Here is a 57,671-nt window from a genome sequence, read left to right on the forward strand (position 1 = left end):
CAGGATGCCCACCCCACAAGAATTACAGCTTTCTTGTGGGGTGGGCATCCTGCCCGCCCCATCCTCATATAACTATTATCACTTTATTTATTTACACCTACTTACAAAAGATTAAAATCTTGGTTCTTTGTAACGACTTTAGTCGTTTTTTGCTTGGCTGGAACGACTGAAGTCGTCACAACGAACTTTTACTGTCTGGTTGGTAATTTAACAAAGAAAGTAGTCCAACCAGCTTGACTTTCTACTCTAATATTGCCGTGCATTTGTTCGACTAATTTTTTCACTAAGGCAAGTCCTAAACCTGTACCACCTTGTTTCCAAAGGTCAGATTTTGGCACTCGATAAAACTTTTTAAATACATTGGGTAACTCTTCGGCGGGAATTTCTGCTTGGTTAGTTACAGTAAAGGAAATAATTTCAGTAACAGGTGGTTGACTCTTTTCAAAGATTAAATCTTTAGACTCTATTTCTGGTTCTGGTGTTGATTGAACTGTTTCTTCTTGAGAGACATTGAGAATTATTTTGCCTCCAGAAGATGTGTATTTGCAAGCGTTATTTAGTAGTTCGGCAACTATTCGCCCTAAGCCTGCGCGATCGGTAACTAGTACAGGTATATCAAGCGCCACTTGTGTTTGTAAAATTTGACCTCGTTCTTGGGCGCGACTAATAAATGGTTCGACAATTCCCGGTAGCCATTCGGGAAGGTTGATCGCTTCTTCTAGGGAAATAGGATAGGATGCTGCTTCTAATCTTTGTAAGTCTAATAAGTCATTAATTAGTTCGGTTTCGCGGTTACATTCTGATTGCAAAATTTGTAAGTAACGTTGTTGGCGATCGCCTGGTGGGGTAATTTTCAGCATTTGAATTGCCATTTTCATGTTCGCCATTGGGGTTCGCAATTCATGGGAAACTGTACTTAAAAAGTCATCTTTGAGTTGATTAAGTTTCGCTAGTTGTTCTACTTGACTTTGTGCTGCTTGGTAAAGTCTGGCTTGACGAATGGCGATCGCACATTGATTTGCTACCTGTTGTACTAAGCGAATTTCTATTTCGCTAAAACCATAATCATGATGATTAACTAACCACAAATCCCCTAAAACTCCTTGATTATCTACAATTGGACAAGCTAACATTGCCACTCGTCCTCTTTCGGGATTAATCGGAATTGAACAAAATTGAAAGTACTGTTTTTGCAATAATTGATTGTCGTACAGTTCCGGGAAATTTGCCATTTGTGCCACTCTACCTTTGTATTGTGGCCCACAAATTACGTGCTCAAAACAGATTGTAGATGTGCCTTTTTCTAGATCGTAGACAGAAGCGTTACAGGAATTCATGCCTAGTCCAATGGCTAATTCTGTGACTGCTGTTTGGAGGATTTGATTTTCATCTAAGCTATCGCGGACTTTATCAGTAATTCGTTTTAAACTTGCTTCAAATTCCAAGGCTTTTTCTAATTCAGCCGTGCGTTCTTTTACTTGTATTTCTAAATCTTCGTTCAGTTTTTTTATTTGTTGATAAAGTTCTGATTGTTCGATCGCGATCGCCATTTTTACCGCTAATTGTTGCAACGATTCTATTTCAAATGGTTGCCAATGTCTTGGTTCCGAACAATTATGAGCGCACAACAAACCCCATAATTTATTATTAAATACAATTGGCACAATTAATTTGGCGCGAATTTCTAAACTTTTCAATATTTCTAAGTGACAATGGCTAAGATTTGCTTGGTAAATATCATCTGTAGCCGTGATATATCCTTTTTGATATTTTTCTACATACTTGGTTTTAAAACAGTGATCTCTCAAAATTATCCCCATTATTGATGTACAATTTGCTGCCACTGATTCTACAACAAATTGCCCATCCCCGTTCTCATCTACCTGATAAATACTAACTCTTTCTACTTGTAAAAAGCTGCGAACTTCTTCTACTGCTTGCCCTAAAATTTCATCTATTTTCAAAGACTGGCGAATGCGTTCATGAATCATTCCCAGCAGTCTTTCTCGTTCTGTTTGTTGACGCAATGCTTCCTCTGCTTGTTTACGTTCAGTGATATCTTGTGCTGCACCGTAAACAACTAGCGATCGCTCTTCATCTTCACAATAAACTGGTTGTCTATAGTCACGCAACCAACGAATTTCCCCTTCCTTAGTAATAATTCGATATTCACTAATATCTGATTGCCAACACAACAATTTTTGCACTCTTTCTAAATACTGAGGCAAATCTTCGGGATGAATTAAACTTTGCCAACCTCCCCTGTTTGTCATTTCTTCGCAGCTATATCCCGTAATCCGACTGACTGCACCCGTCATCCAATCTATTTTAAAATTACTATTACTATCTATCTTGGCAGCGTAGGCAAAATCGGAAATTAATTCTGACACAATGCGGTAACGATCTTCATTTTTAGCTAGCTGTGCTTTTTTTGTTTGATGATGTTCTCTAGCATCAAAAGAAACTGCCACGAAGCCTTTAACTTCGCCTCGATCATCTTTAATTGGGGAAATGGAGATTTCTATCCAAAGTCTACTACCATTTCGTCTTTTGGCAAAAAGCTCTCCTTGCCAACAACCAACTCTTAATAATTGTTCTATTATTTCTTGTGCTTGCTGCCCAGTTTCTTCTGCTAATGTCATTTCATATATATTTTTCCCCTTTACTTCTGAGGCTGTCCATTGATAGAGCGTTTCTGCATAGCGGTTCCAATAAGTAATTTTACTATCCCTATCTGTGGCAATAACGGCACAATTTATATGGTCTAGTAGTGATGCAGGGAAATTTATATCCATTTCTGCTTGGGGCTGCACTTGTCCTGTCAGTAAAATGGGTAAGGCTGCTTGCTCAACTGCATGAGCTAAGCGATGTTCACATAAACTATTAAATCCTTCTGTTTCCATACTTCAATACTTTATCCCTGATTTAGACTATCCTTTCTTCGGTGTGTCATCAAATCAGATTAGACCTAATGATATTAGAAATGTTAACATTTCCCTATTCCTGTCTATTGGATGACTTTTATCTTACAGATGTCAATAGTAATTTTTCAGAAAAATACTCAAGGCTGGTTGCTACTTTTACTGCTTCTATTTATTTTCAGTTGCGAACAGGTTGAGGCGAGCGTACAAGTTAAATTAAGGATTTGAGATTATCAAAGACTTTATAGCCAGATTTAAGCTATTTAACCTGAAAGTGCGGAATTTTTGCTTAAATGCCCCATCGCTCTGATGACTTAGGCGATGTTTCTGTTTCTTTGAGCTAGTTCTCCTGTTAGTTTGTAGCATAAGTCCGGGGCTAGATAAGTTATATTACGAAATGTAAAGGTAAATTTCACAAAGATGAGTAATTTTAGGTTAGAACAAATTTCTGCTCAGCTTGATAGTGATTCTTCACGCGATCGAATGCTAGCGTTAGCGTCGTTGCGGGATGTACCAGCGAACGAAGCAGTACCCTTAATTAAAAAAGTTTTGGATGATGAAAATCTGCAAATTCGCTCAATGGCGGTATTTGCTTTAGGCTTGAAGCAAACTGAAGAATGCTACCCGATACTAGTAAAATTACTAGAGAGCGATCCAGACTACGGAATTCGTGCGGATGCAGCGGGTGCGCTAGGTTACTTGGAAGATCGGCGGGCATTTGAACCGCTTTCCCGTGCTTTTTACGAAGACACAGATTGGTTAGTGCGGTTTAGTGCGGCTGTTTCGTTAGGAAACCTGAAAGATCCAAGGGCCAAGGAAATTTTAGTTCAGGCGCTAGAATCTGAGGAAGTGGTGTTGCAACAAGCTGCGATCGCAGCTTTAGGAGAAATCAAAGCCACACAAGCAGTCGATCAAATTTTAAAATTTGCTCAATCTCCAGATTGGTTGGTCAGACAAAGATTAGCCGAAGCATTAGGTCATCTTCCTCATCCTAAAAGCATTCCCGCACTTAAATATCTGGAAAAAGATCCTCACTCCCAAGTTTCAATAGCCGCAACTATTTCTCTGCAACGGCTAGGACAATAGTTGAGAAAGGCAGAAAGTTTCGATTGGGATTGTCGTTAATTTTTGGCCGAACAAATCGCTTAAGATTGACCAAAAATAAGGGATACAAGCCTCGCCCTTTTAGGGCGACTTTTGGTAGAATAATTTTGGTGAATACATAAGCCCCCTCTAGGCTCAAGACACGGTGAAACAGCAGGGCGTGAGAGCAGGCGTAGAGAAAGCGGAAAAGGCAATGGTAAATAAAACGCTCATCCTTGGACGCAAAAACAGTTTTAAGAATATTGTTCGTCAGTCGCGGCAGGGCATTCCGAGACTTAAAACGGGCGTGGAGAGCGTGTAAGACCTGATTCAGGCAGTGCTTGGTGAAGCGTCAACCCCATTCAGAGACGATTCCTTTAGGGTGTCGCTTGGTGAGGAATCACCGTACCTTTATAGGTCGGTGAGGATGTCAAATTATCAGGTTAAAAACGCGCCAGTTATTTGATTCATGGACATTAAAGAATTCTTTGAAATGAGTGCGGGTAAGTGGTTTTCCCAACGCACTAGTCACCACTTGGCATTTAAACAATCAGAAAGTGGCAAATCAGACATCAGAATTGAAATGCTACCAGCCAACGATCCAGAAGTGATCAAACTATGCCAAGAGCATGAAATTGACCCTAGTTTAGCTTGGGGCGGTGCGAGAGTCAGTTGGGACGGCACAATGGAATGGGATCAAGAAAAACACACTGGTTCTTCTGTGTTAGTACCAGTTCCCGATGCCGATAAACCTGGTGAAGGCAAATTATTGCGCGATGTAGGTTACGCGGAAAAAGCGGGAGTTGCCGGACGCTACATTATGAGTAGTGACGGCGCAATGACGCTAATTACCGAATATGAAACCATGTACTCTGAAGAACGTATTTGGTTTGCTAGCCCTAACTTACGCCTTCGCACCAGCATTTTAAAACGCTTCGGCGGCTTCAGCATGGCTTCTTTTTGCTCAGAAATTCGCTTAGGCGTTACTACTGCTCCCGCTGCTGCTAATGCGGCAGAAGTGAAGAGTTAAGCTTCAGGTGCTCTCGGGACGAAGGGAGCAGGGGACGAAGGGAGGTTCCACCTCCCACATCCTCGTTCCCAGGTTCAACCAGGGAACGAAGAATGGAGGCGGGAGCTCAGGAGTGCAAGATCTGAGTGATAACTCAATTCCATCAAATATCGATTGAAAACGCCAAATTTCGCTAAATTTCTGTTTCCTGCTCTGAGAAATCCCAGAGTCCCCCTGTCTTTAGATTTGTTGCTGTTGCTGATTGATTAGTTGTTGATGTTGGAGAGCCAGGGCTTTGAGTTTGGTGAATAAGTCGGGGAAGGGGTAGGTGTCGGTGAAGCGATCGCTAAAATAATCAGTAGAGTGTTGACTAGGAGAAATATTTTCCTCCTCTGTAATCATGGTTTGATACTCGTAGTCCAAATTAGTTGTTTGCGGGGTTGGCGTGGCGCGAGAACATGAGTCGGGTTGAGTTTCTTCGGTTTCGGTTTCTATGACTGGGAGAGTTGGTTTTGCTGAAGGTGGGGGAGACTGAGCCAACACCTCAAAAGGTTGGGAAATAGGGAGAGAATTTTCCTCTGGTTTTAGTTCCGAATCAGTTAATGATGTCATGGGAGCAGCGGTATTGCTGACACCAATGGAGAATATCTGTGTGAGTTCCGGGGGTAATTTGCTGCAAATTAAGCTTTCAAACTCATAGTTGAAATGATAAAGGGCTTGGTTGCGCCTGTGCCAAATATTTAATATTTGCTCTACGGAAACGGCTTTGTAGCGTCCTTGGTAAAGTGCTTCAATTACTGCTAGACGCAACCAATTACCAGGGTAATAGTTCAGCCAACTTTCTACTAGTTCACAGGGTTGGTAGCCCCTTAAGTCAAAATAGTAGTTACCCAACAGCCAAGCTGCGACTTGTGCTGCTGCGTCATTGTTATTTCCTATAGAGCTTTTGCCTGGTTCGCTCATTAGCTATTAGTTAGGTTTGGTTGGGAAATGAATCAGGGTTGAGAATAAGTTGCACCCTAAAGTGTTCAGTCCTAATCTTGTAGAATAGGTCTTTCGCTTGCTCCCTTTCTTGATTAAGGTGATAACTGTTGTAAGTTTCAGTGGCAACAATGTCAAGTAATTGACATACATCTGCCATTTGCTCGCCACAGAATCGCCGTAAAGTTTGTCAAGGAGGATCTGCGATCGTTGTACAATGCTCAAGCTGTTTTTAGTGTATTTTGTGCAAACGATTGTTTAGTGTAAACGGGATTGGCAACTTCCTGGAGTAAGGTTAAATGATTGAAGTGGAAAATTTGACCAAAATCTATGGCTCATCCCCAGCTATCCAGGATGTCTCTTTTGCGGTAGAACCGGGAGAAATTGTCGGGTTTTTGGGGCCAAATGGAGCCGGAAAAACAACTACAATGCGGATTTTGGCGGGTTATTTACCTGCGACGAGTGGCACGGCGCGAATTGCGGGGTATGATGTCCATGAGGATTCGATGGCTGTGCGGCAAAGGATTGGTTATTTGCCGGAATTACCGCCTCTGTATCCTGATATGACGGTGGAGGGGTTTCTTTATTTTGTGTCGCGGATTAAGGGTGTGCCAGCGGGCGATCGCGCTGGTAAAGTAAATTCAGCCATCAAACGTTGCAATCTGGAAGAAAAGCGCCAAGTTTTAATTCGCAAGCTTTCTAAGGGTTTTCGCCAAAGAGTTGGTATTGCTCAAGCGATCGTTCATGACCCACCTGCCTTAATTTTAGATGAACCAACGGTCGGTTTAGACCCGCGACAAATTATCGAAATGCGGAATTTAATTAAGAGTTTGGCTGGCAGTCACACGATCATTCTTTCTACTCACATTTTGCCAGAAGTGAGTATGACTTGCAGCCGAGTCACCATTATTAATCGCGGTAAAATTGTCGCAACTAATACCCCGGAAAACTTAGAGGCAAATTTAGTTGGTGGCACAGGTTACGAGTTGGAAATTGAGGGAGAGCAAGAAATTATTTTGTCAAGGTTGCGCTTGCTTTCGGGAGTAAGTTTGGTAGAATCTTTGCCAGTAAGTAGCGGAATGTTCTTACCAAAAAATCGCGGTCTTTATCGAGTAGTTTCAGCACCAGGAGAGGAAATTGGTAGGGAAATTGCAGCGGCTTTAGTTGGCTCTGGTTTGGGTTTGTATGAAATGCGTCGGACTCGTGCTAGCTTGGAACAAGTTTTCTTGAAATTAACGACTTCAGAGAAAATTAGTAGCAGTGAAGCTGTAAGCAAAATCTCAGAAATTACTGAGTCGGAAAATCAAGAAGAAGTGACAAATTTAACCGAAGAAACTCCGGGCGATGAGTCAGCATTAGTAACTGATTTAGAGTCGGAAAATCAAGAAGAAGTGACAAGTTTAACTCAAGAAAGTCCGAGGGATGAGTCAGCAGTAGTGACTGATTTAGAGTCGGAAAATCAGCCGGAAGTGACAAATTTGAACCAAAACAATCAAGTTGATGAGTCAGCAGTAGTGACTGATTTAGAGTCAGAAAATAAGTCAGAAGTGAGAAATTTGACTCAAGAAAATCCGGTGGATGAGTCATCAATAGTAACCGAATTTGAGTCAGAGAAAACAGAAGTTGCTGAGTTAGAAATTGTGACAGAAGATGCAGAGAAAAAGTCGGAGGAAGGATAAATGCAGGTGATTTTAGCGAATATTATGGCTATTTATCGCAGAGAATTACAAAGCTATTTTGCTTCTCCTTTAGCATACTCGATCGCCTCTGTGTTCTGGATTATTTCTGGTTTAATGTTTGTTTATATTCTCCTCGATCCGCAACAAGGTTTAATTGCTCAAGTTGCTTTTCGCGATCAACAATTGGGAGCAAATGCACCGCCAGTAGATTTACCTTATACTTTTCAACAGTTATTTTTGGGTAACGTCATGAGTTCCCTGGCATTGTTTGTGTTACCGATGCTTTCAATGGGACTTTATGCAGAAGAACGCAAACGAGGTACATTGGAATTGTTAGCAACTTCGCCAATTACTAATTGGTCAGTAGCAGTGGGGAAATTGTTAGGCGCACTGACATTTTTTATTTTTATGATTGCGCCTTTGTGGTTGTATCAGGCGATCGCTTTTAGCAGTTCAACTCCCCCAGTTCAACCAACTGTACCACTGATGGGATTTTTGGCATTAATCTTACTCGCCGCCAGCGTTTTATCCTTGGGAATGTTTATTTCTTCGCTGACTGATAGCACTTTATTAGCAGCAATTTTTACCTTTGTCTTAATTATGTCCTTGTGGATTTTGGACTTAATTGGTAAAAGTATTAGCGGGCCTGTTGGCGCAGCTTTAACTCATTTATCTTTGTTGACCCATTTTAGTATTTTAGTTCAAGGGATTCTTGATACTAGCAGCATAATTTTATTTGCTAGTTACATCATATTAGGAGTGTTTTTAACTGCTCAGTCAGTGGATACATTCCGGTTCCAAAGATCCTAAAAAATCGGGGATTAAAATTTGTCCAATTTACCAAAATTAGCAGCAAATGAAAACCTTCAAATTTAGTAATAAATCTACAAAATACCTGTTGTTTGTCGGGTTATTCCTGCTATTTATGGGGTTGTCAGCTATGGCAGTAATTGGCAACTGGGAGCCCATAAGTTTAGGATTAATAATTACTGGTATAGTTGCCATTGGCATTTGGTTAGTATTACAAGGAAATAACGATTTAACTTCGCCAGGACAAGCATTTTGGGGTAAACGTTCCACCCAAGCAGGGACTAATGCGGCATTTGCAATGTTAGGATTTGTGGTAATTTTGGGGTTAATTAACTTTTTGGGAAATCGCTACAATTATCGATTAGATTTAACTGAAAATAACTTATTTACTTTATCACCTGAAACTCAACAATTAGTCAGGAATTTGAATCAACCTGTAAAGGTGTGGATTTTTGACCAAACGCAGTCTCCCCAAGATAAAGAATTGTTGGAAAATTATCGCCGCCAAGGAGCAAATTTTAGCTTTGAATATGTAGATCCTAATAATAACCCAGGACTAGCGAAAAAGTTCGGAGTAAAGGATGTAGGTGAGGTTTATTTAGAAGTTGGTGAAAAGCGCCAATATTTGCAAAGAGTGAGAGAAGCAGAACCGCTTACAGAACAAACAATTACTAATGCTATTCAACAGATTAAAAGCGATCGCACAGCAAAAGTCTACTTTTTACAAGGTCATGGAGAAAGGTCTTTAGAAACAAAAGATGGCAGTTTATCCGAGGCGGTACAAGCTTTAAAAGATAAAAATTTTCAAGTTGAACCATTAAAGTTAGCAGAAACTAAAGAAGTTCCCAAAGATGCAACTTTAGTAGTAATAGCTGCACCGCAACAAGCACTTTTTGAGGCGGAAGTAACCGCTTTAAAAGAGTATCAAAAACGTGGGGGAAACTTACTGGTAACAGTAGATAAAAACACTAAGTCTTCTGGGTTAGAACCAATTTTACAAGATTGGGGAATCGGAATTGACGATCGCATAGTAGTCAATGATTCGGAGTTTCAAGTATCAGCTTTAGGCAAAACAGCTGCTTTAGTTAGTAGTTATGGGAATCATCCAATTACCGAAGGATTTCAAAATCGTTATTCATTTTACCCTTCTGCTAGAGCAATCAATGTGGTAAAACTTATAGAAAATGTGAAATCAACCCCTTTACTGTTAACTTCAGAACAAAGTTGGGCAGAAAGTAACCCAGATCAAATAGAATTTAATGCAGAAAGCGATCGGCAAGGGCCATTAATCTTAGGAATCGCTTTATCTCGACCCATTGAATCTGCAACGCCTCAATCATCTCCAACACCAAATCAACAAAATAAATCAGATAAACCATTACAAGAAACTCGAATGGTGGTATTAGGAAATACTGATTTTGCCGTCGATGGTTTATTCTCCCAACAAATCAACGGAGATGTATTTTTAAACTCGATTAGTTGGTTAAGTCAACAAGACGATCGATTACTTTCCATTAGTCCAAAAGAACCCAAAAACCGCCGCCTTAACATCACAACTTTACAAGCTAGTTTCTTATCTTGGTTGTCAATAATAATTGTACCTTTTCTAGGTTTGTTAATAGCTGGATTTATGTGGTGGCGGCGACGTTAGCAGTAGCAGTCAACAATAAGGAGAGAGAATGTAGAATGAAATTTCAAAAATCTACTTTGGTTTTGATGTTAGTTGCCTTAATGTTTGGCGGTATTGTTTATATTTGGGAAGTCGAAGGTAGACCCAGAAGAGAAGCAGCAAAACTGCGGGAAAATCGCATCTTTGATTTTGCCGAAAACGATGTACAAAATGTAGTTTTGAAAACTAAAGAATACAAGCTACAATTTGACCGCGTAAAACCGCAAGCAGGTAGCACTTCTTCTGAACCTAAATGGACAGTAAAAGTGTTAGAAAAGTATCAAACTGCTGAAACTAAAACTCCTGAACCTTCCGCAGAAACCAAAGATCCAGAAACTAAAACTCCTGAATCTTCCGCAGAAACTAAAAATCTAGAAACTAAAACTCCTGAATCTTCCGCAGAAACTAAAAATCCAGAAACTAAAACTCCTGAATCTTCAGAAACACCGAGAAGGAGAAGAAGATCTCGCCAAGAAACCGAACTTCCCGAAGATTTAGCCTTAGCTTTTTGGCAATTAATGCCGAGTCAAAAAGATGAAGTAAAATTGTTAACTGAAATGCCAGCAAATGAAGCTTATGTAGCTTTTTTACTTAATGAATTAGCTACGGCAAAAGGCGATCGCATAATTGCAGATCCCCGCATTGAAGATGGCATAGATAAACCCTTAGCTACTGTAGAAGTCACTTTAAATAACGGCAAAAAACATCAACTAATTTTGGGTAATCTTAACTATAACAATACAGCTTTATATGCCGTTGCCGATCCACCGACACAACTAACAAAACCCTTAGATATCTTATTAGTACCAATAAACTTTCAGAATGCGGTAAATCGTCCTTTATCCGAATGGAAACAACAAGAAATTCAGCCAACTCCTACACCTGAAACATCAACAGAAGAATCGAAAAAAGAAACACCTCCGCCAACAGAAGAAAAACCCCGCCAAAGAAGAAACTGAATCTAGATCCCCGACAACTTCTGCTTTCGTCGGGGATCTGGGTAAAAACACAAATTTAATCAGGTACTTAATTATGCAATTAGTTATTTGTGAATCTCCCGAAGCTGTTGCCAATTGGTCAGCAAATTATGTGAAACAACGCATCAACAAATTTCAACCTACAGCTGATAAACCCTTTGTGTTGGGTTTACCTACAGGAAGTACACCTTTAAAAATGTACCAAAAGTTAATTCAATTTCACCGCCAAGGAGATTTGAGTTTTAAAAATGTGGTGACTTTTAACATGGATGAATATGTCGGGTTAGCAGAAGATCATCCCCAAAGTTACCATTATTATATGTATCAAAACTTTTTTAATCACATTGATATTCCCAGAGAAAACATTCATATTCTCAACGGAAATGCTGAAAATGTTGCAGCGGAATGTCAAAATTATGAGGATAAAATTAAGGCTTATGGTGGGATTGAATTATTTATTGGTGGCATGGGTGAAGATGGACATATCGCTTTTAATGAACCCGGTTCCTCTTTAGAATCTCGGACAAGATTAAAAACTTTGACTTACAGCACTTTGTTAGCAAATGCGCGGTTTTTTGATCGAGATATTAACCAAGTTCCGAAATCTGCTTTAACCGTAGGTGTAGGGACGATTTTAGATGCTTTTGAAGTGATGATTTTAGTTCAAGGTTATCATAAAGCGATCGCCCTACACCACGCCATAGAACAAGGAGTAAATCATTTTTGGACTGTTTCCGCATTACAATTACATCCTCGAAGCATTATCGTTTGTGATGAAGATGCAACTTTGGAATTGAAGGTGAAAACAGTTAAATATTTCCAAGAATTAGAAAGGGATAATCCAACTTTTAATTAAGAACACTCAAGTGTTCACAACAAGCTATTTAGATTCAGACATTTCTGAATTTCTATTGTACAAACAAGCATTTGGATCGCTATTGGCAACCATCAAACGAGAAGTTAAAAATCTATCCATCCAACCTTCTAAATACTTCTGATTAGCTTTTTGTTCTGTCGGATCGGTTGTATCCAAAGGATAAGGTGCTAAACCTAAAATTGCTGCTGTTGTCACACAAAACATTGACTTTTGGAAGCTGATACAAATTTGCACTCGCAGATCATCTTCTTTACGCTTAGTTTTTTTGTAAACATTATGCAAGTAATCTGGCAGAAAATGCCGCATATCTTGCATCAACAAAGTCGGTGGTATTCCCGCACCTCCAATGGGTAAAGGATCTGCATATAACGCCCCATATTCAAACCTACTTTGATCCGGGGAAATTTGATATGCTTGGGCATTATAAGAAACTGTTCCCGGAAAAGGAGTTCCTCGGAAGAAAACAGCTTCCACATAGGGAACAGCTGTATCCATCAAGAAGGTTAAACCGACAGATTTGGGGATAATTTCATACACTTGTTTATCAATTGTAACCGCGTAAGTAATTGGTTTATTTGCCGCTGCTACTAAACCCTTTAAAATGTGATCGACTACTTCGGGAATGGTGGTAATTTTACCTTGATCGTAGAGATCGGACATGGTGAGAAAAATCTCTGCCATCACATTCCAAAATTGCCCCAAACCGCTGTAATAAGCTTGTTGGCGCACTTGTTCTAACAGAAATTCGGGGAATAAGCGATCGATTAATCGAATCGGCAAAATACTTTTAATTTTTGCATCAATAGCTTTTCTCGCCCTTTCCTGAAATTCTGGAGTATCTAAATATTTATCTAACCCGCCGCCGCCATGCCACATCATGGTTTTCATGCAATATTCGGCGTATTCAAAATTTATTCTGTCATGCCACCAATGACGCAATAATTTGGGTAAATTAATGTCGCCATCAAAGTATTTAAAAAATGGGAAAAGCTCTAAAAATTGATTGTCTGCAATGTAAGTAAGATTTTTTTGATAAGCATCTAATACAACACCATAACTTTTGAGAATTCCGACAACTTCCAATACATTCTCTGGTGTATCTACCAATAAAGCATCGCCGGATTTTAAGCGATCGATGTACGCTGTTAACGGATGGGTTTTAGTTTTAAAATTGGTAGTTTTCATGTTTAACTCCTGAATATTAAAGATATTTTATTTATGATTTGCTATTGAGTAGAGAACTTAAAAATGATTTTACTTCTCTACCCAATATTTATATTTTAAGGAAATTTTTTTTCCGAAACACTGACCGCCGGAATAATTTTTCCGATCGCAGGTTCAGGATTAATCATCGCCGTTGTAGTTGCTTCTGTCCACCGACCCAACCAATCTGGTACAATTCCGAAAAGGATGATAATTCCTGCCAAAATAGCAGCGGGTATTCTCTCAGACCATTGTACTTGAGGTAAGTCTAAAACTTTCTCCGAAAGGCGACCAAAAAACACTCGGTTCACCAAAAGTAAGAAATAAACCGAAGTCAAACCTGTTCCAATCATACAAAGCAAAGTTGCAATCGGGAAAACTTCATAACTACCTCGGAAAATCAAAAATTCCGAAATAAAACCTAGCATTCCTGGAATACCAGCACTCGCCATTACTCCAACAATCATCAAGGTTCCAATTATCGGTAAACCTCTTTCTGGGTTCAATAAACCGCAAAGCAAATTAATATCACGAGTTCCGGTTTTTTTGTAAACTACGCCAACTACAATAAATAGCAAAGCGGAGATTAAACCGTGACTAATCATTTGGTATAAACAACCCAACAAACTTAAAGGTGTAGCAGCGGCGCTAGCTAAAAGAATGTAGCCCATGTGCGCGATCGAACTATAAGCTACCATCTTTTTCATATCAGTTTGTGCGATCGCCGTAAACGCCCCATAAAGCACACTCACCACCGCCCAAATAGCTAAACTAGGCGCTAAACTTTGCCAAGCTTCCGGGAACAAACTTAACCCAAACCGCAGCAAACCATAAGTTCCCAATTTCAACAATACACCCGCCAATAATACAGAAATTGGAGTCGAAGCTTCCACGTGGGCATCAGGTAGCCAAGTGTGCAAAGGTACGAGGGGAATTTTAATACCAAAAGCCACTAAAATAGTGCCCAAAAGTAACAATTGAGTGCCTAACGGTAAACTATGAGTGCGTAAAGGTTCATAAGCAAAACTGGAAGAACCACTAAACCAAACCACACCCAAAAACGCTGCTAGTAATAAAATTCCCGAAACCGTTGTATAAAGCAAAAATTTAATTGCTGCATAGCCTCTTCGCGCACCTCCCCAAATCGCAATTAAGAAATAAAGGGGAACAAGTTCTAACTCATAGAACAAGAAAAATAGCAACAAATCTTGAGACAAGAAAGCCCCTGTAACACCAGCATTTAACAACAACACTAGAGAGTAATAAAATCTCGGTCTAGTAATGTTTTCATCTGTAATGTAGATAGCAAAACAAGTCAATAAACTATTCAGAACTAGCAAAGGCAAAGACAACCCATCAACACCCAGACTGTAGTTAAGCCCCAAGCTATCAATCCAAGGTAAAAACTCGATAAACTGTTGAGAATTATTTCCGGGGCTAAACTGAATTGCTATTAATAACGACCAAATCAAAGCAGCAGAACTAATTGCGAAACTAATTTGGCGTGTAAATTTCGCTGGTATATTTCCCGGCAAAAAAGCTACGATCGCGGCACCTAATATCGGCAGCCAAATTAACGCACTAAGCATTTATCTTGTTTTTCTCCTAAGTTTGTCATTTTTCATTTGTTGTTTAACTTAACAATTGACTTACTTTTTCACTCACCAATGAGCAATGACCAATAACTAGTTTATCCATTTTACCCCAGAACTAATCTTGCTAAAATTTCTCTAAATGTTGCCTGATCGAACAGCCAAATCATCAAGAAACCGAAAAAGCTAACTCCGACTAAGATAGTCAGCAAATAAAATTGAGATTTACCAGAGATACTGTATTTGAGACTTTCCCCGCTAAAAATTGTGGCTAAACCAACTAAGTTAACCAAACCATCAATTACATAGCGATCGATCGCATTACTTAACCGCGAAATTTGGCTAACAGCAAACACCACACTTAAACGATACACTTTCTCCAAGTAAAAGTCGTAAGCCAACAAATCTTGCAGAAATCGCAAAGGAGATTTAGTCGATCTAGACCAATTTCTTGGCAGATTAATAATTCCTCCCAAAACTATGCCAACTAACCCCGAAAAACACAATAGTAAAAGAGCAGTTTGATTCACATAAGCCCATCCAGGTAGCAGAGACAACCGCTGCATCATCACCGGAACTAACAAAGTAACAATACTCAAAGAAACCATTGGCACTGCCATTTGCCAAGGAACTTCCGGGGCACGACGAGTTTTTGCTTGAGTTTTGCCTAAAAATACTAACCGAAAAACACGGGTTAAATTAACCGCACTTAAGCAATTAACCAACAACAAAACTACTACTAAAAAAGGTCTTTCTGTCCAGAAATCATCCATTCCCAAACGCAAAGCCCAAAAACCGCCTAAAGGCAATAATCCCACTAAACCCGCACTACCCACCACAAAAGCCGTAGTCGTTGCAGGCATTTTCGGCCCTAAACCGCCCATTTCTGTGAGGTTTTGCCCATTAGTAGTCAGAACGATCGAACCTACGCTCATGAATAATAAAGCTTTAGCGATCGCATGAGCAAACAACAACATCAAAGCAAAACCAGTCCACTGCGTCCCCACAGCAATAAACACCAGCCCCAAATAAGCACTCGTCGAATGACACAAAGCCCGCTTAATGTCAATTTGTGCCATTGCCACCAAAGAAGCGCCCACAGCCGTCACCGCCCCAATCACAATCAAAGCATTCAAAGCCACAGGCGAAACATTTAACACAGGCTGAAGCTTAATCAACACATAAGCCCCGCAAGCCACCACCACCGAATTTCGCAAAATCGAAGCCGGATTTGGCCCTTCCATCGCCTCATCCAACCACAAATTCAGCGGGAACTGAGCACATTTACCTGTAGGCCCTGCAATTAAAGCCAAACCTAATAAAGTAGCCACCACAGGATTTAAATTTGCCGTTTCCGCCCAATCATACAAATCAGGGAAATTTAAACTACCTGCCATCGTTGCCAATGCCACCACTCCCATTAGCAGCAGCACATCTCCCACCCGCTTAGTCAAGAAAGCATCTCTCGCTGCTGTCACCACCAAAGGTTGGGCATACCAAAAACCAACCAGCAAATAGGTAGAAAGAGTCAGCATTTCCAATAAAGCATAACTGAGAAACAGCGAATTACTAATGGCTAACCCACTCATTGCCGCTTCAAAAAAGCCCATCAGCGTAAAAAAACGCGCCATTGCCCAGTCTTTTTCCATATATCCCAAGGCAAACATCTGGGCCATAAAACTCAGACCTGTGATTAACTCCATTGCCCCTACTGTTACCGAAGAGATTTCTAAGGCAAAGGATAAATCTAGACCTGCGGCTTGAAACCAATGAAATACGATCGCCACTGGTTCCTGATTCCAAGTTAGCCGAAAGATCACCGAGCCATGCACAAAAGCCAGCACAGTCATCAACAAATTAAAGTAAGCAGCCGGTCGAGGGCCTGTCCGCCGGATCATCCCTGTTGACCAAGGTATAGTCAATACAGACCCGATTAGTCCATATATCGGCACCCACCAACTTGTTTCTAGGAGAAACTGAGTCATCTAAAAATAATCCTTTAAATTTTTTAATATTATCCATTACTCCGCACAGCTATTGGGGAAAAATCCCAAATGTGTTCTTCCTCCAGCTAAATGTTAAGTTTTTTTAATATAAATGATTAACAAATATCATTTTAATTAATATTGTCAAGGGTACCATACTTCTCTATTCTTAATATTGGAAATGCTAAAGAAAATATTTGCTTTAGCTGTAAAAAAAATAGCAACTCCCGTCAAAAAATTATTCAGTACTGCCTAGCAAGAGTACTTACGCTTATCCGGTAGGAGATAGAAATGCCAATTGCTGTTGGAATGATTGAAACGAAAGGCTTTCCGGCTGTCGTGGAAGCAGCCGATGCTATGGTTAAAGCCGCCCGTGTTACATTAGTGGGTTATGAAAAAATCGGTAGCGCCAGAGTGACAGTAATCGTGCGCGGCGACGTTTCGGAAGTACAAGCCTCCGTTTCTGCTGGGATAGAAGCAGCGAAGCGAGTCAATGGAGGTGAAGTAGTTTCCACTCACATCATTGCTCGTCCCCACGAAAACTTGGAGTACGTCTTACCGATTCGTTACACCGAAGCGGTAGAACAGTTCCGAACTTAAGCAGTCATTTGTCATCTGTGATTAGTCATTTGTAAAAATCTTCACCAATGACTAATGACCAATAACCAATGACCAATCAGATTGTTTGCAAGTAAAGATTATTTAACTAAGGAATAAAACCAATGGCAATTGCAGTAGGAATGATTGAAACTCTCGGTTTTCCCGCTGTTGTAGAAGCAGCAGACGCGATGGTTAAAGCTGCCCGTGTAACTCTAGTGGGTTATGAAAAGATCGGTAGTGGTCGGGTAACAGTTATCGTCAGAGGCGATGTTTCGGAAGTGCAAGCTTCTGTCTCTGCGGGTGTAGATTCTGTGAAGCGAGTAAATGGTGGTCAAGTTTTATCGACTCACATCATTGCCCGTCCCCATGAAAACTTAGAATATGTATTACCGATTCGTTACACCGAAGCAGTAGAACAGTTCCGGGAAAGCGTGAGCGGCATTCGCCCATATAACAGACCATAGAAAATGCAGATAGCCAAAGTTCGTGGCACAGTTGTCAGTACCCAAAAAGACCCCTCTCTACGCGGAGCAAAGTTACTCTTATTGCAATTTGTAGATGAGGAAGGCAAGCTACTTCCGGGCTACGAGGTAGCAGCAGATATTGTGGGGGCTGGGCTGGATGAGTGGGTACTCGTTAGCCGGGGTAGTGCGGCCCGCATTGCTTCCGGTAATGAGACTCGCCCACTCGATGCTTTGGTAGTGGCGATTATTGACACGATAAATATCGACAATCGCCTGCTTTACAGCAAGAAAGACCAAGACCGTTAGTTCGGTTATTGGTAGTCATTAGTCATTAGTCATTAGTCATTGGTAAAGAGTGAACAAATGACCAATGACAAATGACAAATCATGTTCGTTCTTCAGTTCAGAGGTATTCCCGTTATGGTAGTCCGCAGCATTGCTGCCCCGCCAACACCTTGGTCGCGAAGCTTAGCCGAGCCAAAAATACATGAAACTGCTTATGTACATTCCTTTTCCAACATAATTGGGGATGTGCAAATTGGTGCGAATGTTTTGATTGCGCCTCACACTTCGATCCGGGCAGATGAAGGTACTCCTTTTTACATTGGAGATAGTACCAATATTCAAGATGGTGTTGTAATTCATGGTTTAGAGCAAGGTCGAGTAGTTGGGGATGACCAAAAAAGCTACTCGGTGTGGATCGGGAAGAACTGTTCGATCGCTCACATGGCTTTGATTCACGGCCCTGCTTATGTGGGAGATGATTGTTTTATAGGCTTTCGCTCCACTATTTTCAACGCGAGGGTGGGTCATGGCTGCATTGTGATGATGCACGCTTTGATTCAGGATGTGGAAGTTCCACCGGGGAAATATATCCCTTCTGGATCGGTGATTACCAATCAACAACAGGCCGATCGCTTGCCAGACGTGCAAGCATCTGATATGGAATTTGCTCATCACGTAGTCGGAATCAACGAAGCTTTGCGGACGGGATATCGCTGCGCTGCGGATATAGCTTGTATGACTAATCTGCGGGATGAACAAGTTGACTCAAAAGCAAGTAAAGGATCTAGTAACGGCAACGGTCAGGTGAAAAGTATGCGTTTAAGTTCAGATGTCCACGAACAAGTGCGTCAAATGCTGGCTCAAGGCTATCGCATTAGCACCGAACACGCTGATGAACGGCGTTTCCGCACCAGTTCTTGGAATAGCGGCGCTTCCATTCAAGCGAATCGGGAATCGGAAGTAATTTCCGCTTTAGAATCAAGTTTAGATGAGTATGCTGGGGAATATGTTCGCTTAATTGGGATTGACCCGAAAGCGAAACGACGGGTAGTAGAAACAATTATTCAACGTCCTAATGGCAAAGCGCCCCAAGTAAGTAAGTCTACTGCGTTTAAATCAGCGGCTTCGAGCAGTAGCTATGCAGCAAGTTCTAGTTCTGGACTGGGTGCTGAAGTGGTCGATCGCGTCCGTAATCTGTTAGCGCAAGGCTACCGGATTGGTACTGAGCACGCAGACGAACGCCGCTTCCGCACTAGTTCTTGGCATAGTTGTTCTCCGATCGACAGCAACAGAGAAGCTGAAGTAGTCTCAGCATTGGAAGGCTGTATCGAAAGTCACGCTGGAGAATATGTCCGCTTAATCGGCATCGATCCAAAAGCCAAGCGCCGTGTATTGGAAATGATTATTCAACGTCCCAACGGCAAAGCACCTGCTCAAACTGCTAAAGCTGTAACTACCAGCAGCAACTACTCTAACGGTAGTGCAACTGTTACAGCTAGCAGTGTGGCAACTTCTAGCTTGAGCCGGGATGTGGTTGAACAAGTGAAAAATCTGCTGGCACAAGGACATCGTGTGGGTATGGAATATGCCGATCAGCGGCGTTTCCGCACTAGTTCTTGGCAAAGTTGCGCCCCCATTCAATCAAGTAGCGAACGGGAAGCGATCGCAGCAATAGAAGCTTGCCTCTCTGAACATAAAGGCGAATACGTGCGCTTGATTGGCATTGATTCCAAAGCGAAGCGGCGTGTGTTGGAACAAGTGATCCAAAAGCCCTAGTTTGGGAGATGGGGAGATGGGGAGATGGGGAGATGGGGAGAGTTTCCCCTCTGCCCCCCTGCCCCCCTGCCCCCCTACCCCTAGAGCCTTATATAAGCTGAAGAGGTTAAATTTCTAATGTATTCGCCGCCACTGCAACCGCTTTGTAATCCGCAATCTTACGTAAGTGGCGATGTAAAGATTGATCCCAGTGCAGTCATCGGGCCTGGGGTTTTACTAGCAGCAGAGCCAAATAGCCGCATTGTGATTGCCGCTGGTGTTTGTATCGGTATGGGGACAATTATTCATGCTCAAGAGGGCAGTTTAGAAGTTGAAACGGGAGCCGTTTTAGGTGCGGGTGTGTTGGTAGTAGGTGCGGGTAAGATCGGGGCAAATGCTTGTGTTGGTTCTTGTACAACTCTTTTGTATAGTTCAGTTGAGTCGAAGCAAGTTATATCTTCCGGTTCTTTGATTGGGGATAGAAGTCGCTCAACTCTGGATGTGATAGCTACCGAAGTAGGGGCGATTCATGAATCGCCTGTACCTCATGAATCGCCTGTACCTCATGAATCGCCCGTACCTCATGAATCGCCAACACCTCCAGAAGTTAAAAGCGATATTAAACCTGAACCACCTGTTACGCCTACTCCAGAAAATCACGACTTGAGTGTAGAGAGTGAACCGCTAGAACCGGAAAAAACTACTGATAATGCTCGGGTTTCGGAAGTTACTAGTGAACCTCAACCTCAACCGCCACCTCAACCGCAAGCAACTCAGCTGGAAGTGGAAATCCCAACTAATGCTTCCGTGCAAGTTTACGGACAACTACACTTGAATCGGCTACTGTTGACACTTTTTCCCCATAATCAATCATTTAAGCCACCAGATCAGGACGGGAAGGCTGAATAGTTGTTAGTTTTTAGGTGTTAGTCTTTGAATTTCTGATGATTAACGACTGACGACTAGCAACTACAGGGAGGTTAAAATGCGATTTCAGGGAGCGAACGGACGCGAAGATTTCCGGGATATGGCTTTAGGACTGGTATCAACTGGCAGTTTTCCTGCGATTGTTGGCTGCGCGGATATGATGTTGAAGTCTGCGGGAGTAGCTTTGGTAGGTTATGAGAAGATTGGTAGTGGTCAATGTACTGCGATCGTCCGAGGTAGGATTTCTGATGTCCGTTTGGCTGTGGAAGCTGGGGCTGAGACTGCGGAAAAGTTTGGTCAATTACTTTCTAAATTGGTGATTCCTCGACCTTTACCTAATTTAGAAGTGGTGTTGCCGATCGGTCATCGTTTATCCCAGCTTTCGGAAGCTAACGGTTACAGCCGTTTAAGTAATCAAGCGATCGGTTTGCTGGAAACTAGAGGTTTCCCGGCGATGGTAGGCGCTTGTGATGCAATGTTGAAAGCTGCTGATGTTCAACTGGCATCTTATGAGAAAATAGGTGCAGGGCTTTGTACGGCAATTATCCGGGGTACAGTGGCTAACGTAGCTATGGCTGTGGAAGCCGGAATGTACGAAGCGGAACGGATCGGAGAATTAAACGCTGTGATGGTGATTCCGCGACCTCTGGATGATTTGGAACAAACTTTGCCTGTCGCCAGCTGCTGGATCGAGAAACCTCAACCTGTTATGTTACCCGTCGCTGTCAAAGAAACCGAGAAAGAGTTACTCCAATTACCTGATTTAGCTAAATTACCTGTTCCCGTCCCAGAAGAAGTTGAATGAGGCAAGAAATAAAAGCGCTGCACATCTGAAGCATGATTCTTGTGGGTAGACTTACGAGTATTTGGTGTTAGCCAAGCACTTGGGATAATAAGTTCAGGCAGCCCGCAGAATTTCATGTCCATTTTGTGCAACGCCTTGTGGAAGATGTCTTACGCTCTTGCCGGTGAACTCATCATAGCTGGAACTTTACATAATGAAAAGTCATTGTTATTGATAATTGTGATAGACTATAATCTATAGTTTGCGCTTTTTAGGAGAGTGGTTTTTGAAGCATACCACACTTCATCAACTAAAAGTATTTGAAGCGGCGGCTCGTCATGGGAGTTTTACCCGCGCCGCTGAAGAGTTGTTTTTAACTCAACCTACTGTTTCCATGCAGGTAAAACAGCTGTCTAAGTCTGTTGGTTTACCGCTATTTGAACAGGTAGGTAAACGTTTGTATTTGACGGAGGCGGGAAGAGAGTTACTGGCGACTTGTCGGGAAATTTTCGATCGCATTGCCCAATTTGAAATGACCATTGCTGACTTGAAAGGTGTTAAACAAGGTCTGTTACGATTGGCGGTAGTGACAACAGCAAAATATGTTGTACCACGTTTGTTAGGGCCTTTTTGCCAACGTTATCCGGGAATTGATGTGTCGCTGCAAGTGACTAATCATGAAATTCTCATGGAAAGGTTTTCCCAGAATCAAGATGATTTGTATATTCTCAGCCAAATACCAGATCATTTGGATATGAATGTTCACCCATTTTTGGAAAATCCTTTGGTAGTTTTGGCACCGAGCAGTCATCATTTAGCTAATCAGAAAAATATTTCTTTAGCTGAGATTGCTAATGAACCTTTTATTATGCGGGAACCTGGTTCTGGTACGCGCCATGCTGTGCAAAAAATGTTTGAGAAGGAAGGTTTGGGTTTAAAAGTTAAGTTAGAACTGGGGAGTAATGAGGCGATTAAACAAGCTATTGCTGGTGGTTTGGGGATATCTGTTTTATCGAGTCATACTTTAGCTTTAGAAGGTGCAACTAGTCAATTAACTATATTAGATGTCCAGGGTTTTCCTATTGAAAGACATTGGTATGTGGTGTATCCGTCAGGGAAACAATTGTCTGTTGTGGCGCAGACATTTTTTGAGTATTTAGTTAATGAAGGTAAGCAGGTTTTGGACGAAACTTCGACATTAAAGGTGACGGTTTAGAGGGTTTTCGGTTCATTTTTTCCCACAGGTTGAAACCAGGGGCTAGACAAAACTTAGTCCGCGTAGGATGCAGGAGTATATAGAAAATGGTACAAGGTTGGGGTGGTTAATTAATCAGAAAGATCGACAAGTAGAGATTTACCGTAGGGGTAGAGAGAAGGAATTTTTGGATAATCCTGTTAGTTTGTCTGGGGAAGATGTTTTGCCTGGTTTTGTGTTGAATTTGGCAGTTGTTTGGGGCTAAAGTTCAATGGATGTAGAGCAATAGCCCGCCTGGGAATCAATTCCCAGGCTAATAGCTAAAGTCGGATAAATCCGACTGGAAAAAGAATTGTAGATTTAGGATGAGTTAACTCAGATCTTGCACCAGTCCCAAAATCCGCCTGCCTTATCAATTCGCTTTTCTTATAGCTAAAGTCCTCCTAAGAGACAAATATGTAGGGACACGGCATCCGAGATATTTTGGACTAGAAAATAAAGTTAATTATGCCGTGTCCCTACACAACCATATTCCTGCGTACCAAACAATTGTTTCTTTCATCTATAACAAGCATTCCCGCCCGTGAAAGGCTCTGTTATATGACTAAATAGTTAATATTCAATAGCTAAAGTCCATTAAAATGGACTTTAGCTATTAGCCCGGAAATTGATTTCCGGGCTAATAGCTCGCATCGCAGGTGCAAGATCTCAGTTAAGGCGAAACTGCAACTAAAAAGATGGTTTAGGTTTTTTGAAGTACCAGTAGAGATTAGCAACAGTTAAATCTGTGATTTCCTGCCAATTTGAAGGAGCCAAACCGTGATAATTAGAGTTTTTAGCTTGTTGGCTAATGTAAGATTCATGATCTTGTCTTGATTCTGGTTGAATTACGAAGCGGAGTTGATCGCGTAGAGATAGGAAATGAGATTTTTCCCGTAATTGATTGTAGAGTATTTGTTCGGGAGGTTCTGCTAAAGCTGTTATTTCTTGTTTTTGGTTGTTAGCAGTTAGTAATTTTTCAGAGCAAGCGGTTTCTAATTCTTTTAAATCTTCAGGAGACAAGCTTCGCATCAAATCAACTTGCTCTTGCCAAAGTTTTAAACCTGCTAAATCCTGATTATGAATTCGGGCGATTTCTGGAAATATAAAATCTAACTCTTCTTGAGTTTCGCAAAGGTTAATTAAATGGATAAGTTCTTTACGAATTTTGTCTTGGAGATTAGAAAGACGCTGAATTACTACATCAGGCGCACCTTGCAATTGAAATACCATTGTAATTGTTTGTTCAATTGCCCAAGCGCATTCCATTCTGCGTAGTCTTCCTGCAACACTATTATGTTTGTAAATTTCAGGATTGGTATAATTAGCCAGAGCGTTAAATAACATTCCATTTATACCAGCAAAAGCAGCAGTTTTGTGAGCGTCATCAGGTAAATGTACTGCATTGCGGAGCCAATTAACAGCTTGGATAAATTGCCCGTAAGCCAGCGATAAAATTGTTCGATGATGTCTGTATTCAACGTCATCAGCAACTTTTTGAATCTGTGTGATGACTGCTGTGGGATAGCCTTGTAAAGAACCTGCCAAAGGAATAAAGCCACCATGAACTATTACCTTTCCTTGATTGACTTCTTGCCTCAATTTTATGACCTGGTAAAGGTTAACTGCTGATATAGTTGCACCTGCTTCAGTTCCAAGTCCAATCAAGCTTGTAGTTGATTGTAAAACCACCAAGTTATCATTAATACTTTTTAGGTTATTATCAACACTTTGTTGCCATTGGTATTGGGCTTCTTGAGCTTTCATTCCTACATAGCTACCATAAATTTGTCCTGCAACGTTGAGTATGGGACATAAGAACACGGATGCCGGGGTAAAGCTGGCTATAGTACTAGCCGCATTCATCATCAATAATATCTTGTCAGGGGAAATAGTCATGTTTGTCTCTTTGGATACTAGCGAACTATACTATATTTTAGGATTCCCAATCAGTGACGAAAAACTATACAAGGTGAGGCGAAAAATGAATGAGTATTTAAAAGCTTTTCAAAGAATTAATCAATCTTCGACGCAACTACTAACGAACGATCCTAAATCCTTAGAAATTAAACAATCTGCAACAGAGCTTAATAAATCATTACAACCGTTCTTTAAAGAACTTCAAGAATCAGCTACTCGACTTAAATCATATATTCAGAAAAGTTTTGAAGAGTTAGATTATGCTGATGCAGTTTGGGATAGTAAGCCGAGAATTGCTGCTGCACCGACAGCAGAAATATGGGAACATATTGGAGAATTAAGTGGACGACATTTCAGAATTCAGCAGTTAAGCCGACAATGCAAAGAAGAGGCACTTAAAGAAGCGAAAAAATATTGGGAAGACAAAGTTGAAATACTGAAGAAAAAATGGTTTATTGACAAGAATGGCAATTTGAAGGAAAAAATTGGCTGGGGTGATAAAGATGGTTTTATTAAGGATATTCGCTCTGAAGCGGATGCTCATTTTCCACTTCCAAAACTTAGTACAATAACTGCCAATAGTTTAATACGCATTCATCAAGAAATTAACCTGATAAGATTAGAGTTAATTTTGGAATGTATAAAGCTTTTAGATTGGAAATCACAGACAACCTTAAGTAAAAAGCTTGAACTCATACTGAGTGAAATTGAAGCAAGGTTGGGAAAGGCTGAAGATAGTACAAATAAAATTATTCCAGAATTTAAGAATAATGTCAGTATGTATTTAATAAATTGGAATAATTGGGGTGATATTCCTTGGCATGAAGTAGTAATTTTTAAGAATAACGTTTGGTCAAAAATGGAGAATTATATTAGTTCATACTTTGATGAGCAAGTTAATTTGGCTACAGAAGTTATTGATGAGGCGATCGCATTTTACAGCGATTTTCTAGCCAAACAAGAACGATATCAGCAAGAAACACCAGAACAAAGAGAAGCTGAAAAAATTTGGATTAAGCAACAAAGAGAAGAACTTCAGAAAGTTAAACAGGGACTTGAAGAGATTTTAAACCCGTTTAGTAATTAGCAATCTGTGAAATAAGTTTTTGTGACGTTTAAAAAGAGTTTGTTAATTCCTGAATCAACTCTGTAGGTGTTAAAATTTGAGGGGTAGAAACTGGGAAATCTGCTGGATCGCGTGTTACAATTGCATCAAATTCATTCACCCTAGCAACACTGTATTGAATGGCATCTTCAAAATCTCTAAAATTGGCAGTTAGAGCCATTGAAATTACATCTCGATCGACCGTAGCAACTTGACAAACAGAAGCTAATCTATTTAAAAAAGTGAGTGTCCAATCTCGACCTTTATTCTTCCGAATAATGTAATAAAGGTCGCCAAAAGTTGAGGCTGAAACGTAACCTTCAATTTGCCTTTGTTGAGCAAACAAGAAAACCTGCTCACTTTCGTTATAAAAAGGCTGTCGCTCAAGGGCAAAGTCGATGATAATATTAGTATCAATTAGTACTTTCATAGATTATATTTCTCCTTTAAAGCTTCCCAGCGAGCTTCATCTGGATCGAAGTCAGGTGGTGCTGGTTCGGTGTTTTCAAACAAGTCTCTGAATGCTTCTACTCTGCATAAGACTTTTCTTTTAGGTTTTGCAACTGAGGATTCATTTTTATCGCTCTGATTATGCTCGACTGCCGAAACCGTTTGTAAAACGATGATTTCCACATCACCTGGGGGCATTTTAACAGATTCCGTAACTGCTAAGTTACCTGCATCATCAACTTTTCCTTTGAGTTTGTAAGCTTGCATAGTATTCTCCGATCGCTCTATCAATAGATTAGCCTAAAAAAATACTTGTGAGTAAATTGATTTATCAAATATTCTGATCGCCTAATTTCGAGCCATCATCTTCCTCAGTTTCTCGTTCTAAAGCAGCAATAATTGTTCCTTGTAAATGATGCTGTTTTTGATTTTTTACGTAAGCGATTGCATCATTTAATTGCTTGCGTCCCAAAGAAAATATCCCATAGCCACGTTGCCAAGAAAATTTAGCTTCTGAACTGATTAAAAGCTGATTCATTTGATGGGAACTGCTACCTTTGATTTGTTGAATAAAATCTGCGATCGACAAATTAGGAGGAATAGAAACTACTAAATGAATATGGTCTTCTGTACCACCGATAGCATGAACAATACAACGGAGTGAATCAGCTTTACCAATGATATAATTGTAAAGGTCAGACTCTCTTTTTGCAGTGATTAGCGGCTGACGTTCTTTTGTTGCCCAAACAAGGTGATAATAAAGCCGCCAAAGAGCCATAAAAATCCTTTTTTTTATTTAAATTGGCATGATTTTATAGCCTTTTGGTAATATTGGGCAAGCTATTGATGATTAAATATTTGTTCTTACACAAGGATAACGGTTGATCGATCGGACTCGCCTGGAAATCAATTTCCAGGCTAATAGCCCAACTCCGTTAAAACGGACTAAATTTCTCCCCATTATTCAGTCCGTTTCAACGGACTTTCGCTATTAGCCTGCGAATTGATTCGCAGGTGGGATTGATTGGCATACTGGGGGATTGATTTGCACACACAAATCATCGCTCATCCATCCGACTCGCCTGGAAATCAATTTCCAGGCTAATAGCCCAACTCCGTTAAAACGGACTAAAATTCCCCAGATGATTCAGTCCGTTTCAACGGACTTTCGCTATTAGCCTGCGAATTGATTCGCAGGCGGGATGGATTTGCATCCGGGGGATTGATTCACAGAGGGGATTAATTCACAGACGGGGATTGCGCCATACTGATTGTTATGCAGACACACCATAATAGAAATAGCTATTACCTAAGAAAATCAAAACAGTTAATATGCCAACTTATAAAGGAATCTCCAGCGAAGCTTTTCGTCATCCGCTCGATCGCGAAGCCGAACAAACTCTCCGCAGTTTACCTGGCTTCGATCTGATCGCCAGCAAATTTGTCGAATTTCTCTACGAACGTCCCCAATTTGTTTATCATCTGGGTAACAGCATTCAAGTTGGGCCAAGGCAATATTCTACCATTTATCAAATGTTTCGCGAATGTGTCAAAGATTTAGATATTTACCCGGAACCTGCTATATTTATTAGTCAATATCCATTAGCTAATGCTTATGCTTTAGGTCAAGAACATCCTTCAATTGTACTTAATTCAGCACTCTTAGATTTGATGAGTGAAGCTGAAATTAGGTCAGTCATTGCTCATGAACTAGGACATATTAAATGTGGGCACACTATCTTAAATCAAATGGCACTTTGGGCGATTAGTACGGCTTCGTTTATTGGCGAAATGACTTTTGGATTGGGGAATTTGATTAGTGGGGGTTTGATTTATGCGTTTTATGAGTGGAAAAGACGATCGGAATTATCAGCCGATCGCGCAGCACTATTACTATCTGATGAACTTAATCCTGTATTAATGTCAATGATGAAATTAGCTGGTGGTAGTCTCAAATATGGCAATGAATGCAGTTTACCGGAATTTATTCAACAATCGCAAAGATATCAGAATTTAGATGAAGATGGACTGAATCAAGTTTATAAATTCCTGCTTTATAATAACCTAGCTCAAGGTGTATTCTTGAGCCATCCTTTTTTAGTAGAACGCATTAGTCACTTACAACAATGGTCTGGATCTGATGAGTATCGCCAAATTCGTAACGGTAATTATCAAAAATCTGCCGCCGAAGGTGCAGTTGATGTAAAAGCGGAAACACCGCCAAGTCAAGAGGAAATTTTGCGCCGTCAAATAGAGGAGTTGCAAAAAGAGATCGATCGCATTAAAAAGAAACCTCAGTAATAGGTAATGGGTAGTTGGTAGTTGGTAATGGGAATAATAATTTAGCTGTTGCCAACTATTCTATTACCAAGGACGAATGACAAATGACAAATGACTGTAAAATTTGTGAAGTAACTGTTTATGATAACCAAGCTTTAGTTACTAGGCGGGGTAAGTTTAGTTTAAAGGGTGGACAGCAGGAGATTGCGATCGCTAATTTACCCTTAACTGTTCACACTGATTCTGTAACCGCAAGATGTTTAGATAACTCAAAAGTACAACTCTTAGCAGTGCGAACAGAACGCATCTTTGCCAATGAATCTTTACAACATAAAACCAATCAAATTTCAGGTAAAATTCGGCAACTAGAAGACCAAAAACGCCATTTAGAAGACAAAATAAACTCGATTCAATTACAACAGGTTTTTATGCAAAATTTTAGTGAGAAATCTGTAGATAGATTCACTAATAATTTAGCTTCTGAACCACTTAAACTCACGGAAGTTCAAGAATTACTTGACTTTCTTGGACAATCTTACCAAAATTATGCTCAAAGCATTAGCGAAAATGAAAAGCAATTCATAGAAATAGAAAAGCGGTTAGAAATATTAAATCAACAATTCAAACAATTACAGCAGCCTGTTTCTAAACAAATTCACAGCAGCGTTAACATTGTAATTACCTTAGAAACAACTTTTCCTAATGATTGCGAATTAGAAATTACTTATCTCGTCAGTCAAGTTAATTGGACACCATTTTATGATTTGCGGAGTAATAGCGATCGAAAGCAAATAAATCTTACTTGTTTAGCAGAAATTAGGCAAAAAACCGGAGAAGATTGGACAGATGTTAATCTCACCCTTTCCACAGCTAAACCAACTTTAGTTACTCAACCATTAAAATTAGAACCTTGGTATATTACTGGTTGTAAAGTTGCAGCTTGTTCGCAGAAAAATGCCCAAACTTATGATGATTTTGCTGAGTTAGAAGCTTTATTAGCAGAAGAAAATCATACTGACAAAAAACAAGATTTAGTGCGATTACAGAAACTAGTCGATCGCACAACTAAATCTACAGGTGTAGTTACATATAACCTCGATAAAAATTATACTATTCTTTCAGATGGTACATCGCATAAAGTTACTGTTTTCCATAAAGATTTACTTTGTCGTACAAAATATATTGCCATACCTCGACAAATGAGTTTTGCTTATTTAGAAGCAACAGTTACTAACAACACCAGTTTAACTTTCTTACCAGGAAAAGCTAATATCTTCTTTGATAATGCTTTAATTGGCACTACTGAATTAGAAAACATTGCACCTGAACAAGAGTTGAAATTAAATTTGGGTATTGACCAAGGTTTAAAAATTGAGCAGGATTTAATAGAACGAAATATCGAAATAATTGGTAACTATCGTCGCACTACTTATGGTTATAAATTGCAAGTGCTTAATTTAAAAACCGAAAAGGTTAAACTGAGATTGATTGTCCAATTGCCTGTTAGTCGGGATGAAAAAGTCAAAGTTAGGTTGCTTAGTACAAATCCAGAAATTCATCTGGGAGAAATGGGACAATTAGAATGGTTACTTAATTTAAAAGCCAAGGGAAAACGGCAAGTTAAACAGGAAGTTTATTATCAGTTTAGTATTGAGCATTCTACTGAAATTACAGTAGAGAGTTTAGATATTTAGTTTTTTATTTTATCTGCGTTCTTAAATTTATAAATATCAGAGTGCAAAAACCTTGCCCTTTTTCAGGGAAATTGTAGGGACACGGCATTCAATAGATAACGCAGGAGTTGCAAATGTTAATTATGCCGTGTCCCTACCCTCACCTTTTTTTTATTTTATGCGATCGCATTTCACCATAACCCTTTCAATCCTGTGAATCTACTTGTTTAACCTCATCCAAAGTTAACCCTAGCGCCTCTGCAATTTGCTCATCACCCAAGCCAAACTGCCTTAACTTATTAACTGTTTCCATTTTAGTTTTATCCTGGGATTGTTGAAGCTTAGGAGTCTGAGACTGATTTAGATTAGAAGTAGTAACTTTACTAGATATTTCCTTACTTAAATCTTCTATAACTTTTTCAACAATTGATGGCATATCCATCTCATCTACAATCTCAATTATGGCATTTATCAATCTATTGTAAAATGCTTCTTCGCCTGTCAATCTATACCAAAATTCTTTACCCATATACACTGTATAATCTCTTGACAGTTCTGAAATAAAAGAATTCATTTCACTTCTTTCCCCATAGACTGTACAAAAAACAAAGTCATCAGAGCTAATTTTAAGATTATTAGTTCTTGCTCTATTTCTTGCTTCTCGGAAATGATTTTTGATGGTAGTTACATCATCTCTATTAATTGAATCTGGGCCTGATTTCAATTGACAATATTTCTTTGTAAAATCAATTTGGTCTACAAACTCTATATCAATCCCAGGCGTTGTGGAACCAAAACCTTCAAGGACTGTAGATATAAACTTTTGCATTGCTGTCCCAAATGTAGTAGTTATAGATGTACCAAGAACTCTGGGATATATTAAAATTTTGGCGATGCTAACTGGCGATGTATCACCAGTCAAATATTTAGCTAAGTAAAACCATAAAAAAGGATTTATTTTAAACTCTTGAAGTCTTTTGAGCTTTAAAGTATTTTTTCTATGATTATTTATAATTTCATCTCTAAAAAAAGCTTTAAATTTATCTAATATCTCAGTGCGTTTATTGTCTGGAATCATAATTTTTGGTCAAATTTAACTTGGTTTAATAATGTTTTCATTAGGTGATAAACTACTGGAATCGGAACAGCATTTCCAAATTGTTTTTTGGCTGTATCTTCATTTTCAGCCATAATAAACCAATCGGGAAAACCTTGCAATCTACCAGCGTCTTTAGCAGAAATAGGCTTGAATTTCTTTTTTTTATAAATCTCTTTAATAAATTTACTTTTATACTCTTCAGGATTTTCACATCCTTCTATAGAAATCTTGGCTATATAGTCTTTATTACCTGTAGCTGTCAAAGTAGGGATAATATCGGAATGAGGTAGAAATACTCTATAAACACCGTTGATTCCTGTAGAGTTTTTAGAATTGACAAATTCGTATCCTTCATTTTCGATATAACGAAGAATATTTTTTTCAATAAGCTTATTTAGTTCTTTTTGTTTAAGCTTTGGGATTAATTGTGCTAAAACTTCAAAGGATAAAGGATTTCCGTCTTTTGCACCATATTGCTTTTTTCTTCTATTTTTTAGAATTGTATAGCAGATCAACTTTTCTCTTTCGCTAGTCCTAATGATATCCCATGAATGAATAGTAGTGTGACCATCTCTTGTATCACAAAAAATAAAAAAATCATTCAGTTCATCATTTTTTTGAAAACGATTTCTGGAACGCGGTATCTTTTCACCAAACAAAATTTCTGCGGCTAATTTGCTTTTGCTAAATTTACTGCAATGCTGTACTCCTTCAATAAAGCTATATAATTTAGGTTTAATTTCTAAGGGTTCGGGAAAAGAAAAGTTTTTATGGTGTTCTAAATCATTTCTTATTCCTACTATAAAAACTCTTTCCCTATTTTGTGGAACTCCAAAGTCATAAGAATTCAGTAATTGCGATTTAACAGAGTAACCTATTATTGCAAAAGAGTTAACTATATATTCAAAACTTTTTCTATTAATTGGTTCTATTAAGCCTTTGACATTTTCAAAGATAAAAACTTTCGGCTTATTTATTTCCACAACTCTAATAGTATCTAACCAAAGTTTACCTCTAGGATCTTCAAATCCTTTGAGTTTACCCGCTACAGACCAAGGTTGGCAAGGAACACCACCAACTACTACATCTACTTCAAAGGGTAACTTATTTATTTTACGAATATCTCCTAGACTTGCTTCTGGCAAATTCTTAAAATTACTCTCGTAAACTTTTATAGCTTCTTTATCAACTTCTGAATAGCCTAAACATTTACCTCCTAGTTCTTCTAAGGCAATTCTAAAACCTCCTATGCCAGCAAATAAATCTATAAAGGTAAAGTCAAATTTTTCATAAGTGTATTTAAATGGATGAAATAATTCTAATTGTTTAACATAACACACTTCCTTAGTAATACTTTTCATTTGAAGCTAAAGAAATTTATACAAATTTAATATATATTTTACTATAAATTTTATAATTGTCAATTAATGTAATCTAGACAAATGAAAATTAGGTTAGCACTCCCTTTTGAGAATAAATCCCTGAAAACCGATCGCATTTCCCACACCATCCAGTTTCCAGGGGTATAATTATGACAATTCTTGGGTTTTGCCCGATATTTCTAATTTTAAAAACGCAGATGAGCGCAGATAAACGCAGATAAACGCAGATGAATATCGGACTTTGCTAGAAGTTATTTACTGTTACCATTACCATTAGCATTACTTGCCACAACTTTTTCGGCAACTTTATCTGGTACTTCTTGCAAGTGGTCGTATTTCCAATCAAAGAAACCTACGCCCATTGTCAGACTGCGTAACTCAATAATAAAGTCACGCATTTCCGCTTGTGGCAAATAAGCTGAAATTTTATCCCAACCTTTCCAACCATCTTTAGCTTCATAACCTAACACTTGTCCCCGTCGTCCGGTGAGCAATTGCATGGCTTTTGCAGTAAAATCTTTGGGAGTGGAAATTTCGATCGCGGTAATAGGTTCTAACAAAACAGGTTGACACTGAGGTAGACCTTCTTGCATTGCTAAACGTGCAGCTTGCTTAAAGGCTTGTTCCGAACTATCTACCGTGTGATAAGAACCATTAATTAGCGTTACTGCCACATCAACAACTGGGAAACCTAATGGCCCATGTGCCAAATATTCTCGCACACCAGTTTCCACACCTGGAATATATTGCCGGGGAACTACTCCACCGACAATTTTTTCTTGGAAGTTGAAACCTTCGCCACGACTTAAAGGTTTAATATCCAAATAAACATCGCCAAATTGTCCATGTCCCCCGCTTTGGTGTTTGTAGCGTCCATGTACGGAATTAGCAGGTTTGCGAATAGTTTCTTTGTAGGGAACTTGCGGTAAATGTGTCACCATTGGCAAATTATACTTGCGACGCAGACGGTCTAAGGCTATTTGCAGGTGAATATCACCTTGTCCCCAGAGTATGACTTCGCGAGTGTCGCCATGTTGTTCCCAAGCTAGAGAAGGATCTTCTTCAATTAACTTGGCAAAAGCCGTGCTAATTTTTACTTCATCGTTGCGTTTTTCCGCTGTCACCGCTAAAGCATAAACCGGAGTCAATTGTTCCGCTTTGGGTAATTCTGACTCCGGTTGTCCGCTGTTAGTTGAGAGGGTATCGCCCGTTTTTATACCCTCTAACCTGCCAATAGCGACAATTTCCCCAGCTTTCGCTTCTTGTACGCTAGTTTGTTGTTGACCTGTGATGCGATATAAGCCACCTGCACGCACGCCGTTAAGGGTTGCACCGTCAGTCAGAACACCTTGCCAAACTCTAACTAAGGAAAGTTTGCCACCTTGGGGAGTGAATAAAGTTTTCAACACTTGCGCTAAGGGTGTTTCGCCTTTGAGAGAAATACCGCGCCGTTCTTTAATAGTGTCTGGTTCTGGGGCTTCGCGCAACAGGGCTTGTAGTAAGGGTCGCACGCCAAAGTCTTTTTCGGCAACTCCTAAGAATACTGGCACAATTAAGTCTGCACCTAGTTCCATTTTCAGGTCAGCGACGATTTCTTCTTGAGGCGGTTCAATTTCTTCGAGGAGTTCTTCGAGTAGGTGATCGTCAAAGTTAGCCAACTCTTCTAACATTTCTTCCCTGGCGGCGTGCTCTTGTTCTTTCAGTTCTGCGGGGAAGGGTACGGGGTCAGCTGGGGCACCAGGATGGTAGTGATAAGCTTGTTCTGTTACTAAGTCGATAAAACCGATCAGGTCTTCTCCTTGACCGATCGGATATTGATGCGGCACTAAGGGACGGCTAGAAACAGCTTTCAGGGCGTGCAATACATCCATGAAGTTGTTGTTCGCCCGATCCATTTTGTTAATGAAAACTAGGTGGGGAATTTCCCAATCATCGAGGAATTTGAAGAGGGGGGCGAGGGTGAGGACGCGATCGCACACTGGTTCACATACTACCACCGCTGCGTCTACACCAATCAAAGCATTATAAGTTTCTTGAGCAAATTCTACGGAACCTGGACAATCTAAAAAGGTAAAATTGATGTCTTCGTATTCGGTGTTTGCTACTGATACTTCGACGCTCATTTGCCGATCGCGTGCTTCTGCCGAACTATCTCCCACCGTATTTTTATCTTTGATACTGCCTTTGCGCGAAATCGCACCTGTCACAAATAATAAACTTTCTAGCAAGCTAGTTTTACCGCTTAAATAAGGGCCTACGATCGCGACATTCCGGCAGTTAGAAACAACTTTTTCGCTCATAAATCCTCCTTTACGACTGCCTTTTTACTCGTTCCCTAAAGCAGCCGCGTCTCCTAATGTTTGCAATTGTTCTGTTGAGTTTTAGGTTTTAGAGTAGGGGCAATTCATGAATTGCCCCTACTAAAATCCAAAGGAAATCTAAAATTTTTTTTGCCCAGTTGTCCTTAAATAAATCTCCTATCTGTGAAGTTACCTCGTATTTCATCTGAGGTTAACCCCTATTTAACACACTGTCACAAAAACCTAGTTTTGCTTTATATTTAGGTTTAACAAATATGAATATTTGAAAATTTTTCTCTCTTTTTACAATAAACATCTCCAAAAACTCTTGTGGGGTAGGCATCCTGCCTGCCTTTGGGATTCTTTGTTGCAGAGGTCTAATAGACATCTGCAACAAAGTAGAGACGTTGTATACAACGTCTCTACAAGGCTTCTTTAATTTCTGCAAACACTTATTGCTGCGAAGAAGTGGACGTTGGACGAGCACTTCCGTTACGTTTGGCGATTTGTTGTTGCAAAATTTCCACTCCTTTGGCATATTGGGGATCTTGCATAGTGCCAATTGCGTCGCGGTTCTTCACTAATTGTTGCTTTTGCGCGTCGGAAAGTTCAACTACCACGTTAGGAGCAATTCCGGCGTGGTTAATGTCTCTACCGCTGGGGGTGAAGTACTTAGCAATAGTAACTGCTAATCCCGATCCATCTCCCAAGGGTCTTACTGATTGTACTAAACCTTTACCAAAGGTTTTTGTTCCCACCAAAACGGCGCGATTATTATCTTGCAGTGCGCCTGAGAGAATTTCGCTGGCACTAGCAGATCCACCATCGACCAAAATCACCAATGGTTTATCGGTTAATTGGCGATGGTTGGCTTTTTGGCGTTCGCTTTCACCTTGGCGATCGACTGTAGAGACGATCGAGCCTTCTTTTAACCACATCCGGGCAATATCTATACTGGAATAAAGCAACCCACCTGGGTTAGAACGTAAATCCAAAATATAACCAGCTACACCTTGTTTTTCTAAAGCCTGAATTGCTTGGCGCATTTCTGGCGCAGCATTGGCGCTAAACTGGTTCAAACGAATATACCCAAGTCCACCTGGCACCTCTTTACGAGCGTTGAAACGGACTGGGTGAATTTCAATCCTCTCCCGTTTCAGTTTAAAGGTTTGTTCTTGATTTTTCCGCTTAATAGTGAGATTCACTTCGGAACCTACAGGGCCACGAATCAAGTTAACCACATCGTTGACATTCATCCCAGTGGTACTCTTGCCATCAATCTTGACGATTTCATCTTTGGCAAGCACCCCAGCTTTAGCAGCTGGTGTACCTTCAATGGGAGAAATTACCACGATTTTCTTAGTATCTTCATCCTGAGTTAACTGGATACCTACACCTGTCAATTCCCCAGAGGTATCGATTTGCATACTCTTAAACTCTTGGGGGTCCATAAACCGAGTGTAGGGATCGTCCAGCTTTTTCAGCATTTCCCGGATTGCTTTGTAGGCATCTTCTTTTGTAGCGTAAGTCCGGCTCAGGTATTCGTTGCGGATAGCTTGCCAATCTACTTGGTTAAAAGTGCCATCTACATAATTGCGATCGACAATCTGCCAAACTTCATCGACAAGTTCTTTGGGACTTTCTCTGAAAAATGCCTGACTGGAAAGATGAATACCAGCGCCCGTAACAGCAACAGTAGTCAATACCGCAGCTGTCGCACTTACAAAAAGACCTTTTCTAGTTATTGTCATACTGTTATTACTGAGCCGGAGGGAAAAAACTGTTCTGCAAATTAAGCCCAATTTAGCACAGGCTTTTGAAGTAAAAGTTCAGTGCTTATGACTATTTTGCGAATGGCATATTGACAAGTCATACGGTTATTAAGGATCGACCCAACGACCGTCTGCTTTTATTAAGTTTATTAACTCCTCCACACCTTGAGACTCTGGGACTTTTTTAATTTCTTCTCTGCCACGATACAGAGAAATAAAACCGGGCTGTTTTCCCACATAACCGTAATCGGCATCTGCCATTTCTCCTGGGCCATTGACAATACAACCCATTACTGCTATGTCCAAACCAGTCAGGTGTTTGGTGGCTTCTCGCACTTTATGCAACACTTCTTCCAGGTTAAATAAAGTACGACCGCAGGAAGGACAGGCGACATATTCGACCATCGTTTTCCTCAGTCCCAAAGCCTGAAGAATACTATAGCAGACAGGAATCTCTTTTTCCGGTGCTTCGGTTAGGGAAACCCGAATTGTGTCACCAATCCCATCTGCTAATAATGTAGCAATTCCTGCCGTAGACTTGATTCTGCCATATTCCCCATCCCCGGCTTCGGTAACGCCTAAATGTAGAGGATAGTCCATTCCCAGTTCATCCATCCGCTTTGCCATCAAGCGATAAGCAGCAATCATTACTGGTACGCGGGAAGCTTTCATGGAGATGACTAAGTTACGGAAGTCGAGTGATTCACAAATGCGAAGGAATTCGATCGCAGATTCTACCATCCCCTCCGGCGTGTCACCATAAGTAAACAGCATTCTTTCCGCCAACGAACCATGATTAACCCCGATTCGCATCGCCTTACCTTGATCGCGCAAGGAAACCACCAAAGGTTCTAAAGTTTCCCGGATTTTCTCGCCAATTTCATCAATTTCAGCTTGCGTAAATTCGGTTCTATCCGGTCTAGGTTTCTCAAACACATATAATCCTGGATTAATCCGCACTTTGTCCACATATTTGGCGACTTCCAAAGCAATTTTCATGCCATTGTGATGAACGTCAGCCACCAAAGGCACATCTTGGTAAGTTTGGCGGAGTTTTTGCTTAATTTCGCCAACTGCTTTAGCATGACCGACACTAGGAACAGTAACGCGCACAATTTCGCAGCCAATCTCATGCAAGCGACGAATTGCAGCAACTGAGCCATCAATATCCATCGTGTCTTCGTTAATCATCGACTGTACCACCACCGGGTAGCCCCCGCCAATGGTAACGTTAGCAACTTTCACGGGACGAGTTTTCCGCCGTTTGATTACGGTATCAAATTCCGGTTGACTGGTAGAAGTAGCGGGATTGGGCAGTGTTTGCATAACCTGTTCTTTACTTTGCTGTTCCTCTCTGTTCTTCAGGTTGCCATAGAAGGGGACAGTTTTGGTTAATCAGATTCAGGAAGTAGCTGCTGAAATTTGTAAAGATTTAAAGATAAGCTTTTTCGTTTTTTACGATTTATGGCAGAAGGAATAGATTACACCAATTTACAAAACCTACTAGCTGCTGAAAAATGGAGAGAAGCTGATGAAGAAACAGCAAGGATTATGCTCAAAATAGCTAAACGAGAACAAGAAGGTCGGCTAATTTCTGAAGATATGAGAGCATTTCCCTGGGAAGACCTCGGCACGATTGACCAACTTTGGGTAAAGTGCAGTAACGGACACTTTGGCTTTAGCGTACAGCAAAAAATTTGGTTGGAAATTGGTGGTAAGCCAGATTATGACTACAAAGTTTGGAAAGAGTTTGCCGATCGCGTAGGGTGGTATGTGAAAGAAAAAGACGATTGGTTTGGAAACCTGAACTTCTCCCAAAATGCCCCCATAGGGCATCTCCCTTGGAGTTGTTTTTTGTGGGAGTGGTGTTTTATGGAGTGGGATGAATGTGTAGATGAGGTGTCTCTTCTCTTGTTCTCTCTTCTCTCGGTACTGAGAATGAAAGAAATGTAAAATGGTAAAATGCGATCGCTAATTATACAATACCTGCTGTAAAATATTATAATCTGTTAATTACAATTAACATAATAAACCAAAATTTAAATTAAAGTTATGAACGATCGCGTGATCATCAATCCCAAAATTCAACATGGCAAACCAGTTATTAAGGGAACAAGAGTTCCGATTACTCGGATAATTGGCGGACTGGCATCTGGAATGACTAAAGAAGAGGTAATGCAAGAATATGAAGTGAGTGAAGCGGACATTTTAGCTGCTCTGAGTTACGCTGCGGAATTGATCGAAAAAGAGCAATTCCATTTACTTCCTGCTAGAGGCTAAAAATGAGATTTTTAATTGATGAGGATATGCCTCTCGGTCTTGCTTATGACATTAGCAATTGTAGCTGAAAGAGCACCACTGCATATTACTGATGATGGTGTAGTTCGAGTAGGCAAAACTCGCGTAACACTTGATACTATAGTTTCTGTTTTCAAACAAGGAGCAACTACAGAAGAAATTGTTTATCGTTATCCATCTCTGAAACTTGCTGATGTATATGCTACTATTGCTTTCTATCTCAACCATCAAGATGAAGTTGAAGCATACTTACAGCAACGACAGCAGGAAGCTCAAGAAGTTCGTAAAATGAATAAGGCGAGGTTTGATCCCCAAGGATTGCGCGACAGATTATTACCCCGCAAAACTGAAAGGGAAGTATGTTGAAATTCCTTGCTGAGGCGAATTAGAAGGAACGATTTATTATCTTCCACTTTAATATAATCAGCAGGATAATGAAAAGTTGAAGGTAAATCTAAAATTGAATTAGCGATCGCACCACATCCCCCCAAACTCCCCACCAAAATGTAACATGGTAAAATGCGATGAAACGATTTGTTGTTCTGACACATGAATAACCTTGAAGATATTGAACAGGCTGTTAGACAACTTTCCCCAGAAGAACTTGCAGCTTTTCGTACCTGGTTCGCTGAGTTTGATGCAGAACTCTGGGATCAAAAATTTGAAGCGGATGTAGCAGCAGGTAAGCTTGATGCACTTGCTGAGAAAGCATTAAAACATTTACGAGAAGGACGCTGCACCGATTTGTGAGACACCGTGCAACACCAGACTTTTGGTATCACTATCGAAGACTACCTCCAGATATTCAGGAACTCGCGAATCAATGTTACGAGTTGCTGAAGCAGGACTCTTGGTATCCATCATTACATTTTAAAAAAGTGGGACGCTTTTGGTCAGTACGGGTAGGTTTACACTATCGAGCAGTAGCATTAGAAGATGATAACGATATTGTTTGGTTTTGGATCGGATCGCACGCTGAGTATGACAAACTTCTGAGGTGACTATTTCAAATTACACTAAGTCGAGAGTTTGTTAATGAGCCAAATTAACTATGATTCAATGTCTAATGCTGAGTTGAAAGAGTATTTTCTCAAGCATCGTGAAGATCAAGCTGCGTTGCAAGCGTACTTAGATCGAATTAATCAACGTCCACTGAAAATTATTGCGAGTCCTGATGATCCTGATTTTGATCAGAAGGTTCAAGCAGCTATTCGTCGAAAGTTAGAAGCGGCGAGAAATAAAAGTAGTCAATAGTGATAATGATTGTTCAGGTTCAATTAATATTGATGAATAATCAACGCAATAATAAAAATATTAATGTGAATCTAAAATCTAAAATTGAATTAGCGATCGCACTCCTCCCCCCCAAACTCCTCTCACCAAAATGTAAAATGCTAAAATGCGATCGCTAAAAATCCTAACTATTTTGATTCGGGAAAATCGGGAATTACCCATTGGGGTGGCTGGGACATTTTTCTTCTTAAAGCAGCTTCGGCAATTTCGTGCATTCTATCTAACGAAACATCGTTGATAAACTTGGATGCAGAGGCGACATATTCCTTATTCGGACATTTGTCACCCAAAACACAGCCATTAACGCAGGCTTCCGCACAGTTTATTGTTGCAGCTTCCATGTTCTCCTTCCTTGAGTTCGATTTTCATCAATCACGATCCAAAACTTGCAGTCCGGCTGTGATTCAATGAGAATTTCTTTTACAAATTGTAATACACAAACTTATTATTGCGATCGCTCTCAGGAAAGGCTTAAACTTCAGACATATTTCGGGCTAATACTTGGTATTTGGCAAAATCGGGGATTATGATTGAGCCATACCAGCCATTTTTTAGCTAATTGACACTTAGGAGCAACAATGGCTTTGCAAGTAGAAGTTTTACAAGAAACTTTCCAACAGATTAAAGAACGCACCGATGAGTTCGCCATCAGTTTCTATGAAAACCTGTTTCACGATTATCCCCAAATTCAGCCTTTGTTTGCACGGACAAATATGATCGAACAACGCAAGCACTTGATCCGCGCTCTAATGCTAACTATAGAGAATATTCGAGATACGGAAACGGTGAATGATGCTTTAAAGCAACTGGGTGAGCGTCATGTACAATATGGAGCATTGAAAGAATATTATCCCGATTTCTGTGCTGCTTTATTGAAAACATTTGAATTATACTTGGGAGAAAATTGGACAGCAGAGGTAAAGCAAGCTTGGATCGATGCTTTTGCAGCGATATCTCAACTAATGTTAAAAGGTGCAGAGAAAAAAGCTGGATAGACTGGTGTTTTTTAGCAACTGATGAGTTAAAATCTCTTAAACTTCCCTGTTGTGTTTCTTGACTCGTAAGAATGTCTAACTCTTCACCTCTGACTGTTGGCTCAAAGCTGGAAAATCGTTATGAAATTGTCCGCGAGTTGGGACAAGGCGGCTTTGGACGTACTTACTTAGCGAGGGATATTAACCGTTACCTAGAACCTTGTGTTTTGAAAGAATTTGCTCCCCAAATTCAAGGTGCTAATGAGTTACAAAAAGCCGAAGAGTTATTTGAACGAGAAGCAAGTGTCCTTTATAAGTTGCAGCATTCCCAAATTCCAAATTTTCGGGAGTTATTACGATCGCAATTAAACGGCAAACAATCACTATTTTTAGTTCAAGATTATATCGAAGGTGAGAGTTACGCGCAAATTTTAAAACAGCGTTGTTTAAGTGAGGCGGAAGTTGTTGAATTACAGCGGCAAATTTTGCCAGTGTTAGAATACATTCACTCTCAAGGTGTTGTACATCGGGATATTTCCCCGGAAAATTTGATGCTGCGTAATGCGGATAAAATGCCAGTTTTAATTGATTTTGGGGGTGTGAAAAAAGCGGCGACAACTGCTGTTTATAAGGCGACTGGACGAGCTTTAGTTACTTTGTTGGGTAAGGAAGGTTACGCGCCACCGGAACAAATTCGTCAGGGAAAAGCTTTTCCTAGCAGTGATTTGTATGCTTTGGCGGTGACGGTTTTGGTGTTACTCTCTGGTAAAGAACCAAAGGAACTTTATGATAATTCTAAAGCGGTTTGGTGTTGGCGACAATACATTAGTTTAAGTCCAGAATTGGGGAGGATTTTAGATAAGTGTTTGGCTTATCGAGCTAGCGATCGCTATCAGTCAGCCAGAGAAGTTTTGCAGCTTTTACCAACAGTTACTAATGCTAATCCTCAGCCTATTGTTAATCCTAATCCTCCACCTGTGACTGCTGGTAATCCCAATATTTCCCAAATGCAAACGCTTAATTTTGTCGGGCGTAGTTGGAAAACTAATGTTACTCAAGTTATTGCTAATGTAGGTAAAACTATTGTTAATTTACCTGTGAAAAAGCTGTGGGGAGACAAGTTTTTAGTCAATAGTTTGAAAGTAAGTGCAGTTGTAGTTGTGGGAGTTGGTGCTTGGAATTTTGCTCAAGCTGGGTTATTAAAATTGCCGACAAAAATATCTTTTCCTAATTTACCTAATTTACCTAATTTACCTAATGATGATGCAACTTTATCTAAAACTGAATTGGAGCGTCAAGCAGAAATTATGCGGCGCAGTAAGGCTTTAGGAGTGAGGAATTTTTATCCGCAAGTCGATCGCCTATTTTACGCCAAATATCCCCAACTCAAAGGACGCGCTTTAACCGAAAAACCAGAGGATGCTAAATATCGTCAGCGCTGGTGCGATATTGCTGAGGAATTATTAGAGCAATTAGAAAGAGAAAATTCGATTTGATTAATACAGTTTTAGCAATTTATTAGGCGATTTTTAAGGTAGATTGCAATTTATACCAATGAGTTCTTAAACTGTGCCAAATTTGATTTGCCATTGTTTGAGGATAGAAAAATCTGATCAGTTCGTATTGGATGCGATCGCCTAAATCCTCCCAATCTCCAAGACTTTTACAGCTATCTATCAGGTTTTCTACTGCGTTTAACCAACGTTCAAATATCCGGTAACTGAAAAATGAACAACAAATTTTTCCGTTGATATTCCAATAAGATATACATACCTGATGTCGGAGACAACGGATTTTTTTTACTTCTTTGATCGGAACACCAAACTCTTGCAACGCTTTCTGGGCTTCTTCTTTGGAAATTAACCATTTGACCGGGTTGATTTTACCAGCAGTAATTAAACTTTGACTTTTTAGATAGCGTTTACTATTCTGACTGTGCTGACCAAACATGATGCCTTCTCCTTAGTTTTTAATCGGAAATCCTGAACTAATTCCTAGTAGGGTAAATTCTCGGTTTTTATATTATATGCGATATGCGACAAAAAACCAAGAGGAACAGTGAATTACAATTGCCAATGATGATGTAATTTTGCGGCGATTAACTGTGAGCAAAAGTCAAGTGCAAACTTTAGGTAGGTATCGATTCAACTCTGACGGTGTGATGCGTGTGGGGGAGATCCTTCGCAGTGCTAGAGAAGCAAAAGGCTGGAGTCTGCAAGACTTACAAGCTCTTTGTGGTTTACCACCTAGCACAGCTAATGGCATTGAAAACGGATTTGTGACCAAAATCCAAGCTGACACCTTAGAAACGTTGCGGGTAGCTTTAGAACCGGAAAATCCTCAGACAGGAAAGACTTATACTCTTGGCGAACTGTACGATTTAATGTTGGTGAGGGAAGAAATCGCTAATAGTGCCAAAGGCAAAAAACAAAGGTGATGTCACAGACATTAGCAACGAGTGGGACGATCGCAGCTATTGCCACCGCGATTGTTCCGCAACAAGGTAGTGTGGGAATAGTGCGAGTTTCGGGAACGGAAGCGATCGCGATCGCGCAACAACTTTTTCATGCACCCGGTAAGCAAAAATGGGAAACTCATCGTATCCTTTATGGTTATATTCGCCATCCGCAAACACAACAATTAATTGATGAAGCGCTACTTTTAATTATGCAAGCGCCTCGTTCTTTCACGCGAGAAGATGTTGTCGAATTCCACTGTCACGGGGGAATTATGGCAGTACAACAAGTATTACAATTGTGTATTGAACAAGGTGGGAGATTAGCGCAACCGGGAGAATTTACCCTGCGAGCTTTTTTGAATGGCAGAATTGATTTAACCCAAGCAGAAAGTATTGCAGATTTAGTTGGTGCAAAGTCGCCGCAAGCTGCACAAACGGCTTTAGCTGGGTTACAAGGAAAGTTAAGAGAACCGATTCGGCAATTACGAATTACTTGTTTAGATATTTTGGCAGAAATTGAAGCCAGAATCGATTTTGAGGAAGATTTACCACCATTAAATGAGGAGAATGTTCAAGCACAAATTACCGAAGTTACTACCAAAGTGCAACAAATTTTAGCAACTGCCGATCGCGGAGAATTGTTACGAACTGGAATTAAAGTTGCCATTGTCGGTCGTCCCAATGTGGGAAAATCGAGTTTGTTGAATGCTTGGAGTAGAAGCGATCGCGCCATTGTCACCGAACTACCGGGAACTACTAGAGATGTGGTTGAATCTCAGTTAGTTGTCGGTGGTATTCCTGTACAAGTTTTAGATACTGCGGGGATTAGGGAAACTAGCGATTTGGTGGAGAAAATTGGGGTTGAGCGATCGCGCCGTGCAGCGGATGCCGCTGATTTAATTTTACTAACAATTGATGCTCAAATTGGTTGGACAGAAGCCGAAACAGAAATTTACCAACAAGTTAAAAGTCGTCCAGTAATTTTAGTAATTAATAAAATCGATTTAATTACAGAAAATCAAAAGCAAAATCTCTTAGCTGCCATTCCTCAATTTCAATTTCAAGTTTACACCGCTGCCGCACTTAACCAAGGAATTGAAGAATTAGAAACAGCGATTTTAGCAGTAATTAATGCTGGTAAAGTGCAAGCCGCCGATCTAGATTTAGCAGTTAACCAAAGACAAGCAGCCGCCCTGACAAAAGCAAAAACTTCCTTAGAACAAGTCTTAACTACTATTGCTGAACAATTACCCTTAGACTTTTGGACAATTGACTTGCGCGGAGCAATTCAAGCATTAGGAGAAATCACTGGCGAGGAAGTAACAGAATCAGTGCTCGATCGCATTTTCAGCCGCTTTTGTATTGGTAAATAGTCACCAACTTCTAAATTAAGCCCGTAACAATTGTTTCACCGTTCCTACCAATTCTTGCGGATGGAAAGGTTTAGCGATGTAGGCATCTGCACCGTTTTTCATGCCCCAATAGCGATCGAACTCCTCCTTCTTCGCCGAACACATCACCACGACTAAATTCTGTGTTTTCGTATTACTTTTGAGACGACGGCAAACCTCATAACCATTCATTCGCGGCATTATGATGTCTAAAACTACTAGATCGGGAGGATTTCCGTCAATTTGTTCCAGCGCTTCGACACCATCACTAGCCACACTAACTTTTAGCCCCATTTTGATGAGCAACTCAGAGATCATTTCCCTTTGAGCTTTATTGTCTTCCACAACTAGAACTGTAGCCATAGATTGTTACCTAAATTGTTTAGTTCAGGCACGTAAAACGTAAGAGTGTTGTGTATCTAGCGTAACATTACTTCTTATAAGATAAAATCAACCACTCCTTGTGCTTCTATTATCACACTTCAACTAATCTACGCAAATTTCCGGTTGACAGACAGCTAATAGTTAGGTCAACCGCCCCACCCACAAGGGGATGGGGCTTGTAACTAACCAGATAAAGGAGGTGGGGAGATGGGGAGGTGGGGAGAGAAAAGTTATGAGTTATGAGTTATGAGTTATGAGTTATGAGTTTTAAGTGAGAAATTCAACTCAAAACTCAGTACGGGCAATTCATGAATTGCCCCTACCACTCAAAACTCTCCCATCTCCCCATCCCCGCATCTCCCCATCTCCCCATCCCCCTTATCTGGGACGACCTAAAGTAGTGATATACAAGACTGCTTCATCAGTGGGAATACCCAGGACTTCGTTTACTTGATCGTCGAAGAAGCCGCCGATGCCACTGACACCTAAATTGAGGCGAATTGCGGCGAGGTTGAGTTTCTGCCCTAAATGTCCGGCATCTATGTGTAGGTAGCGGTAGACACGATCGCCATATTTTGCCACTGCGGTTTTTAAATCAGCCGTGTGGAAGACTACTGCTGCGGCATCTCTTCCTAATTCCTGTTGTAAACACAGGTAATACAAGTCGCGCCGGAAGTTTTTAAAGCGAATTTGCCGCAATTCTTGAGCTTTGGGAGCGTAATAATAACAGCCTTCTTCTAACCCATCTACACCAGATACAGCAATAAAGGTTTGAATTAAACTTAAGTCAAAATAATCGGGTGTTATGTCAAAATCTTGGTTGATGTAATTTTGGGGTTGATAAGTGAAATCCAATAAAGCTTTCAGTTCATTTAATGTTAAGTTAGCACCGTTATAAGCACGGGTAGAACGTCGCCGTAACATTGTATTTTCTAGTAATTCTTGATTTTCTCCCCAGTCTATTGGTTCAGTAACGGTACTCACTTTTAAGCAAAAAGGAAAATTATATTTATCTTCTAAAGATGGCTGATTAATAACTTCTCTTTTTTCCGGTTCGGCAGAAATTTCTGTCGCTTCATGGAAGTATCTGATTAATTCGCCATCGGGGATTTGGGGATAGTTTGTATCAATTCGAGAGGGTAATGCTGTTGCTGCTAGGGGTAGGTTTTGTTGGGGATCTAGTAAGTCTGCTAAAGGAATTACGGTAGTTGTTCCTTCTGGTTCGGAATCAATGTAAAGTAGTTCGTTGACTGCGCGATCGTTAAATCCACCAATTAAATGTGGACGATAATCAGTCAGTGCGCCAGCTAATTCAATATTGCCTAATAAATGTCCCGTGTCTAAATAAATTCTCCGGTAAGCTCGGTCTTGGTAACGCCAAGCTGAACGATAAAATATTGCTGTGGTGACGATCGCTAATTGCGTATTATTTAATGCTGGATGCCAAAAGCAAGCTGCTTGCAATTTGGTCCAAACTTGGTTTGACCAAAATTGAATTAATGAATGGGTTTTTGGCTGATAATTATACAATCCTGCGGGTAACAATGGTGTCCCCCGCGATATTAAATAAACTTCCGCTGGATACAAACCACCCGCCGAAGGAGCCGCCCTTAAATATACTGGCTCTCCTGTCATTGTCAACATTTTCGCGGTTAAGCCATAACTGCAAAATAGCAAGCGCGATAACCTTCTCCACCAAATATCTTCTGCAAAGTTGGTAATTGTTTCTGATTTTTCTGTAAGATAGGGCTTCAGGTCAAAAGAGATGCCCAGTCTGTATTCTTTGAAAGGTGTAGGCTGGCGTGACCAATCTAACCCCTGACTCTTGGTTGCTATGGTTTTAGGGTCATATTTGGTTCGCTCGTGGTAGTGCTGAGCGATCGAAATTTTTCCTGTGGTCATACCAGTTTTCTTTCTCTTCGGCTTCGCTTTTGATTTTGGCACTAAGACGGTGAAAAGTGTTATCTCTAAAGATACAAAGGCTATAAGCATTAAATAGGTAAAATGTCAACCATAATGTTAGCGTTCGGATGTCAAATCATTTTGCTTTCTCTCACATCTTGCACTCCTGGAGGTAGAACCTCCTGTGTCCTCGTTCCCTGGTTGAACAAATGGAATGAAAAATGGAGGCGGGAGCTCAGGAGTGCAAGATCTGAGTTCTTCTGGAGCAACCCATCCAAATCTAAAAAAAATATTAGGAAATCTATAAATTTCTTTACAATAGCTTAAATTTAAAATTTAATTAAGCATAAATACTCAACTGTTTTAGAAATTCATCAACTTAGTGGTGTAGTGACAGCATTAAAACCAAAATGCAGCATTTAAGCGCAGAGGAATTACTAGCTCAATATGCTAGCGGGAAAAGGGATTTTGCACAAATTAATTTAATTAAAGTTAATTTGTTTGAAGCAAATTTATCGGAAGTTAATTTTAATCAAAGCAATCTTCAAGAAGTTTATTTACCTTACGCTAACCTAAGCCAAGCTAATCTTTGCCAAGCACAAATGGAAGCAGCACAATTAAGTGATGCTAAACTCAATCAAGCTGATTTATCTGCGGCTAATTTACAGAATGCTAATCTTTCTAGAGCCAGTTTACGTTACGCTAATTTACAAGGTGCGGATTTGTCAGGTGCTAATTTACAAGGTGCAGATTTGTATAATGCCGATCTCAGTTGTGCGGATTTAAGATATGCTGATTTAACTGGCGCTAATTTAGAAGAAGCTAAATTAGAAGAAGCGCAACTTACTGGGACTAATTTTTATCGTGCCAAAAAGGTAGATTTATCTAAGGCAAAGTCCGATCGCACTACTATTTTTCCCGATGGATATCGCCGAGATACTTAACCTAATTGGAGAAAAATATTGCTTTTAGCGATGGGGAATAGATAACAGCCATGAATATTCCACACGGTTATAGTATTGGGAGAGGAGCGATTCAATTTTAGCGACTCCCAGGGGTTTAATTAGGTATTCATTGGCTTTAGCGCCTAAACAACATTCGCGTTCACCTTTTACGGGTTTTGAGGTGAGCATTATTACTGGTATATCAGCTAAATCTTTTTGCGATCGCAGCCTTTTTAATAACTCTAAACCCGACTGCTCATCCGCTAAATTAACATCTAATATGATTAATCCCGGCTTAATGAGCCGCACCTGCTCCAAAAAACCGACGCTGCTTGATAAATACTCTACTGGGTAGTTCAAAACATTTAAGTAATTCTGCAAAATAATCGCACTTTTATCTTCATCTTCTACCAGTAAAATTGGTCGCTTTTGCGGTAGCTCTTCCTCTATCATTAAAACTTGTTCCTTGTCATTAGCAGAAATTTCTTCTCTTTCTTGGTATTGGTAGGAATTATATGAGAAATTTCTTAAGCATAAATCTGGAAGATAAATAGTAAATTTGCTCCCCACTCCTAGCTGAGATTCTACAGTTAAATCTCCGCCATGTAGTTGAGCAAAACGACGAGTTAAAACCAAGCCTAAACCAGTTCCCTGATATTGACGATTCAGTTTACTATCTAGTTGAGAGAAAGGTTGAAACAGCTGCGACATATCTTCGGAAGCAATGCCAATTCCTGTGTCAGCGACTGTAAAGGAAGTTCCTTTTGGTTCTTTTTTGACGATTAAGGTTACTTGTCCTTTTGGAGTAAATTTGATCGCATTGGAAAGCAAATTTAGTAACATTTGGCAAAGGCGACGTTGATCGGCAATAAAATGACTGACTTGGGGATCGATTACACTTTTTAATCTCAAGCCTTGACTTTTAGCTCTTTCTTGGACAATAGATAAGCAGTAATAGCATAATTCTCTAATTTCCACACTTTCGAGCATTAATTCTTCTTTACCCGCTTCAATTTTAGCTAAGTCGAGGATATCGTTAATTAATGAAAGTAAATGTTCCCCACTGGTATAAATACAGTTCATATACTCATTTTGTTTGGGGTTCAGTTTTCCATAAAATTCTTGCTGGAGCATTTGGGATAAACCCAAAATAGAGTTTAATGGAGTGCGTAATTCATGACTCATGTTAGCCAAAAATTCACTTTTAGCACGATTAGCTGCTTCTGCTTCTAACTTGGCTCTTTCTAATTCTTCCGTGCGCTGTTTAACTAACTGTTCTAAGCGTTCATAACTGACTTCTTTATATTCTGTCATCTCTGAACCATGAATTCCTAAGTTTTGTTTTCCATTTTTAGCAGGTAATTTCCGATTTTTTGCTTGGAGTTCACGAGTTACGATCGGCACTAACCTTGCTAAATTATCTGCGATTAAACAATCATTTGCCCCCGCTTTGATTACAGTTACTATCATGTCTTCATTGCGCTCTTTTAACAAGACAATAACGGGTAAATCTAACCCTTTCATTTTAATTAGCTGCAAGACAACCAACGCATTAAATTTGGGTATCGAATAATCAGCAATTACTATATCCCACTCTGGTTTTTCTAAAGCTGCGTTCATGGCTTTAGGTGTTTCTACAATTTGGTAAAATAGCGTGTAACCACCACGTTTTAGTTCATTTGCTAACCAGGTAGCATCCTCTACCGAGTTTTGAATCAGTAAAATACGTAGTGGCATATTCATATAGTTTCTTGATGTTAGTATGACTTGTTAATTCCAGAACACTCATCGTAGTTTTCTCGTTAAACAATTTAAGGGTAAACTATTCTTACTTAAACTTCCCAAGCCTTGAATTTTTAATTTGTAAATAGCTGGGTAAATTCTTATAAGTTTACTAGTTTCATAGATTTTACAAGTAGTGATGGTATCCCGCTCGCTAACGAGATTACCATACTTCCTTCACTAATATATGTTGTGAATATTACAACCAAGCTCAATCTTAAACAGAAATTAAAAAAGCCAACTTTCCTTAACATAAGTAAGCAAATTTATTTAATGTTGAACTTTCTTGAAGCTAACCTTGGTTCTGTAACTACCCAATCCTTAAATTAATCAAAGCTTTTTCTGTAAAGGCAAACTCGGTTTTATCGAAAACTTGGGTTTAAAACCCCGTACTTCCAGCACGGCTTTGTATTAAAATATTGGCAGGTTGCTAACCGTGAGAACGTGAGGAAACAGGTAAAACGTCCTACTCCGTGATCTCAAAATTCCTCGCCGTCAATGGTGCAAAACTAAGTCTACACGGTAAGGACGAAAAAGAAATCAAATAGGGTAGGGCATACCCGAATCCACGCTTGGGGAGCAGTCCATAAGAGTGCTTGCTGTAAAAAGTGTAGTCGGACTAGACATGAAACTGTAAGACCAAAATTAGCGTTGCTAGTGGAGGCAAGATTCAGCCCAAGAATCCCCACGCCTTTGGGCTGGGGAGTGTCAAAGATTTGACTATGGTATGATAAAAAGTTTGCACATCATTAGTCAGTTTAAAATCAGGAGTTACCCTTATGGCTCGGATGTACTATGATTCTGATGCCAATTTAGATTTATTGGCAAATAAAACGGTAGCGATTATCGGTTATGGTTCTCAAGGTCACGCTCACGCTTTAAATCTTAAGGATAGTGGCGTTAACGTAATTGTGGGATTGTATCCTGGTAGCAAGTCGGCAACTAAAGCCAAAGAAGCGGGATTGGAAGTTTACGACGTAGCTGAAGCTGCTCAAAAAGCCGACTGGATTATGATCCTACTGCCAGATGAGGTACAAAAAAGTGTCTATAAAAACGAAATTGAGCCACATTTGACAGAAGGAAAAGTCCTGTTTTTCGCTCACGGTTTCAACATCCACTTTGCTCAAGTTGTACCACCTGCGAATGTAGATGTGGTGATGGTAGCACCTAAAGGCCCAGGACATTTGGTAAGACGGACTTACGAACAGGGAGAAGGTGTACCTTGTTTGTTTGCAGTTTATCAAAATGCTAGCGGTCAGGCACGCGATCGCGCAATGGCTTATGCTAAAGGCATCGGTGGTACTCGCGCCGGAATTTTGGAAACTACCTTCCGTGAAGAAACCGAAACCGACTTATTTGGCGAACAAGTTGTCCTCTGTGGCGGTTTGAGTGCCTTAATTAAATCAGGTTTTGAAACCTTAGTCGCTGCTGGATATCAACCAGAACTCGCTTACTTTGAATGCTTGCACGAAGTCAAATTAATTGTTGACTTAATCGTAGAAGGCGGTTTAGCAAAAATGCGCGATAGCATTTCTAACACCGCTGAATATGGCGACTTAACTCGTGGTCCCCGCATCGTCACCGACGAAACTCGCGCCGAAATGCGGAAAATTCTCCAAGAAATTCAATCTGGACAGTTTGCTAGAGAATTTGTGTTGGAAAATCAAGCTGGTAAACCTGGTTTTACCGCTATGCGCCGTCGGGAAGCTGAACACCACATTGAGGAAGTTGGCAAAGACTTACGCGCCATGTTTAGCTGGCTGAAGAAGGACTAATTTTCCAGCAGGTTCGCTAGAGGGAGCAGGGGGGCAGAGGGGCAGGGGGGCAGAGGGGCAGAGGGGCAGAGGGGCAGAGGGGCAGGTTCGCTAGAGGGAGCAGGGAAGAATTTAAAACTTAAAACTCCCCAACTCTTCCTAACTCAAAACTCAAAACTCAAAACTCTTTCAACTCTCCCTAACTCAAAACTCAAAACTCAAAACTCAAAACTTTCCCAGTCCCCAGTCCCCAGTCCCCAATCACTGTCCTCCTTGCTCCTGTTTTTCAATGGCTTTTTCGGTGCGTTCGTAAGGGTTTCTTGGTTGTTTTTTGGGAAACAAACCCAGCATAAAGTTGTTGATTGTGGTTCGAGTTTGTAAGCTGGCATTGCTGACGGGTGGGAAGGGAATGCGATCGCCCAGCAGGACAAACAGCAAAAATAGTACAATCAGCAGGGGAAACTTAGCTTTGGATAACATAACAATAAATTAACTATTTAGTTAATCAAATCTCTTAATTCTATTTTTCCCAACCCTCTAACGAAAGAACCTATTTTTTTGTTTGATTTAAGGGTGAAGTTTGCCATCAGGCATTTTCGCTTCTTGAAAGTTAGCCCCTTCTACATTAGCGCATCCCAGCACGTTTAAACTGATGGCGGCTGTGCGATCGCTTGCTTTAACATTTAAGCCTAAATTAGCATTGCGCGGATCGTCATTTGTGGGCGTAGTTCCTAATTTAAAACCTAAAGAACCTCCATCATTGTTAGCTCTTAACCTTAAACTAATCCCCACACAACCTAAATCAGCACGTTCTAAATTAGCTTTGGTGAAGTTGGCTCTTTTTAAGTTAGCATTTCCCAGTTTTGCGCCTTCTAAGTTAGCACCTTCTAGGTTAGCACCTTCCAAGTTTACGCCGCTTAAGTCGGCTCCCTGTAAATTAGCATTTCTCAAGTCACATCCGGGACATTCTCTAGTTTCCAGCAATTTTTCTACTCGTTTTTGAGTGTTTAAAAAGGAAATATAGAAATATGATGCAGTTCCCGCAGCTAAGAAAAATATCAAAACGGAGAGATGCTTGAATTTCATGACTAAATTAGAAGCTGCTTTGGCTTCCTCAATCAAGTAGTTGATCTTTACTACCAAAGTTTCTACTTCCGATCCGGAATTTTTACATTTACTTAAGTAAAAACTCTGAGACTGAATTTATTATATCAAATAGAAAAAAGAATGCAACAAATCGGAGATCCCCCATTATCCCCCTGATTAAGGGGGACTTAAAACCCAGTCTTGTTCCCCCCTTAATCAGGGGGACTTAAAACCCAGTCTTGTTCCCCCCTTGTTAAGGGGGACTTAAAATCCAGTCTTGTTCCCCCCTTATTAAGGGGGGTTAGGGGGGATCTAGGTAGCTGCTAATTTAGAAAGATTCTCACCTGTGACGCGACAAATTCGCCAGTCTGGTAACACATCTGCACCCATACGTTGATAAAAGCCGATCGCAGGTTCATTCCAATCTAATACGCTCCATTCTAAGCGACCGCAATCCCGTTCTACTGCTAATTTAGCTACATAAATTAGTAATGCTTTGCCAATACCTTGGTGACGGTATTCTGGTAACACAAATATATCTTCTAAATATATTCCGGGTTTAGTCAAAAAGGTAGAATAGTTAGGAAAAAATAAAGCAAATCCTACTGCTTTGCCATCTAGTTCAGCTAATATTGCTTCGGCGTAAATGCGCTCGCCAAACAAGTGAGATTCCAAAGAAGCAATATTCCCCGTCACTGCATGAGATAACTTTTCGTATTCCGCCAAACCTTTAATTAATTGAAATAAAGTTGGTACATCTTCGGGAGTTGTCGATCGCAAAATCAAATTTGTCATTGGTGGTTGGTTTTATATCATTAGTCTTATGTGAATAGTCATTGGTTAACCAAAACTATTACCAAGCACCAAATATTTTAGCAGAGAATAGTCAGCTGAATCTAGAAGATCCCCGACTTCTTCAAGAAGTCGGGGATCTGGATATTATTTCAACCAACTTTTCAGACGTTGAGCGATTTGAGGACGGCGTAATTTTCGCATCGCTTTACTTTGAATTTGGCGCACTCTTTCGCGGGATAAATTGTATAAGTTACCCACTTCTTCTAAAGTGCAAGGTTCGCTGGTTGTTAAACCATAACGCAGGGAAATGACATCTTTTTCTCTTGGAGTGAGGACATCACCCAACACTGACCAAATTTCCTGACGTAACATAGTATCATTCATTTGTTCTTCAGGAGATTGGGTATCGCTATCTTCTAACAAATCCACTAATTCTGTATCTTCTTCTCTCCCAACTCTGTGGTTTAAAGAAAGCGATCGCCTCCGCAACTGTTGTAACTGATGCAGATGTTCCAGGGAAATTTCTAAAGCTTTAGCTACTTCTGCTTCTGTGGGATTTCTTCGCAATTGTTGCTTAAGTTCCCGTTGGATTTTTTTCAGTTTATTGAGTTTTTCGACAATATGAATTGGTAGACGAACAGTTCTTGCATCATTGGCGATCGCTCTGGTAATCGCTTGGCGAATCCACCAGTAAGCATACGTAGAAAACTTATAACCTTTATCGGGATCGAACTTTTCTGTAGCTCTGTTTAACCCCATAGCACCTTCTTGGATTAAATCTAAGAATTGCACTCCTCGATTTAAATAGCGTTTGGCGATCGACACTACTAATCGCAGATTCGAGCGAATCATTTTCCGTTTCGCCACTTTTCCCTGATACAAACGCTGCTCTAACTGACGTTCTGTTAATCCCAGTTTCCCTGCAATCTCTGATACCGTTGGATGCTTACCTAATTCTTGATGTAAACTTCTTTGTGTTTCTTCTACTGTTACTAAGAATTGCACCCGCTTTGCTAAATCCACTTCCTCTTTTGGTTTCAGTAGAGGATACCGCGCCATTTCCTTAAAGAAAGCCCCTACCGAGTCATCCGAGTTCATCTTATGATAACCCGATGTCGGATAAGATTCTATTTCCTCAACTTCACTTGTTCCCTCTCCGGTAGAAAGTTCAACTTCACTATTAACCAAATCAACATCTGAAGGTTCGATATTGATATCAGTTTCTACATCAATATCCACATTACTACTGACTGTTAATGGTTGGGTTTCCGACAAATCTAACTGGGTGATATTCATAAGCAAGCTCTTTTTGTAATTATGTTAAACTCACAGTCTTAGAACCAGCGTTTCCTTTAATACATTCCACTCATATATCTACACAAATTGCCCCCTGATGATGAACGAAACTGCTTGGATTTCTTTAGAAAAATTTAAGATTTTGTCTTTTCGACCATTCTAGTCCGGTCAACTCAATCTTGCCCGGTTTTGTACTTTTAGCTTGGGAAACATGGTGCAAATTGAGGAACACTTTATTAGACTACCGCAAGTGTTTTTTTTCATTGTTTTCCCAGCTACAAAATAACAACGTAAAACCCTTTGATGGAGGTAAACCTTTGTTACGCTTGTGACAATTGTTTCTCTGTAACCATATTGCTGAACTGCTCAACAAAACTTTGTAAAAGTTTTCGATTTCGATTACAGCATCTCATGTAACATGGAGCTTTGCTCTCTATCAATGGGTGTAAAATTCCGGTCTTGCCAAAGTAAGAAAGTATTTTCTCTTCTTGGATTTACTATGGTTAAGAAATTGTAGAGAGAGTTTGTTCTCTATTGAAAAAAACTGTCACAAGGTAGATAAGTTAGACAAAAAGCCAAAATCAGTAAATTATATGGATGAGCTAAATTGATGGTGAAATTGCCGTTTATTCGGGCTGAAAATAAATTTTTAGGACTTAGGCAAAAAACCCGGTTTATGTGCGAAATCGTAGGTTTAGATGAGCTAGATTAACGCTCCCAACCGGATTTTTCCGCAAATTTTGCACTCAAAGGAGGTGGAACCTCCCAGATACTCGTTACCAGGTTGAACCTGGTAACGAAAAACAGAGGCTCTGCCTCAAAGTGCAAGATCTGAGTTTTAACTCTTGCTGTGTAAGTCGTGGTTTTTAGCCATTAAAATCAGCCCTTAGCTCGGTAGAATAAACTGGATAAGTATCGATCGCCCCCCCAAACCAAGTATTCGGTGTTTCACAGTATGTCTAGTTCCCGTTGGCAGTTTTCCCCGACATTAGCCGAGCCAAAAGCAACTTATGAAACTACCATGCCGAGAAATAGATGGGTAGAGGTATTGGTAGATTCTCCAGCAACGCAGGAAGAGTCACAAAATCAAAAGTTGTACACTTACAGGTTGCCGGGAGATTTAGAAGTAAAACCTGGGGATATTTTGAGCGTGCCATTCGGGGCGCAGGTTTTGGGAGCGATCGCCATTCGGTTACTCGAACACCCACCAGCCAATATAGCAATCGAGAAAATACGGGATGTTGAGGAAGTCGTAACCTCCGGGTTTTTTCCGACTAACTACTGGGAATTACTGAAAAAGGTATCTACGTATTATTACACACCTTTAATGCAAGTAGTGCGGACAGCCCTACCACCGGGATTGCTGACGCGATCGCAAAGACGCATCCGCCTGAAACCCGAAGCTATTCCCCCAGGCGCGACAAGCTTCCTCAACTTATCGGCGCGACAAATTCTCGAGCTATTGCAAAATGCCAAAACCGGAGATTATACTTGGCAGTATCTTCAGTCCAAAGTCAGAGGCGGAAAACAAGGACTGCGAGAATTACTCAAACGAGGTTGGGTAGAAAGCTATTTAGAAACACCCAGACACGCCCAACCAAAACAAAAACAAGCTGTTACCCTAATAGCAGAGATTGACCAAATCGATCTCACACCCCGTCAAGTAGAAATATTGAGCATATTGCAGCGTCAGGGTGGAGAATTGTGGCTCAATGAATTATTGCAGCTTTCTAAAGCCAGCGCCACAACCCTGAAAGCATTGGAACAAAAGGGCTATATTACAATTCAGAATCGGGAAATTTTGCGATCGCTCTCTGAACCAGAACAAGCACCCGACAGAGCAAAAGTTTTAACCGTTGAACAAGCAACAGCTTTAGAGACAATTAACAACTTACAAGGATTCGCCCAAGTCTTATTACATGGCGTGACAGGTTCCGGGAAAACAGAGGTATACTTGCAAGCGATCGCCCCAATTTTAGAACAAGGAAAATCCGCCTTAGTTTTAGTTCCAGAAATCGGATTAACCCCACAACTAACCGATCGATTTCGCGCCCGTTTCGGAAGCAAAGTCTGCGTTTATCACAGCGCCCTTTCCGAAGGCGAACGTTACGACACCTGGCGACAAATGTTAGCAGGCGAACCTCAAGTAGTCATCGGTACTCGTTCCGCAGTCTTCGCCCCCCTACCCAAACTGAGTTTAATCGTCCTCGACGAAGAACACGACAGCAGCTTCAAACAAACCTCCAGAACACCCACCTATCACGCCCGCAACGTCGCCTTATGGCGTGCAGAACTAATCAACTGTCCCATAATCTTAGGTTCCGCAACTCCCTCGTTGGAAACTTGGATTGAAGTCAGAGCAGCAGAAGGGCACAGAGGCACAGGGGCACAGGGGCAGGGGAGTTTTTCCCTAACCCCTAACCCCTACCCCCCCACTTCTTCCCAGTCCCCAGTCGTAGGGGCGATTCATGAATCGCCCCTACCCCAGTCCCCCAAAT

At 40.4% G+C, this 57,671-nt stretch carries 53 protein-coding genes and 2 pseudogenes (1 of these 55 running past the window's edge); 32 read left to right on the forward strand and 23 right to left on the reverse strand.

Features of this window, described 5'->3' with window-relative positions:
• Positions 1–188: 188 nt before the first annotated feature.
• Positions 189–2,903, reverse strand: coding sequence for a sensor histidine kinase (locus tag ACE1CC_RS25920; protein WP_413273319.1), 2,715 nt, complete (start codon positions 2,901–2,903; stop codon positions 189–191).
• A 438-nt stretch (positions 2,904–3,341) separates the two neighbouring features.
• On the opposite strand from ACE1CC_RS25920, the gene ACE1CC_RS25925 reads away from it, so the two are divergent.
• Together ACE1CC_RS25925 and ACE1CC_RS25930 are read left to right on the forward strand one after the other, a co-directional pair.
• Positions 3,342–4,007: a HEAT repeat domain-containing protein gene (locus tag ACE1CC_RS25925; protein WP_413273320.1), complete on the forward strand. Its 666-nt coding sequence runs from the start codon at positions 3,342–3,344 to the stop codon at positions 4,005–4,007.
• A 466-nt stretch (positions 4,008–4,473) separates the two neighbouring features.
• On the forward strand, positions 4,474–5,034 hold the full coding sequence (locus ACE1CC_RS25930; RefSeq protein ID WP_413273321.1) for a phycobiliprotein lyase: 561 nt from the start codon (positions 4,474–4,476) through the stop codon (positions 5,032–5,034).
• Positions 5,035–5,253: 219 nt separating this feature from the next.
• Here ACE1CC_RS25930 and ACE1CC_RS25935 read toward each other — a convergent pair whose 3' ends face one another.
• The gene (locus tag ACE1CC_RS25935) at positions 5,254–5,976 is read right to left on the reverse strand and encodes a hypothetical protein (RefSeq protein ID WP_413273322.1); all 723 of its coding nucleotides are present in this window, start codon (positions 5,974–5,976) and stop codon (positions 5,254–5,256) included.
• Positions 5,977–6,293: 317 nt separating this feature from the next.
• On the opposite strand from ACE1CC_RS25935, the pseudogene ACE1CC_RS25940 reads away from it, so the two are divergent.
• The 5 genes and pseudogenes from ACE1CC_RS25940 to nagB form a co-directional block, all read left to right on the forward strand.
• Positions 6,294–7,280, forward strand: a pseudogene (locus ACE1CC_RS25940) (ABC transporter ATP-binding protein); the annotation flags it as partial.
• A 393-nt stretch (positions 7,281–7,673) separates the two neighbouring features.
• Entirely contained in the window at positions 7,674–8,483 is an 810-nt protein-coding gene (locus ACE1CC_RS25945) for an ABC transporter permease (RefSeq protein ID WP_413273323.1), read from the forward strand.
• A gap of 46 nt (positions 8,484–8,529) precedes the next feature.
• Positions 8,530–10,134, forward strand: coding sequence for a GldG family protein (locus ACE1CC_RS25950; RefSeq protein WP_413273324.1), 1,605 nt, complete (start codon positions 8,530–8,532; stop codon positions 10,132–10,134).
• 35 nt (positions 10,135–10,169) lie between these two features.
• Entirely contained in the window at positions 10,170–11,111 is a 942-nt protein-coding gene (locus ACE1CC_RS25955) for a DUF4340 domain-containing protein (RefSeq protein WP_413273325.1), read from the forward strand.
• Between the two features lie 73 nt (positions 11,112–11,184).
• Positions 11,185–11,985, forward strand: coding sequence for a glucosamine-6-phosphate deaminase (gene nagB, locus ACE1CC_RS25960; protein ID WP_413273326.1), 801 nt, complete (start codon positions 11,185–11,187; stop codon positions 11,983–11,985).
• 24 nt (positions 11,986–12,009) lie between these two features.
• Here nagB and ACE1CC_RS25965 read toward each other — a convergent pair whose 3' ends face one another.
• The 3 genes from ACE1CC_RS25965 to ACE1CC_RS25975 form a co-directional block, all read right to left on the reverse strand.
• On the reverse strand, positions 12,010–13,191 hold the full coding sequence (locus tag ACE1CC_RS25965) for a CO2 hydration protein (RefSeq protein WP_413273327.1): 1,182 nt from the start codon (positions 13,189–13,191) through the stop codon (positions 12,010–12,012).
• A gap of 95 nt (positions 13,192–13,286) precedes the next feature.
• Positions 13,287–14,798, reverse strand: a complete 1,512-nt coding sequence (locus tag ACE1CC_RS25970; protein ID WP_413273328.1) for an NADH-quinone oxidoreductase subunit M — start codon at positions 14,796–14,798, stop codon at positions 13,287–13,289.
• 110 nt (positions 14,799–14,908) lie between these two features.
• The gene (locus ACE1CC_RS25975; protein WP_413273329.1) at positions 14,909–16,786 is read right to left on the reverse strand and encodes an NAD(P)H-quinone oxidoreductase subunit F; all 1,878 of its coding nucleotides are present in this window, start codon (positions 16,784–16,786) and stop codon (positions 14,909–14,911) included.
• A 291-nt stretch (positions 16,787–17,077) separates the two neighbouring features.
• Between ACE1CC_RS25975 and ACE1CC_RS25980 the strand changes: the two genes are divergently transcribed.
• From ACE1CC_RS25980 to ACE1CC_RS26015, 8 genes and pseudogenes are all read left to right on the forward strand, one after another.
• Positions 17,078–17,386: a carbon dioxide-concentrating mechanism protein CcmK gene (locus ACE1CC_RS25980; RefSeq protein ID WP_073591589.1), complete on the forward strand. Its 309-nt coding sequence runs from the start codon at positions 17,078–17,080 to the stop codon at positions 17,384–17,386.
• Positions 17,387–17,508: 122 nt separating this feature from the next.
• Positions 17,509–17,850, forward strand: coding sequence for a carbon dioxide-concentrating mechanism protein CcmK (locus ACE1CC_RS25985; protein WP_073591590.1), 342 nt, complete (start codon positions 17,509–17,511; stop codon positions 17,848–17,850).
• A gap of 3 nt (positions 17,851–17,853) precedes the next feature.
• Positions 17,854–18,156, forward strand: coding sequence for a EutN/CcmL family microcompartment protein (locus tag ACE1CC_RS25990; protein WP_413273330.1), 303 nt, complete (start codon positions 17,854–17,856; stop codon positions 18,154–18,156).
• 114 nt (positions 18,157–18,270) lie between these two features.
• Complete coding sequence (locus tag ACE1CC_RS25995) at positions 18,271–19,911, forward strand: ribulose bisphosphate carboxylase small subunit (RefSeq protein ID WP_413273331.1); 1,641 nt, start codon at positions 18,271–18,273, stop codon at positions 19,909–19,911.
• Between the two features lie 117 nt (positions 19,912–20,028).
• Entirely contained in the window at positions 20,029–20,799 is a 771-nt protein-coding gene (locus tag ACE1CC_RS26000) for a carbon dioxide concentrating mechanism protein (protein ID WP_413273332.1), read from the forward strand.
• 76 nt (positions 20,800–20,875) lie between these two features.
• Entirely contained in the window at positions 20,876–21,622 is a 747-nt protein-coding gene (locus ACE1CC_RS26005; protein WP_413273333.1) for a carbon dioxide-concentrating mechanism protein CcmK, read from the forward strand.
• 265 nt (positions 21,623–21,887) lie between these two features.
• A complete protein-coding gene (locus ACE1CC_RS26010) occupies positions 21,888–22,817 on the forward strand; it encodes a LysR family transcriptional regulator (RefSeq protein ID WP_413273334.1) in 930 nt (309 codons plus the stop codon).
• Between the two features lie 64 nt (positions 22,818–22,881).
• Positions 22,882–23,061, forward strand: a pseudogene (locus ACE1CC_RS26015) (Uma2 family endonuclease); the annotation flags it as partial.
• A 464-nt stretch (positions 23,062–23,525) separates the two neighbouring features.
• On the opposite strand, the gene ACE1CC_RS26020 reads toward ACE1CC_RS26015, so the two are convergent.
• Entirely contained in the window at positions 23,526–24,734 is a 1,209-nt protein-coding gene (locus ACE1CC_RS26020) for a hypothetical protein (RefSeq protein ID WP_413273335.1), read from the reverse strand.
• An 85-nt stretch (positions 24,735–24,819) separates the two neighbouring features.
• On the opposite strand from ACE1CC_RS26020, the gene ACE1CC_RS26025 reads away from it, so the two are divergent.
• On the forward strand, positions 24,820–25,842 hold the full coding sequence (locus ACE1CC_RS26025; RefSeq protein ID WP_413273336.1) for a hypothetical protein: 1,023 nt from the start codon (positions 24,820–24,822) through the stop codon (positions 25,840–25,842).
• 28 nt (positions 25,843–25,870) lie between these two features.
• On the opposite strand, the gene ACE1CC_RS26030 is transcribed toward ACE1CC_RS26025, so the two are convergent.
• The 3 genes from ACE1CC_RS26030 to tnpA form a co-directional block, all read right to left on the reverse strand.
• Positions 25,871–26,290, reverse strand: a complete 420-nt coding sequence (locus ACE1CC_RS26030) for a type II toxin-antitoxin system VapC family toxin (RefSeq protein WP_413273337.1) — start codon at positions 26,288–26,290, stop codon at positions 25,871–25,873.
• The gene (locus ACE1CC_RS26035; protein ID WP_413273338.1) at positions 26,287–26,577 is read right to left on the reverse strand and encodes a hypothetical protein; all 291 of its coding nucleotides are present in this window, start codon (positions 26,575–26,577) and stop codon (positions 26,287–26,289) included. The genes ACE1CC_RS26030 and ACE1CC_RS26035 overlap by 4 nt, the downstream gene beginning before the upstream one ends.
• Positions 26,578–26,641: 64 nt before the next feature.
• Complete coding sequence (tnpA, locus tag ACE1CC_RS26040; RefSeq protein WP_413273339.1) at positions 26,642–27,088, reverse strand: IS200/IS605 family transposase; 447 nt, start codon at positions 27,086–27,088, stop codon at positions 26,642–26,644.
• Between the two features lie 554 nt (positions 27,089–27,642).
• Between tnpA and ACE1CC_RS26045 the strand changes: the two genes are divergently transcribed.
• Positions 27,643–28,611, forward strand: a complete 969-nt coding sequence (locus tag ACE1CC_RS26045) for a M48 family metallopeptidase (protein ID WP_413273340.1) — start codon at positions 27,643–27,645, stop codon at positions 28,609–28,611.
• An 83-nt stretch (positions 28,612–28,694) separates the two neighbouring features.
• Positions 28,695–30,284 (forward strand): mucoidy inhibitor MuiA family protein, encoded by a 1,590-nt coding sequence (locus tag ACE1CC_RS26050; RefSeq protein ID WP_413273341.1) that lies wholly within the window; start codon positions 28,695–28,697, stop codon positions 30,282–30,284.
• Positions 30,285–30,468: 184 nt separating this feature from the next.
• Here ACE1CC_RS26050 and ACE1CC_RS26055 read toward each other — a convergent pair whose 3' ends face one another.
• The 5 genes from ACE1CC_RS26055 to ispG form a co-directional block, all read right to left on the reverse strand.
• Entirely contained in the window at positions 30,469–31,341 is an 873-nt protein-coding gene (locus tag ACE1CC_RS26055; RefSeq protein WP_413273342.1) for a PmeII family type II restriction endonuclease, read from the reverse strand.
• Positions 31,338–32,723 (reverse strand): DNA cytosine methyltransferase, encoded by a 1,386-nt coding sequence (locus ACE1CC_RS26060; protein ID WP_413273343.1) that lies wholly within the window; start codon positions 32,721–32,723, stop codon positions 31,338–31,340. Before ACE1CC_RS26060 ends, ACE1CC_RS26055 begins: the two co-directional genes overlap by 4 nt.
• A 272-nt stretch (positions 32,724–32,995) precedes the next feature.
• Positions 32,996–35,044 carry an elongation factor G gene (locus ACE1CC_RS26065; protein ID WP_413273344.1) on the reverse strand — a complete coding sequence of 683 codons (2,049 nt, stop codon included), beginning with the start codon at positions 35,042–35,044 and terminating at the stop codon, positions 32,996–32,998.
• Between the two features lie 452 nt (positions 35,045–35,496).
• A complete protein-coding gene (ctpC, locus tag ACE1CC_RS26070) occupies positions 35,497–36,795 on the reverse strand; it encodes a carboxyl-terminal processing protease CtpC (protein WP_413273345.1) in 1,299 nt (432 codons plus the stop codon).
• A gap of 129 nt (positions 36,796–36,924) precedes the next feature.
• On the reverse strand, positions 36,925–38,142 hold the full coding sequence (gene ispG, locus ACE1CC_RS26075; RefSeq protein ID WP_413273346.1) for a (E)-4-hydroxy-3-methylbut-2-enyl-diphosphate synthase: 1,218 nt from the start codon (positions 38,140–38,142) through the stop codon (positions 36,925–36,927).
• A gap of 138 nt (positions 38,143–38,280) precedes the next feature.
• On the opposite strand from ispG, the gene ACE1CC_RS26080 reads away from it, so the two are divergent.
• The 7 genes from ACE1CC_RS26080 to ACE1CC_RS26110 all read left to right on the forward strand — a co-directional run bounded on the left by ACE1CC_RS26080 (position 38,281) and on the right by ACE1CC_RS26110 (position 40,526).
• Complete coding sequence (locus ACE1CC_RS26080) at positions 38,281–38,769, forward strand: GUN4 domain-containing protein (protein WP_413273347.1); 489 nt, start codon at positions 38,281–38,283, stop codon at positions 38,767–38,769.
• 99 nt (positions 38,770–38,868) lie between these two features.
• On the forward strand, positions 38,869–39,096 hold the full coding sequence (locus ACE1CC_RS26085; protein WP_413265449.1) for a DUF433 domain-containing protein: 228 nt from the start codon (positions 38,869–38,871) through the stop codon (positions 39,094–39,096).
• A 45-nt stretch (positions 39,097–39,141) separates the two neighbouring features.
• Positions 39,142–39,480, forward strand: coding sequence for a DUF433 domain-containing protein (locus tag ACE1CC_RS26090; protein WP_413273348.1), 339 nt, complete (start codon positions 39,142–39,144; stop codon positions 39,478–39,480).
• Positions 39,481–39,663: 183 nt separating this feature from the next.
• Positions 39,664–39,864 (forward strand): hypothetical protein, encoded by a 201-nt coding sequence (locus ACE1CC_RS26095; protein WP_413273349.1) that lies wholly within the window; start codon positions 39,664–39,666, stop codon positions 39,862–39,864.
• Positions 39,861–40,115, forward strand: a complete 255-nt coding sequence (locus tag ACE1CC_RS26100) for a ParE family toxin-like protein (RefSeq protein WP_413273350.1) — start codon at positions 39,861–39,863, stop codon at positions 40,113–40,115. The genes ACE1CC_RS26095 and ACE1CC_RS26100 overlap by 4 nt, the downstream gene beginning before the upstream one ends.
• A gap of 34 nt (positions 40,116–40,149) precedes the next feature.
• Positions 40,150–40,368 carry a DUF6887 family protein gene (locus ACE1CC_RS26105; RefSeq protein WP_413273351.1) on the forward strand — a complete coding sequence of 73 codons (219 nt, stop codon included), beginning with the start codon at positions 40,150–40,152 and terminating at the stop codon, positions 40,366–40,368.
• 32 nt (positions 40,369–40,400) lie between these two features.
• Complete coding sequence (locus ACE1CC_RS26110; protein WP_413273352.1) at positions 40,401–40,526, forward strand: hypothetical protein; 126 nt, start codon at positions 40,401–40,403, stop codon at positions 40,524–40,526.
• 9 nt (positions 40,527–40,535) lie between these two features.
• Here the strand turns inward: ACE1CC_RS26110 and ACE1CC_RS26115 are convergent, their stop codons facing one another.
• Positions 40,536–40,748 carry a hypothetical protein gene (locus ACE1CC_RS26115; protein WP_413273353.1) on the reverse strand — a complete coding sequence of 71 codons (213 nt, stop codon included), beginning with the start codon at positions 40,746–40,748 and terminating at the stop codon, positions 40,536–40,538.
• Positions 40,749–40,985: 237 nt separating this feature from the next.
• On the opposite strand from ACE1CC_RS26115, the gene ACE1CC_RS26120 reads away from it, so the two are divergent.
• Both ACE1CC_RS26120 and ACE1CC_RS26125 read left to right on the forward strand, forming a co-directional pair.
• Positions 40,986–41,402 carry a globin family protein gene (locus tag ACE1CC_RS26120; protein ID WP_413273354.1) on the forward strand — a complete coding sequence of 139 codons (417 nt, stop codon included), beginning with the start codon at positions 40,986–40,988 and terminating at the stop codon, positions 41,400–41,402.
• A gap of 71 nt (positions 41,403–41,473) precedes the next feature.
• Positions 41,474–42,877, forward strand: a complete 1,404-nt coding sequence (locus tag ACE1CC_RS26125; RefSeq protein WP_413273355.1) for a protein kinase domain-containing protein — start codon at positions 41,474–41,476, stop codon at positions 42,875–42,877.
• Positions 42,878–42,899: 22 nt separating this feature from the next.
• Here the strand turns inward: ACE1CC_RS26125 and ACE1CC_RS26130 are convergent, their stop codons facing one another.
• Positions 42,900–43,331, reverse strand: a complete 432-nt coding sequence (locus ACE1CC_RS26130; protein ID WP_413273356.1) for a hypothetical protein — start codon at positions 43,329–43,331, stop codon at positions 42,900–42,902.
• Between the two features lie 154 nt (positions 43,332–43,485).
• Between ACE1CC_RS26130 and ACE1CC_RS26135 the strand changes: the two genes are divergently transcribed.
• A complete protein-coding gene (locus ACE1CC_RS26135) occupies positions 43,486–43,818 on the forward strand; it encodes a helix-turn-helix domain-containing protein (RefSeq protein ID WP_413273357.1) in 333 nt (110 codons plus the stop codon).
• Positions 43,818–45,212, forward strand: a complete 1,395-nt coding sequence (gene mnmE, locus ACE1CC_RS26140; protein WP_413273358.1) for a tRNA uridine-5-carboxymethylaminomethyl(34) synthesis GTPase MnmE — start codon at positions 43,818–43,820, stop codon at positions 45,210–45,212. Before ACE1CC_RS26135 ends, mnmE begins: the two co-directional genes overlap by 1 nt.
• A gap of 15 nt (positions 45,213–45,227) precedes the next feature.
• On the opposite strand, the gene ACE1CC_RS26145 is transcribed toward mnmE, so the two are convergent.
• Together ACE1CC_RS26145 and ACE1CC_RS26150 are read right to left on the reverse strand one after the other, a co-directional pair.
• Positions 45,228–45,593: a response regulator transcription factor gene (locus ACE1CC_RS26145; protein ID WP_413273359.1), complete on the reverse strand. Its 366-nt coding sequence runs from the start codon at positions 45,591–45,593 to the stop codon at positions 45,228–45,230.
• Positions 45,594–45,992: 399 nt separating this feature from the next.
• Positions 45,993–47,516 carry a SagB/ThcOx family dehydrogenase gene (locus tag ACE1CC_RS26150; RefSeq protein WP_413273360.1) on the reverse strand — a complete coding sequence of 508 codons (1,524 nt, stop codon included), beginning with the start codon at positions 47,514–47,516 and terminating at the stop codon, positions 45,993–45,995.
• Positions 47,517–47,926: 410 nt separating this feature from the next.
• Between ACE1CC_RS26150 and ACE1CC_RS26155 the strand changes: the two genes are divergently transcribed.
• Positions 47,927–48,460 carry a pentapeptide repeat-containing protein gene (locus ACE1CC_RS26155; RefSeq protein WP_413273361.1) on the forward strand — a complete coding sequence of 178 codons (534 nt, stop codon included), beginning with the start codon at positions 47,927–47,929 and terminating at the stop codon, positions 48,458–48,460.
• Between the two features lie 24 nt (positions 48,461–48,484).
• Here the strand turns inward: ACE1CC_RS26155 and ACE1CC_RS26160 are convergent, their stop codons facing one another.
• Positions 48,485–50,203 (reverse strand): ATP-binding protein, encoded by a 1,719-nt coding sequence (locus ACE1CC_RS26160; protein ID WP_413273362.1) that lies wholly within the window; start codon positions 50,201–50,203, stop codon positions 48,485–48,487.
• 818 nt (positions 50,204–51,021) lie between these two features.
• Between ACE1CC_RS26160 and ilvC the strand changes: the two genes are divergently transcribed.
• The gene (gene ilvC / locus ACE1CC_RS26165) at positions 51,022–52,017 is read left to right on the forward strand and encodes a ketol-acid reductoisomerase (RefSeq protein WP_413273363.1); all 996 of its coding nucleotides are present in this window, start codon (positions 51,022–51,024) and stop codon (positions 52,015–52,017) included.
• Between the two features lie 240 nt (positions 52,018–52,257).
• On the opposite strand, the gene ACE1CC_RS26170 is transcribed toward ilvC, so the two are convergent.
• The 4 genes from ACE1CC_RS26170 to ACE1CC_RS26185 form a co-directional block, all read right to left on the reverse strand.
• Positions 52,258–52,476 carry a hypothetical protein gene (locus ACE1CC_RS26170; protein ID WP_413273364.1) on the reverse strand — a complete coding sequence of 73 codons (219 nt, stop codon included), beginning with the start codon at positions 52,474–52,476 and terminating at the stop codon, positions 52,258–52,260.
• Between the two features lie 87 nt (positions 52,477–52,563).
• Complete coding sequence (locus ACE1CC_RS26175; protein WP_413273365.1) at positions 52,564–53,139, reverse strand: pentapeptide repeat-containing protein; 576 nt, start codon at positions 53,137–53,139, stop codon at positions 52,564–52,566.
• Between the two features lie 255 nt (positions 53,140–53,394).
• Positions 53,395–53,877: a GNAT family N-acetyltransferase gene (locus ACE1CC_RS26180; RefSeq protein ID WP_413273366.1), complete on the reverse strand. Its 483-nt coding sequence runs from the start codon at positions 53,875–53,877 to the stop codon at positions 53,395–53,397.
• Positions 53,878–54,021: 144 nt separating this feature from the next.
• On the reverse strand, positions 54,022–55,173 hold the full coding sequence (locus ACE1CC_RS26185) for an RpoD/SigA family RNA polymerase sigma factor (RefSeq protein ID WP_413273367.1): 1,152 nt from the start codon (positions 55,171–55,173) through the stop codon (positions 54,022–54,024).
• Between the two features lie 955 nt (positions 55,174–56,128).
• Here ACE1CC_RS26185 and priA point away from each other — a divergent pair.
• Positions 56,129–57,671: the 5' portion of a primosomal protein N' gene (priA, locus tag ACE1CC_RS26190; RefSeq protein WP_413273368.1), read on the forward strand. The gene runs 1,091 nt beyond the window's last position; the window shows 1,543 of its 2,634 coding nt (coding positions 1–1,543); it begins with the start codon at positions 56,129–56,131; its stop codon lies beyond the right edge, outside the window.

Source organism: Floridaenema aerugineum BLCC-F46, assembly GCF_041929345.1.
In the GTDB taxonomy this organism is placed as follows: Bacteria; Cyanobacteriota; Cyanobacteriia; order Cyanobacteriales; family Aerosakkonemataceae; genus Floridanema; species Floridanema aerugineum.

What these genes read in the sequence shown, in the direction of transcription:
- ACE1CC_RS25920 (WP_413273319.1), bottom strand. Translation starts at nt 2,903, where the DNA reads ATGGAAACAGAAGGATTTAATAGTTTATGTGAACATCGCTTAGCTCAT.
- ACE1CC_RS25925 (WP_413273320.1), top strand. Translation starts at nt 3,342, where the DNA reads ATGAGTAATTTTAGGTTAGAACAAATTTCTGCTCAGCTTGATAGTGAT.
- ACE1CC_RS25930 (WP_413273321.1), top strand. Translation starts at nt 4,474, where the DNA reads ATGGACATTAAAGAATTCTTTGAAATGAGTGCGGGTAAGTGGTTTTCC.
- ACE1CC_RS25935 (WP_413273322.1), bottom strand. Translation starts at nt 5,976, where the DNA reads ATGAGCGAACCAGGCAAAAGCTCTATAGGAAATAACAATGACGCAGCA.
- ACE1CC_RS25945 (WP_413273323.1), top strand. Translation starts at nt 7,674, where the DNA reads ATGCAGGTGATTTTAGCGAATATTATGGCTATTTATCGCAGAGAATTA.
- ACE1CC_RS25950 (WP_413273324.1), top strand. Translation starts at nt 8,530, where the DNA reads ATGAAAACCTTCAAATTTAGTAATAAATCTACAAAATACCTGTTGTTT.
- ACE1CC_RS25955 (WP_413273325.1), top strand. Translation starts at nt 10,170, where the DNA reads ATGAAATTTCAAAAATCTACTTTGGTTTTGATGTTAGTTGCCTTAATG.
- nagB (WP_413273326.1), top strand. Translation starts at nt 11,185, where the DNA reads ATGCAATTAGTTATTTGTGAATCTCCCGAAGCTGTTGCCAATTGGTCA.
- ACE1CC_RS25965 (WP_413273327.1), bottom strand. Translation starts at nt 13,191, where the DNA reads ATGAAAACTACCAATTTTAAAACTAAAACCCATCCGTTAACAGCGTAC.
- ACE1CC_RS25970 (WP_413273328.1), bottom strand. Translation starts at nt 14,798, where the DNA reads ATGCTTAGTGCGTTAATTTGGCTGCCGATATTAGGTGCCGCGATCGTA.
- ACE1CC_RS25975 (WP_413273329.1), bottom strand. Translation starts at nt 16,786, where the DNA reads ATGACTCAGTTTCTCCTAGAAACAAGTTGGTGGGTGCCGATATATGGA.
- ACE1CC_RS25980 (WP_073591589.1), top strand. Translation starts at nt 17,078, where the DNA reads ATGCCAATTGCTGTTGGAATGATTGAAACGAAAGGCTTTCCGGCTGTC.
- ACE1CC_RS25985 (WP_073591590.1), top strand. Translation starts at nt 17,509, where the DNA reads ATGGCAATTGCAGTAGGAATGATTGAAACTCTCGGTTTTCCCGCTGTT.
- ACE1CC_RS25990 (WP_413273330.1), top strand. Translation starts at nt 17,854, where the DNA reads ATGCAGATAGCCAAAGTTCGTGGCACAGTTGTCAGTACCCAAAAAGAC.
- ACE1CC_RS25995 (WP_413273331.1), top strand. Translation starts at nt 18,271, where the DNA reads ATGGTAGTCCGCAGCATTGCTGCCCCGCCAACACCTTGGTCGCGAAGC.
- ACE1CC_RS26000 (WP_413273332.1), top strand. Translation starts at nt 20,029, where the DNA reads ATGTATTCGCCGCCACTGCAACCGCTTTGTAATCCGCAATCTTACGTA.
- ACE1CC_RS26005 (WP_413273333.1), top strand. Translation starts at nt 20,876, where the DNA reads ATGCGATTTCAGGGAGCGAACGGACGCGAAGATTTCCGGGATATGGCT.
- ACE1CC_RS26020 (WP_413273335.1), bottom strand. Translation starts at nt 24,734, where the DNA reads ATGACTATTTCCCCTGACAAGATATTATTGATGATGAATGCGGCTAGT.
- ACE1CC_RS26025 (WP_413273336.1), top strand. Translation starts at nt 24,820, where the DNA reads ATGAATGAGTATTTAAAAGCTTTTCAAAGAATTAATCAATCTTCGACG.
- ACE1CC_RS26030 (WP_413273337.1), bottom strand. Translation starts at nt 26,290, where the DNA reads ATGAAAGTACTAATTGATACTAATATTATCATCGACTTTGCCCTTGAG.
- ACE1CC_RS26035 (WP_413273338.1), bottom strand. Translation starts at nt 26,577, where the DNA reads ATGCAAGCTTACAAACTCAAAGGAAAAGTTGATGATGCAGGTAACTTA.
- tnpA (WP_413273339.1), bottom strand. Translation starts at nt 27,088, where the DNA reads ATGGCTCTTTGGCGGCTTTATTATCACCTTGTTTGGGCAACAAAAGAA.
- ACE1CC_RS26045 (WP_413273340.1), top strand. Translation starts at nt 27,643, where the DNA reads ATGCCAACTTATAAAGGAATCTCCAGCGAAGCTTTTCGTCATCCGCTC.
- ACE1CC_RS26050 (WP_413273341.1), top strand. Translation starts at nt 28,695, where the DNA reads ATGACAAATGACTGTAAAATTTGTGAAGTAACTGTTTATGATAACCAA.
- ACE1CC_RS26055 (WP_413273342.1), bottom strand. Translation starts at nt 31,341, where the DNA reads ATGATTCCAGACAATAAACGCACTGAGATATTAGATAAATTTAAAGCT.
- ACE1CC_RS26060 (WP_413273343.1), bottom strand. Translation starts at nt 32,723, where the DNA reads ATGAAAAGTATTACTAAGGAAGTGTGTTATGTTAAACAATTAGAATTA.
- ACE1CC_RS26065 (WP_413273344.1), bottom strand. Translation starts at nt 35,044, where the DNA reads ATGAGCGAAAAAGTTGTTTCTAACTGCCGGAATGTCGCGATCGTAGGC.
- ctpC (WP_413273345.1), bottom strand. Translation starts at nt 36,795, where the DNA reads ATGACAATAACTAGAAAAGGTCTTTTTGTAAGTGCGACAGCTGCGGTA.
- ispG (WP_413273346.1), bottom strand. Translation starts at nt 38,142, where the DNA reads ATGCAAACACTGCCCAATCCCGCTACTTCTACCAGTCAACCGGAATTT.
- ACE1CC_RS26080 (WP_413273347.1), top strand. Translation starts at nt 38,281, where the DNA reads ATGGCAGAAGGAATAGATTACACCAATTTACAAAACCTACTAGCTGCT.
- ACE1CC_RS26085 (WP_413265449.1), top strand. Translation starts at nt 38,869, where the DNA reads ATGAACGATCGCGTGATCATCAATCCCAAAATTCAACATGGCAAACCA.
- ACE1CC_RS26090 (WP_413273348.1), top strand. Translation starts at nt 39,142, where the DNA reads ATGACATTAGCAATTGTAGCTGAAAGAGCACCACTGCATATTACTGAT.
- ACE1CC_RS26095 (WP_413273349.1), top strand. Translation starts at nt 39,664, where the DNA reads ATGAATAACCTTGAAGATATTGAACAGGCTGTTAGACAACTTTCCCCA.
- ACE1CC_RS26105 (WP_413273351.1), top strand. Translation starts at nt 40,150, where the DNA reads ATGAGCCAAATTAACTATGATTCAATGTCTAATGCTGAGTTGAAAGAG.
- ACE1CC_RS26110 (WP_413273352.1), top strand. Translation starts at nt 40,401, where the DNA reads ATGAATAATCAACGCAATAATAAAAATATTAATGTGAATCTAAAATCT.
- ACE1CC_RS26115 (WP_413273353.1), bottom strand. Translation starts at nt 40,748, where the DNA reads ATGGAAGCTGCAACAATAAACTGTGCGGAAGCCTGCGTTAATGGCTGT.
- ACE1CC_RS26120 (WP_413273354.1), top strand. Translation starts at nt 40,986, where the DNA reads ATGGCTTTGCAAGTAGAAGTTTTACAAGAAACTTTCCAACAGATTAAA.
- ACE1CC_RS26125 (WP_413273355.1), top strand. Translation starts at nt 41,474, where the DNA reads ATGTCTAACTCTTCACCTCTGACTGTTGGCTCAAAGCTGGAAAATCGT.
- ACE1CC_RS26130 (WP_413273356.1), bottom strand. Translation starts at nt 43,331, where the DNA reads ATGTTTGGTCAGCACAGTCAGAATAGTAAACGCTATCTAAAAAGTCAA.
- mnmE (WP_413273358.1), top strand. Translation starts at nt 43,818, where the DNA reads ATGTCACAGACATTAGCAACGAGTGGGACGATCGCAGCTATTGCCACC.
- ACE1CC_RS26145 (WP_413273359.1), bottom strand. Translation starts at nt 45,593, where the DNA reads ATGGCTACAGTTCTAGTTGTGGAAGACAATAAAGCTCAAAGGGAAATG.
- ACE1CC_RS26150 (WP_413273360.1), bottom strand. Translation starts at nt 47,516, where the DNA reads ATGACCACAGGAAAAATTTCGATCGCTCAGCACTACCACGAGCGAACC.
- ACE1CC_RS26155 (WP_413273361.1), top strand. Translation starts at nt 47,927, where the DNA reads ATGCAGCATTTAAGCGCAGAGGAATTACTAGCTCAATATGCTAGCGGG.
- ACE1CC_RS26160 (WP_413273362.1), bottom strand. Translation starts at nt 50,203, where the DNA reads ATGAATATGCCACTACGTATTTTACTGATTCAAAACTCGGTAGAGGAT.
- ilvC (WP_413273363.1), top strand. Translation starts at nt 51,022, where the DNA reads ATGGCTCGGATGTACTATGATTCTGATGCCAATTTAGATTTATTGGCA.
- ACE1CC_RS26170 (WP_413273364.1), bottom strand. Translation starts at nt 52,476, where the DNA reads ATGTTATCCAAAGCTAAGTTTCCCCTGCTGATTGTACTATTTTTGCTG.
- ACE1CC_RS26180 (WP_413273366.1), bottom strand. Translation starts at nt 53,877, where the DNA reads ATGACAAATTTGATTTTGCGATCGACAACTCCCGAAGATGTACCAACT.
- ACE1CC_RS26185 (WP_413273367.1), bottom strand. Translation starts at nt 55,173, where the DNA reads ATGAATATCACCCAGTTAGATTTGTCGGAAACCCAACCATTAACAGTC.